41 protein-coding genes, 1 tRNA gene and 3 pseudogenes are annotated in these 42,177 nt (G+C 69.4%); 34 read left to right on the top strand and 11 right to left on the bottom strand.

Translation table 11 applies throughout. The features are described from left to right. The 5 genes and pseudogenes from AC1DX8_RS18965 to AC1DX8_RS18985 all read left to right on the top strand — a co-directional run. The coding region (locus AC1DX8_RS18965) for an ABC transporter substrate-binding protein (RefSeq protein ID WP_477631512.1) at positions 1–1,251 on the top strand (1,251 nt) is incomplete at its 5' end. A gap of 138 nt (positions 1,252–1,389) precedes the next feature. Next, on the top strand, positions 1,390–1,791 hold the full coding sequence (locus AC1DX8_RS18970; RefSeq protein WP_477631513.1) for a Rid family hydrolase: 402 nt from the start codon (positions 1,390–1,392) through the stop codon (positions 1,789–1,791). A 97-nt stretch (positions 1,792–1,888) separates the two neighbouring features. After that, positions 1,889–2,623, top strand: coding sequence for a DUF1028 domain-containing protein (locus AC1DX8_RS18975; protein WP_477631514.1), 735 nt, complete (start codon positions 1,889–1,891; stop codon positions 2,621–2,623). Between the two features lie 44 nt (positions 2,624–2,667). Continuing rightward, a pseudogene (locus AC1DX8_RS18980) lies at positions 2,668–3,039 on the top strand (phosphoenolpyruvate carboxykinase (GTP)); the annotation flags it as partial. Continuing rightward, positions 3,034–3,321 carry a phosphoenolpyruvate carboxykinase domain-containing protein gene (locus AC1DX8_RS18985; RefSeq protein ID WP_477631548.1) on the top strand — a complete coding sequence of 96 codons (288 nt, stop codon included), beginning with the start codon at positions 3,034–3,036 and terminating at the stop codon, positions 3,319–3,321. The pseudogene AC1DX8_RS18980 and the gene AC1DX8_RS18985, both read left to right, overlap by 6 nt. 593 nt (positions 3,322–3,914) lie before the next feature. On the opposite strand, the gene mobF is transcribed toward AC1DX8_RS18985, so the two are convergent. Beyond that, positions 3,915–6,839, bottom strand: a complete 2,925-nt coding sequence (gene mobF / locus AC1DX8_RS18990) for a MobF family relaxase (RefSeq protein WP_477631515.1) — start codon at positions 6,837–6,839, stop codon at positions 3,915–3,917. Positions 6,840–7,308: 469 nt separating this feature from the next. Between mobF and AC1DX8_RS18995 the strand changes: the two genes are divergently transcribed. Both AC1DX8_RS18995 and AC1DX8_RS19000 read left to right on the top strand, forming a co-directional pair. Then, positions 7,309–7,611 carry a hypothetical protein gene (locus tag AC1DX8_RS18995; protein ID WP_477631516.1) on the top strand — a complete coding sequence of 101 codons (303 nt, stop codon included), beginning with the start codon at positions 7,309–7,311 and terminating at the stop codon, positions 7,609–7,611. Then, positions 7,608–8,207 (top strand): HD domain-containing protein, encoded by a 600-nt coding sequence (locus AC1DX8_RS19000; RefSeq protein ID WP_477631517.1) that lies wholly within the window; start codon positions 7,608–7,610, stop codon positions 8,205–8,207. Before AC1DX8_RS18995 ends, AC1DX8_RS19000 begins: the two co-directional genes overlap by 4 nt. Here AC1DX8_RS19000 and AC1DX8_RS19005 read toward each other — a convergent pair whose 3' ends face one another. After that, positions 8,208–8,678: an NUDIX hydrolase gene (locus tag AC1DX8_RS19005; RefSeq protein WP_477631518.1), complete on the bottom strand. Its 471-nt coding sequence runs from the start codon at positions 8,676–8,678 to the stop codon at positions 8,208–8,210. Between the two features lie 10 nt (positions 8,679–8,688). Beyond that, positions 8,689–9,444 carry an XRE family transcriptional regulator gene (locus AC1DX8_RS19010; RefSeq protein ID WP_477631519.1) on the bottom strand — a complete coding sequence of 252 codons (756 nt, stop codon included), beginning with the start codon at positions 9,442–9,444 and terminating at the stop codon, positions 8,689–8,691. A gap of 329 nt (positions 9,445–9,773) precedes the next feature. On the opposite strand from AC1DX8_RS19010, the gene AC1DX8_RS19015 reads away from it, so the two are divergent. Both AC1DX8_RS19015 and AC1DX8_RS19020 read left to right on the top strand, forming a co-directional pair. Continuing rightward, a complete protein-coding gene (locus tag AC1DX8_RS19015; protein WP_477631520.1) occupies positions 9,774–10,187 on the top strand; it encodes a hypothetical protein in 414 nt (137 codons plus the stop codon). After that, positions 10,187–10,555, top strand: a complete 369-nt coding sequence (locus tag AC1DX8_RS19020) for a hypothetical protein (RefSeq protein WP_477631521.1) — start codon at positions 10,187–10,189, stop codon at positions 10,553–10,555. The genes AC1DX8_RS19015 and AC1DX8_RS19020 overlap by 1 nt, the downstream gene beginning before the upstream one ends. 39 nt (positions 10,556–10,594) lie before the next feature. On the opposite strand, the gene AC1DX8_RS19025 is transcribed toward AC1DX8_RS19020, so the two are convergent. Continuing rightward, positions 10,595–11,107 carry a hypothetical protein gene (locus tag AC1DX8_RS19025; RefSeq protein WP_477631522.1) on the bottom strand — a complete coding sequence of 171 codons (513 nt, stop codon included), beginning with the start codon at positions 11,105–11,107 and terminating at the stop codon, positions 10,595–10,597. Positions 11,108–11,206: 99 nt separating this feature from the next. On the opposite strand from AC1DX8_RS19025, the gene AC1DX8_RS19030 reads away from it, so the two are divergent. From AC1DX8_RS19030 to AC1DX8_RS19055, 6 genes are all read left to right on the top strand, one after another. Continuing rightward, positions 11,207–12,253, top strand: coding sequence for a C40 family peptidase (locus AC1DX8_RS19030; protein WP_477631523.1), 1,047 nt, complete (start codon positions 11,207–11,209; stop codon positions 12,251–12,253). Positions 12,254–12,339: 86 nt separating this feature from the next. Beyond that, positions 12,340–12,624, top strand: coding sequence for a DUF6112 family protein (locus tag AC1DX8_RS19035; RefSeq protein ID WP_477631524.1), 285 nt, complete (start codon positions 12,340–12,342; stop codon positions 12,622–12,624). Further along, positions 12,621–13,424, top strand: a complete 804-nt coding sequence (locus AC1DX8_RS19040) for a hypothetical protein (RefSeq protein ID WP_477631525.1) — start codon at positions 12,621–12,623, stop codon at positions 13,422–13,424. The genes AC1DX8_RS19035 and AC1DX8_RS19040 overlap by 4 nt, the downstream gene beginning before the upstream one ends. After that, on the top strand, positions 13,421–14,737 hold the full coding sequence (locus AC1DX8_RS19045) for a TrbL/VirB6 family protein (RefSeq protein WP_477631526.1): 1,317 nt from the start codon (positions 13,421–13,423) through the stop codon (positions 14,735–14,737). Before AC1DX8_RS19040 ends, AC1DX8_RS19045 begins: the two co-directional genes overlap by 4 nt. 9 nt (positions 14,738–14,746) lie before the next feature. Then, a complete protein-coding gene (locus AC1DX8_RS19050) occupies positions 14,747–16,216 on the top strand; it encodes an SCO6880 family protein (protein WP_477631527.1) in 1,470 nt (489 codons plus the stop codon). Beyond that, the gene (locus AC1DX8_RS19055; protein ID WP_477631528.1) at positions 16,213–17,661 is read left to right on the top strand and encodes an ATP-binding protein; all 1,449 of its coding nucleotides are present in this window, start codon (positions 16,213–16,215) and stop codon (positions 17,659–17,661) included. Before AC1DX8_RS19050 ends, AC1DX8_RS19055 begins: the two co-directional genes overlap by 4 nt. 261 nt (positions 17,662–17,922) lie before the next feature. Here AC1DX8_RS19055 and AC1DX8_RS19060 read toward each other — a convergent pair whose 3' ends face one another. Beyond that, positions 17,923–18,975 (bottom strand): DNA cytosine methyltransferase, encoded by a 1,053-nt coding sequence (locus AC1DX8_RS19060; RefSeq protein ID WP_477631529.1) that lies wholly within the window; start codon positions 18,973–18,975, stop codon positions 17,923–17,925. A 98-nt stretch (positions 18,976–19,073) separates the two neighbouring features. Here AC1DX8_RS19060 and AC1DX8_RS19065 point away from each other — a divergent pair, with 98 nt between their 5' ends. Next, positions 19,074–21,110, top strand: a complete 2,037-nt coding sequence (locus AC1DX8_RS19065; RefSeq protein ID WP_477631530.1) for an ATP-binding protein — start codon at positions 19,074–19,076, stop codon at positions 21,108–21,110. A gap of 160 nt (positions 21,111–21,270) precedes the next feature. Here the strand turns inward: AC1DX8_RS19065 and AC1DX8_RS19070 are convergent, their stop codons facing one another. The 3 genes from AC1DX8_RS19070 to AC1DX8_RS19080 form a co-directional block, all read right to left on the bottom strand. Then, positions 21,271–21,951, bottom strand: coding sequence for a hypothetical protein (locus tag AC1DX8_RS19070; protein ID WP_477631531.1), 681 nt, complete (start codon positions 21,949–21,951; stop codon positions 21,271–21,273). A 140-nt stretch (positions 21,952–22,091) separates the two neighbouring features. Next, the gene (locus AC1DX8_RS19075) at positions 22,092–22,694 is read right to left on the bottom strand and encodes a hypothetical protein (protein WP_477631532.1); all 603 of its coding nucleotides are present in this window, start codon (positions 22,692–22,694) and stop codon (positions 22,092–22,094) included. Beyond that, positions 22,691–23,734, bottom strand: a complete 1,044-nt coding sequence (locus AC1DX8_RS19080; RefSeq protein WP_477631533.1) for an AAA family ATPase — start codon at positions 23,732–23,734, stop codon at positions 22,691–22,693. Before AC1DX8_RS19080 ends, AC1DX8_RS19075 begins: the two co-directional genes overlap by 4 nt. A 377-nt stretch (positions 23,735–24,111) precedes the next feature. Between AC1DX8_RS19080 and AC1DX8_RS19085 the strand changes: the two genes are divergently transcribed. The 4 genes and pseudogenes from AC1DX8_RS19085 to AC1DX8_RS19100 form a co-directional block, all read left to right on the top strand. Next, a complete protein-coding gene (locus AC1DX8_RS19085; RefSeq protein WP_477631534.1) occupies positions 24,112–25,743 on the top strand; it encodes a type IV secretory system conjugative DNA transfer family protein in 1,632 nt (543 codons plus the stop codon). Next, positions 25,740–26,153: a hypothetical protein gene (locus AC1DX8_RS19090; protein ID WP_477631535.1), complete on the top strand. Its 414-nt coding sequence runs from the start codon at positions 25,740–25,742 to the stop codon at positions 26,151–26,153. Before AC1DX8_RS19085 ends, AC1DX8_RS19090 begins: the two co-directional genes overlap by 4 nt. A 78-nt stretch (positions 26,154–26,231) precedes the next feature. Beyond that, on the top strand, positions 26,232–26,786 hold the full coding sequence (locus AC1DX8_RS19095) for a hypothetical protein (RefSeq protein WP_477631536.1): 555 nt from the start codon (positions 26,232–26,234) through the stop codon (positions 26,784–26,786). Further along, positions 26,783–27,802: pseudogene (locus tag AC1DX8_RS19100) on the top strand (CHC2 zinc finger domain-containing protein); the annotation flags it as partial. The gene AC1DX8_RS19095 and the pseudogene AC1DX8_RS19100, both read left to right, overlap by 4 nt. Here the strand turns inward: AC1DX8_RS19100 and AC1DX8_RS19105 are convergent. Next, positions 27,722–27,940 carry a hypothetical protein gene (locus tag AC1DX8_RS19105; protein WP_477631550.1) on the bottom strand — a complete coding sequence of 73 codons (219 nt, stop codon included), beginning with the start codon at positions 27,938–27,940 and terminating at the stop codon, positions 27,722–27,724. The pseudogene AC1DX8_RS19100 and the gene AC1DX8_RS19105 overlap by 81 nt on opposite strands. 59 nt (positions 27,941–27,999) lie before the next feature. Between AC1DX8_RS19105 and AC1DX8_RS19110 the strand changes: the two genes are divergently transcribed. From AC1DX8_RS19110 to AC1DX8_RS19130, 5 genes and pseudogenes are all read left to right on the top strand, one after another. Continuing rightward, positions 28,000–28,344, top strand: coding sequence for a hypothetical protein (locus AC1DX8_RS19110; protein ID WP_477631551.1), 345 nt, complete (start codon positions 28,000–28,002; stop codon positions 28,342–28,344). Continuing rightward, positions 28,341–29,696, top strand: a complete 1,356-nt coding sequence (locus AC1DX8_RS19115; protein WP_477631552.1) for a hypothetical protein — start codon at positions 28,341–28,343, stop codon at positions 29,694–29,696. The genes AC1DX8_RS19110 and AC1DX8_RS19115 overlap by 4 nt, the downstream gene beginning before the upstream one ends. 40 nt (positions 29,697–29,736) lie before the next feature. Beyond that, positions 29,737–29,940: an excisionase family DNA-binding protein gene (locus tag AC1DX8_RS19120; RefSeq protein WP_477631537.1), complete on the top strand. Its 204-nt coding sequence runs from the start codon at positions 29,737–29,739 to the stop codon at positions 29,938–29,940. Then, positions 29,937–30,086 (top strand): annotated as a pseudogene (locus AC1DX8_RS19125) (tyrosine-type recombinase/integrase); the annotation flags it as partial. The gene AC1DX8_RS19120 and the pseudogene AC1DX8_RS19125, both read left to right, overlap by 4 nt. A 9-nt stretch (positions 30,087–30,095) precedes the next feature. Further along, positions 30,096–31,049, top strand: a complete 954-nt coding sequence (locus tag AC1DX8_RS19130) for a tyrosine-type recombinase/integrase (RefSeq protein ID WP_477631549.1) — start codon at positions 30,096–30,098, stop codon at positions 31,047–31,049. Positions 31,050–31,156: 107 nt separating this feature from the next. On the opposite strand, the gene AC1DX8_RS19135 is transcribed toward AC1DX8_RS19130, so the two are convergent. Beyond that, positions 31,157–31,230: transfer RNA gene (locus AC1DX8_RS19135), tRNA-Gly, on the bottom strand. A 115-nt stretch (positions 31,231–31,345) separates the two neighbouring features. Here AC1DX8_RS19135 and dcd point away from each other — a divergent pair. From dcd to AC1DX8_RS19150, 3 genes are all read left to right on the top strand, one after another. Next, positions 31,346–31,921 (top strand): dCTP deaminase, encoded by a 576-nt coding sequence (gene dcd / locus AC1DX8_RS19140; RefSeq protein ID WP_477631538.1) that lies wholly within the window; start codon positions 31,346–31,348, stop codon positions 31,919–31,921. Between the two features lie 142 nt (positions 31,922–32,063). Next, on the top strand, positions 32,064–32,705 hold the full coding sequence (locus tag AC1DX8_RS19145; RefSeq protein WP_477631539.1) for an alpha/beta hydrolase family protein: 642 nt from the start codon (positions 32,064–32,066) through the stop codon (positions 32,703–32,705). 46 nt (positions 32,706–32,751) lie between these two features. Further along, positions 32,752–33,330: a dienelactone hydrolase family protein gene (locus AC1DX8_RS19150; protein WP_477631540.1), complete on the top strand. Its 579-nt coding sequence runs from the start codon at positions 32,752–32,754 to the stop codon at positions 33,328–33,330. A 46-nt stretch (positions 33,331–33,376) separates the two neighbouring features. Here AC1DX8_RS19150 and AC1DX8_RS19155 read toward each other — a convergent pair whose 3' ends face one another. Next, positions 33,377–34,834 carry an aromatic amino acid ammonia-lyase gene (locus tag AC1DX8_RS19155; RefSeq protein ID WP_477631541.1) on the bottom strand — a complete coding sequence of 486 codons (1,458 nt, stop codon included), beginning with the start codon at positions 34,832–34,834 and terminating at the stop codon, positions 33,377–33,379. 74 nt (positions 34,835–34,908) lie between these two features. Here AC1DX8_RS19155 and AC1DX8_RS19160 point away from each other — a divergent pair, with 74 nt between their 5' ends. From AC1DX8_RS19160 to AC1DX8_RS19185, 6 genes are all read left to right on the top strand, one after another. Next, complete coding sequence (locus tag AC1DX8_RS19160; protein ID WP_477631542.1) at positions 34,909–36,027, top strand: ABC transporter ATP-binding protein; 1,119 nt, start codon at positions 34,909–34,911, stop codon at positions 36,025–36,027. Next, the gene (locus tag AC1DX8_RS19165) at positions 36,024–36,671 is read left to right on the top strand and encodes an ABC transporter permease (RefSeq protein ID WP_477631543.1); all 648 of its coding nucleotides are present in this window, start codon (positions 36,024–36,026) and stop codon (positions 36,669–36,671) included. The genes AC1DX8_RS19160 and AC1DX8_RS19165 overlap by 4 nt, the downstream gene beginning before the upstream one ends. Further along, the gene (locus AC1DX8_RS19170; RefSeq protein ID WP_477631544.1) at positions 36,668–37,459 is read left to right on the top strand and encodes an ABC transporter permease; all 792 of its coding nucleotides are present in this window, start codon (positions 36,668–36,670) and stop codon (positions 37,457–37,459) included. The genes AC1DX8_RS19165 and AC1DX8_RS19170 overlap by 4 nt, the downstream gene beginning before the upstream one ends. A 20-nt stretch (positions 37,460–37,479) precedes the next feature. Continuing rightward, positions 37,480–38,409: an ABC transporter substrate-binding protein gene (locus tag AC1DX8_RS19175; RefSeq protein ID WP_477631545.1), complete on the top strand. Its 930-nt coding sequence runs from the start codon at positions 37,480–37,482 to the stop codon at positions 38,407–38,409. 310 nt (positions 38,410–38,719) lie between these two features. Beyond that, positions 38,720–41,152, top strand: a complete 2,433-nt coding sequence (locus AC1DX8_RS19180; RefSeq protein WP_477631546.1) for a LuxR C-terminal-related transcriptional regulator — start codon at positions 38,720–38,722, stop codon at positions 41,150–41,152. 57 nt (positions 41,153–41,209) lie between these two features. Continuing rightward, the gene (locus AC1DX8_RS19185) at positions 41,210–41,971 is read left to right on the top strand and encodes a lysophospholipid acyltransferase family protein (protein WP_477631547.1); all 762 of its coding nucleotides are present in this window, start codon (positions 41,210–41,212) and stop codon (positions 41,969–41,971) included. Positions 41,972–42,177 lie beyond the last annotated feature (206 nt).

The raw sequence follows: 42,177 nt of genomic DNA on the forward strand, positions 1-42,177 counted from the left end.
GGATGGAAGGCCACGGGAATGAAGATGAGCCACAGGCAGGGGTCGAGGTTGGGGCTGGCGTGTGCCGTTGTTGCCGTGCTGGCTCTGTCGGCGTGTGCGTCGACTGGCAGTGCAGACAGCCCCGGCGCAGGCGGTAGCAGCAAGGGCGGGCCGATCAAGATCGGTGCGGCGGTGGGGCTGACGGGCATCCTGAAGGACTATGACGGGCCGGTTCTTGATGTKGCCAAGTACTCGATCGATCAGATCAACGCCGCGGGTGGCATCGGCGGTCGGCAGGTGGTGCTGCAGGTCCTGGACACCAAGTCCGACATCGCGCGCGGTGGGCAGGTTGCGCAGCAGCTGATTGACGACGGCGCCCAGATCATGCTGGTCAGCAAGGACTTCGACTTCGGCAGTCCCGCGGCGCTGGTCGCGCAGAAGAACGGCATGGTCAGCATCACCCTGGGCGCGCAGTCTCCGAAGTTCGGTGTCCAGGGCGTGGGGGACAAGGCGTTCTCGTTCGCGGCGTCGGCGGGTAACACCGGGTCGGTCCTTGCGACGTTCGCCAAGAAGCAGGGCTACGCCAAGGCGTTCACGCTCCTGGATGACACGATCTCCTACACCCGCGGCGTGAACCAGGCTTTCACGAAGTTCTTCAAGCAGGGTGGTGGCACGATCGTCGGCGCCGACTCTTTCAAGAACGACGACAGCTCGATCGCGGTCCAGATCAACAAGATCAAGCAGGCCCAGCCCGACGTGCTGTTCCTGGCCTCCTACCCGCCCGGTGGCGCCTCGGCCCTGCGGCAGATCCGCGCGGCAGGTATCGACATCCCGATCCTGTCCGGCGACCCGTTCGACGGCAACAACTGGGTCAGCGCTGTCCCCGGCCTGAGCAACTTCTTCCACACGACGGCCGCCTCCGTGCTCGGAGACGACCCCGACCCGGCCGTCAACACCTGGGTCGCTGCGTACAACAAGAAGACCGGTAACCCTGTGACCGTGGGGGGTGCCTTGGGTGGAAACACGATCATCGAGGCGCTCAAGATTGCCATCGAGAAGACCGGAACCACCGACGGAGCGAAGCTGGCGGCCGCGCTGAACACGTTCAACCACCAGCAGCCGTTCCTTTCCGGCCCGCTGACGTTCACCCCCCAGGCACACATCCAGCTCGACGCCCCGCTACGGATCGTCAAGTACACCAACGGCAACCGCGCATTCTTCGAGACCGTCCAGCCCGAGTTCCCCGCCGCGACCACCGACGGCATCGGTTAGGTCTTCACTCAGCCCGCAGACGCGGTGGTTCGCGGCTCTTGAACGGTTCGAAGGGTCGGCGTCAGAGTTAGTAGTTCCAGAAGCTCGCAGCATCGACTGATTATTAACAAGTGTCCACAAAATGTTCAAGGAGAAGTTATGTCTGACGGAGTTAACGTGGAAGTGACGGGGTTCGGAATGCCGTGGGAGAAGGACTTCAACTACTCCCAAGGCCTGAAGGTGGGAGACACCATCTACCTGTCGGGCCWGATCAATCACGACGCCGATGGAAACCTGGTGGGAATCGGTGATCTGGAGGCGCAGATCCGGCAGGCCTACGCGAACGTTGCGACCGTGCTCGAGCACTACGGCGCCACGCTCGCCAATGTTGTTGAGGACGTCGTCTTCGTCACCGATATCGATGCCGCGATGGTGTCGGTGCCGATCGTGCGGCGCGATCTCTTTGCCGGTACGGCGCCATGCACGTTGACGATGGTGCAGGTGTCGCGGCTCTCATTCCCAGAGACGCTGGTCGAGATCAAGTGCACGGCTAGGGTCTGAGCCGCCGATTTGCGATCGAGGCGCTGGTCGAATCGTGGCGGCGTGACGAACCACCTCCAGTGCCGACCCAAGACAACAACGAATAGGAATCGTATTCATGACGTTCACTGTTATGGCTAAGTGCCCGGACACCGGAGCGGTCGGCATCGGCATCGCCACGGCTTCCGCAAATTGTTCGAAGACCCTGCCCCACACGAAGGGCCTCCTGCCCACGATCGATCCCAAGGGCGCCATTGTGTGCTCGCAATCAATGTGCAACCCCACACTCGCCTACAGTGCGTTCGAGCTTCTTGACCAGGGAAAGTCCTTCGACGACATTGAACGAGCGTTTGCCGCTGGCGACGAGGGCTTGGGATACCGCCAGGTCGGCATCGTCACGGCCGCCGGTGACGTGTGGGCGTTCACGGGTGAGAACTGTTTTCCCGAGAAGGGACATTACGTGGGTGACGACTTCCTCGTGATGGGTAACTGCCTCGGAGTCGACACCCTGGACGGGATGCGTGCCGCATACGAAGCCGGCGCTGGTACCGATCTTGCCGAACGTCTGCTGAGCACCCTGGAGGCTGGCCGCGCCTCGGGCGGGCAGTACTGGGAGGGCGCGCCGATTCCGGAGTTGTTCTGCTCCCTCTCCGTCTACGACGGCAAGAACCCCTACCCGAAGGTCGACATGCGAGTCGACTTCGACCTGAGCGCGATTGAGAAAATGCGGCGCATGTACGACCAGCTGCAGGCGCCCACCGAGCAGTACTTCGACGCGATGTACCGTCGCCCGGAGGAGTTCAAGGACTCTGCATCTCATCTGCTCCTCGGTGTAGCAGCGAAGCAGATCTGATTGCCCGGACGGCCGCGCGCACCGAGAAACGAGGGCTTGAAAGGATGACCTTGGCTCATTGCAAAACCGAGCCCTCTGGCGGTGGCACGACGCACGCCGGCCTGCAGGCATGGGTCGATGAGGTGGCCGCGATGACCACCCCCGACCGGGGGGAGTGGGTCACCGGCTCCGACACCGAGTGGACCCGACTGACCGACAGGCTCTTGCAGGCCGGCACCTTCGTGCGGCTGGACGAGTCGAGGAAGCCGAACAGCTTCTACGCAGCCTCCGACCCGACCGAGGTCGCCCGGGTCGAGGAGCGTACCTACATCTGCTCCGTCGACGCCGGGCCCACCAACAACTGAATGGGCCCCGAGGAGATGAAGGACCTGATGCGCGGGCTCTACGCCAGCTGCATGAAGGGCCGCACGATGTTCGGCGAGAACAGCCGCGTCCTCAAGTGGGCGATCGAGCGCATCGAGGGCAAGGCCGCCGCGGTCGAGACCCCGATCGGTCACGTTCCCAGCCCGGAGTCCCTGGACACCACGGGCCTCGACCTGAGCGACGCCGAGCTCGAGGCCGCCCTCGAGGTCGACGCCGAGGAGTGGAAGGCCGAGATCCCGCAGATCGAGGCGTGGTTCGCCAAGTTCGGCGACACCCTGCCCACCCAGCTGCACATCGGGCTCGACGGCCTCAAGGCCCGCCGCGGCGTCGGGTGATGCAGCCGTGTGGCGATACGCACTCTTTGATTTCGACCCCTCGCTCGGGCAAGACCTCGATGAGTGGCGTGACGAGTTGCCTGAGAAGGGGTGGCAGTTCTGGTGGATCGATGGTCAGCGGAGTGGAGCATGGATCCACGTGGACGGCCGACACGTCTGGCGTCTGAGCCTCAGGCGATGGGATGACAAGTAGGCCGGACTCGACCTTCCTGCTGGTCTAGCTGGTCCCGTCCCGAGATGCAGGAGGCCGCCACGGTGGATCCTCCGGTTTCCAAGACGTCCCGACCGGCCTTCCGATCTTCAGGCAGAGGGGAACGTGCAGGTCAAATGACGCCTTGGGGCCGCATCGCGCGGCATCTCGTGCAACATCGCGGGCGACGGTAAGGCCTGCAGCCTCGTCCGGGATCGCCGTCGAGGTGACCAGTGCCAAGGCCGAAAAGCGCCGAGATGTGTCCTGCCAAGGTCTCTGAGCCCGAAAACCGGGGTATCCAGGGGCCCCTTCCCATGGCGCGCACGCGGCCTGACCGTATAGATCCCGGTCCGGGAACCGAGCGGCGGTGTTCGGTAGCAGTAGTTTGCCAAGAGGTCGCAGGTCAAATCTGAGGCACGCCCTGGGCGGCGGATCGTCGCGCATCCTGCGTGGCCGCGCCTTGGGCTTCGAGCCGCCATGGCGCCCAGGCGGCCGCTTGTTCAGCGCGCCACACATGGGTGGCGGAGGTGTCTGCTCCGGTGGTGGTGATGGCGGCGCGGAGCACGTCCGCGGGGTCCGTGTGGTCGGGTTCACCGTGGTTGGTGGCGTGCTCAGGGTCGTGGGCGGTGTCGACGTACAAGCGGTTGATCTCCCGGCCCCGGGTGGCCATCACGTAGAGGGGTTCGCGGAGGGTGGTGGCGGTGATGTAGGCGTGCGCGGTGTCGACGGTGCGGCCTTGGGCGCGGTGGGAGGTGGTGGCGTACCCGAGTTCGACGTGCTCGGCGGCGTAGTCGGCCGGGAGCACCGCCGCGGCTCGCCCATCGGCGCGGGTGACGTGCAGCGACCCGTCCGGGTGCACCTTGTTGACGACCCAGTCGTCGCCGTTCTTGACCCACCCGCGGCCGGTGGACAGGGCGCGGTGGTTGAGCCGGGTGACGACGACGTCACCAACCCCGGCGGTGCTGCCGTCCCAGAGCCGTATCCCACCGGCGGCGACCTCGCCGGTGGCAACGCGGTGTTCTCGGGCTCGGGTGTTGAGGTCGGTCACGGTTTGGGTGTCGGCGGCGAGCATGAGCGACCGACGCCGCGCCGTCGTGTCGGTGCGCCAGCCGTCAAAGATCAGGTCGAGCAAGTCCTCACGCCCGCCCGCCTGCACCCTGCCGTGGTGGAGGTAGGTGGCGGCGACGCTGGGGTCGCCGCGGCGAAGCCGGAGGGTGGCGTCGGCTTCCCAGTCGTGTCGGAACCGTTTCACCTCGTGCAGGCTGGGAGCGTCCTGCCCGCGGTCGTCGGCGAGGAGCTTGAACGCGCCGCCGGCCTGCACCGGCGACAGCTGCGCCCAGTCCCCGACCAGCAGCACCTTCGCGCCCATGTGGGCGGCGTGGGTGGCGATGCGGTGAAGGTCTTTGGTGGCGGCCATGGAGGCTTCGTCGATGATGACGAGTTGCCCTGGCCGTAGCGCCCATCGGGCATAGCTGTCCCACGCGGTGCGGGCCTTCTGCTGCAGGACGCGGGTTTGTGGTGAGGCGTAGGCGCGGCGCAACTGGGTGTCAAACTCCTGGACGGCGGCGAGTCGTTGCGGGGTGCTTTCGTGTTCGGCGAGCCATTTGGCGGTGTTCTCCGTGGGTACGCCGACGGCGTCGGCGAGGACCTCCGCTGCTGCTGCGGACGGGGCGAGCCCGATCACGGACCCAGGCCCGTGGGTGGCTTCCCACGCGGCCCGGACGGCGGCCATTGTGGTGGACTTCCCGGTGCCGGCCGCGCCGACGAGCACATCGAGGCGCCGCCCGGAGGTCACCACGCTCGTCACCGCGTCGACCTGTTCGCCGGAAAGGGGCCGACGGTGGTGTGGGGTCCACCCGGCCACCTGGATCGCTGCGGAGGCGGGCACGGTCGGGGCGTCGGTGGCGCGGCCGAGGTCGAGCAGGCGGGCTTCGGCGTCCAGCAGCTCGGCGGTCGCGTAGACCTCACTGTTGCGTGCCCGGAACTTGCTGGACCCGTCCGCCCGCTGCAACGCCTCTGGGACGGCGCCGACCTCCGGTGGGGTCAGCATCACAGCCCGGTCCGCGGCATATGTGGCGGCCTTCTCCGCCATGGCGACCCGGTCGGCGGGGGTTGCGAACCGGACCCCGTGCAGCTGGCGCAGGGCCTCGGCGAGCAGGTTCGCGCGGGTGAATGTGGCCCGCTTGTCGCCCACCTTCTCCAGCACCAGGGTGGCGAAGTCGCGCAGGATTGCGACGTCGAGGTCTGCCGCGGCCAGTAGGGGTTGGGTGTTGCGGCCGGCGAGTCCGGCCACCCACGACTGTGGGTCGGTGTCGAGGTGCGGGCGGGCGCGATCACGCCACTCCTGGATCAGGTGACCTAGCGGTTTCAGGGTCTTGGCGTCGCGCGTGGCCAGGGTGGCCTGCTGCCGCAGCCGGAGGATGTCCGGCCCGACCGGGGGTCGCCCGCGGGTGGCGTGGAACTCAGCCACCAGGTCCTTGGTTGCCTCCTCGATTGCGGTGGTCCGCTGCGAGAACACGTCCCGCAGGGGCGCAGGGACGCCGTCGACCTCCCATCTCGGGTCCGCCGACCTGCGGCGTTGTTCCGGGATCCAGGCCCAGCCGAGGTCGATGGTGAGCTCGTCGGCCAGGATCCCGTTATATAGCGCGGACATGCCGACGGTCGCGCGGAACAGGGCCTTGGAGTCGAGGGTGCGCCACTTGCCGTCGGTGACGGTCTGGGCGCGGTTGAGGACAACCACGTGAGTGTGCAGCTGCGGATCGTGGGCGCGGGAGTCCCAGTGGTCGAACGCCACCGCCACCACCCCGCGCACGTCCTCGGACACCACACCGCCGCGCCCTGTGCGCGTGGCGAACACCTGAGACTCCCCGTATGCGATGACTGCCTCCAGCGCCCGCCGGTGCGCGGCGTGAATCCGCTGCCGGGTGTCGTCGTCGCCCAGCGCCCACGCCACTGATACGGACTTGGGCACGGAGAAGGTGAGATCGAACCCGGCCACCGCCTGGGAAGCTCTCCGCCGCCGGCCAAGGTGGTCGACGACCACCATCCGGGGCCCGACTGGTGGGCGTCCGAGGGACTCGCCGGTGACCGGATCCTGCAGCATCCCAAGCATCCGCCACAGCTGCGCCTCGGTGACGAGGGTCCCAGGTTCGATGCCCGCACCATGGGCGAGACCGGCCAGGCCGGCGCCGAGGAATGTTCCCGGCGGGGTGCCCTCCGCGGCGTAGTACCCGGCCAGTCCGGCGGCCGGGCCGGCCTGGTCCATCCGCGCCACCGACGACATCAGGTACCGGTACCCGGCGCCGAGCGTCATGCGCCTGATCGACATCGTCACATCGGGTTAACGGGACGCTCGGGGCACCGCCGAGGCCACGCGAGCCACCTTGGTGCCAACAGTGTGGCGCAGGTGGTTGGTGGGAATGGTGGGTGGTCAGGTCTGTCGCGTGCGGTGCGTGGGGAGGGCTGTGCGCGGGTCGGGGGGGTGATGGGTGGTGGGAGGCGTTGCGATGTCGGGCGTCGGGTCAGGATGACGCCGTGTGGATTCGCGTGAGCCGAGAGGTCGGACTGCCGGATCGCCTGCCTGCGTTCGAGCGACTGCCGCGACGTCCGTTGTTCGTCGCTCCGCGGCTCATGCCACGAGACCTCGACGGGCGCGCCTGACCCTGTGGACGTTCCAGAGCCGGGGCGCGTACGACTAGCTCCGGCGCGACGGCGTCCTGGTCGGCGATACGGCGGCTGCGGACCTCGTGCCCCGGCGTCGGCGTACTCGTCTCAGTTCGCCAACGAAGGAGCAGAGCATGACAACTATCCCGATTGGCAGTGACGCACGTCGCCGCTTGCAGGACGCGCAGCGCGCCGAGTCGGCGGCCGTGGCGGCCACGACTAAGGCGTATGTGGCACTCGCCCGCGCAGAGGGCAAGGTCGAGACCGCGCAGGGGGAGGTCGACCGCGCCGTCGCGGCTTTGGTCGACGTTTCCGGCGTCGATCGCGCCGCACAGCTGTTGGGCCAGCCGGTCGGCGTCGTCCGGCGCGCCCACCAGCGACGCGCTCGGCCGACCTCTGAGCCGCGCGGCATACCCCAGCGGCCATCCGCACCGTGATCGCTGTCGGGTCGGCGACCCTGGTGCGCCTCTTCTACGCTGGCCCGGTGGAGCCATGGACTGTGGAGCGGGCCCGAGCGATTGCCCAGTCGCTGGTGGGGCCGCTGGGGCGCCGCTGGCGGCATACCGTCCAGGTCGCCGGCCGAGCCGAGCAGCTGGTGGAGGCCGGCGCCGACCCGACGGTTGCTCTTGCGGCGTGGTTGCACGACATCGGATACGCCCCGTCGGTGGCGCGCACAGATTTCCACGCCCTCGATGGCGCCCGCTATCTGAGCGCCTTGGGTGCACCGCGCGAGGTGGTATCCCTCGTCGCCTACCACACCGGTGCCGAGTTCGAGGCTGTCGAGCGCGGGCTTGCTACCGAGATGCACGCGTTCGACCGGCCGGACCAGGCCGCCCTCGACGCCCTCACCTTGGCCGATCTGACAACCGACCCGGCCGGCGGCGTCGTGGCGGTGGACGAGCGTCTTGCCGAGATCCTCCAGCGCTACCCGGACGACCACCCGGTGCATCGCGCGATCGAGAAGTCCTCGCCCTACCTGAGGGAGTGCGCGCAGCGCGCCGCGACAAGGTTTGCCAGGGCAGCCGGGATCTGATCAGCCGATGAACGGCTGGTCGCGGTGCTCGAGGTAGTGCTGGATCCGCAGCCGCATGGAGGGATGCATGGGTAGGTCGAGCAGGTCTCCGGGGGCGAGCCACTCGACCGCCTTGCTCTCCGAGCTGGTGCGCGCCTCGCCGCCCAGCAGCTGGGCCTTGAAGCAGAGCGAGAACTGCTGCCGCACCTCGCCGTCGTCGTAGGCCATGACATGCCCCGGGTTGGTGTAGGTGCCGACCAGGCCGGTCACCCGCACCTCGTAGCCGGTCTCCTCGCTGACCTCGCGGATCACGGTGTCAGCGATGGACTCCCCGATGTCGTGCCCGCCACCGGGAAGCGCCCACAGGTTGTTGTCTGTCTTATGGATCAAAAGGATCCGGCCTTGGTCGTCCTCGACGACAGCGGTCACGGACGGCACGACGCTGTTGGCGGCGGGCGCGTTCGGGTCGTCGATGTAGTCGATCCTGGCCATAGCGGTCACGCTACGTGATGTCGGCGGCCTCCACCGGCCGACCGCTGTCCCAAGTGCGTTCGAAACCGTCCACGTAGTGGGTGAACACGCGTCCTCCGGGCAGGTGGTGCAGTTGCAGCACAGGCGAGCTGCCGGCGGCGGCTCCCAGGACGTGGGAGTTGACGAGCAGGTCGTCGTCGAACCGGAACATTGACGCGTAGAGCGTCTGCTCGTGCATCCGGGCCGCGATGTTCGGCTCGTCGAGGAAGGGCCGGAAGTACTTCCACGTCAGGGTGCACCGATCGGCCAGTGAGGACCCGATGCCTTCCTCCAGACCGCGCAGCCGCACCGCGTCTGACGCCGGGTCACCGAGGCACAGGCGCACCTGGACGCCGTCTGCGGCCCGTTGCGCGAGGGTGGCGTCGAAGTCCGGGACGGCGTCGTGCAGGAAGGTGGCGGCAAAGGCAAGGATGTCGATCTGGCGCTGCGCCTGAGTCAGCAGACCGGACCAGAGCGCCATCGGGATGGCGCCACGGCTGGGGTGGATGCCCACGAGCTCCTCGCGGCTCGTCTCACCACGCTGCGCCTCCGAAACCGCTGTGGGCCATAGGAAGCCATCGTCTTTGCCGACCGCGCTAGCGACCGCCATGCGGTGAACGCGATGTGGCACGCGGTCCTTGGTGATCCACCGTTCGACGGTCTTGGGGTCCACGCCGACGATCTCGCTCAGGCCGCCGACAGACAGGTTCGCGCCGACCAGCGCCGACCGCAGTCGCTCGTTCGCCATCCCGTTCCTCCCTGCCTCACCGGGACGTGCCGTCACCTGTGCCGCGCCGCCGGACGTCCCGAACCGTCCCGTGACGCGGTTATCGCGTCCCCACCCCAGCGGCTGTCCTGATCATGCGCCGCATCAGCGGCGGTCGCTCGGCGAGAGCGGCAATGACTAGTGAAGCGGATGGACGCCGTGAACGGCAGACCTGAGCAGGCACCTGTGGATAACCCGCGACCCGTCGCAGCATCCACAGGCACGCTGGCCCTCGGTTGCCGATCACTGGCCGGGGCCCTTGCCTGAAAGGGCACCAGCGCTGGTCCGCATCCGGGACATGGGAGGCAGTGATGACGTTCAGACAGCAAGGCAGGGCAGAGGCGGTGATGCGAGCGCTTTCGGACTGCCCGCGGCTCGAGAGGCCCAGCAGGCAACGCGACCGGCTTTGGCTGGTCGTCCGCGACGAGGTGTGCACCCGCACCAGTGCCGAGGTCGTCCCGCTCGGTTCGACGGCCGCGGTCACCGTCACCGAGGACCACGCCACCGCGGAGCTGATCTGCGCCATGGAGTGGCTCTTCAAGCACGAGGCCAAGGCACGCAGGCTGCCCGCCGACGCCCTCTACTCCCACCTGCGCAGCGCCGCCACGCGCCGCGACCACGGCTCCGCCCGGGCCGCCCAAGCGGACGCCCTGCGCGGCATGACGAACGTCCGCCCCGGCGATCCGGTGCAGTGGCTGACCCGCGACCCGATGGAGGCCTGGTGATGGCTACGACGCTGGACGAATGGATCCGAGAAGAACTCCGGCTCGGGCACCACGACCCCCGACTGGCGGTCGTCGCGCCAGCGGCCGACATCCTGCTGTCCCGGGCGGTTGCCGCCGCGCAGCGAGGTGCGAACGACCCGCTCGTCACCGTGACCGCCAAACGCGCCGGAGGGAACTCGCGCGCCTGCACCAAGCGGATGCTGGAGCAGCTTGGCCTGCAGCCGCGCGCCCGCCGAGTAGTGCATCGCCTGCTCGCCGGGAGTCCCTCAGGTTGGCCGGGACTGCTGCGCATCTTCAGCGAACAGCGCCACGTCACCGACGCGGAGCGGACCTACGCCCGTCGCCAGCTGGGACTGCTGAACGATTGAGACCACCACGGCTAGACCGGTGCTGTGGCTCAGGTGCACTCAGGCTGGCGCGACCGTGGAGCGGATTGGTCCCAGTGCGGGGTGGCAGACGAGTGCCTCTGGCCCGTACAGCATGGCGACACCGGCGACCGCCAGCACCGCGGCCTCCGGTCCAGAGAAGAGCCGGGGCCGGCCGTCGCCGTAGTCGAGGACCACGTGACCAGCGACCAGGTCCGCCTCGAACCCGACCAGGGTCGACCACCATTGCGAGCGGAGGGTGCCGTCGGGCAGCCGCACCAGCAGCCGGTGGTCGGTGACGACGACGTGGCACCACAGGGCTGGACTCCACTGCCGGTCGCAGCGCCACCGCACCCAACACCAGGTGGTGCGGTGAGCGTTCTCCCCGTTCTCGAGGACGATGCCGAGCCCCATGACGTCGACGTGTTCGGGTACCCGCAGGCCACCGAGCTCCAGGGCGAGGGCGCGAGCATCGGCCGCCGCGGCCTGCGCTGCCGGGCCGGGGGCAGAGGTGGGCGCAGGGGCGGGCTTGTTGGCTCGGAGCCTGGTTCGCATCGCACCTCCCTGAAGGTTCTTGCTCCCTGACACTGTCTCGCACGGTCACGACAGCGCAACCCAGGGCCGGTGGTGCCCCGTGCCGGCCGTACACCGGCCATGACACCAATGCGCGCGGCCGCCGCGCTGGCCGCCGGTGCCGTCGCGGTGGGGGTCGTGGGCCTGACCGCGGTCGCGGGTGCGCTGCCCCAGGCGGCACCGGTGCCGGTGTGCGCCGGCACCGGTCCGGTGGCCGGGCTCAGCGACGTGCAGGCACGGAACGCCCGCACCGTCGTGGCCACGGCCTCCACCCGGGCGGGGCATCAGGCCGCGGTGATCGCGGTGATGACCGCCATGACCGAGTCGAGTCTGCTGATCCTGGGCAATCCCCACGACCGCGACGGCACCACGCTGCCCAACCAGGGCCTGGGTTACGACCACGACTCCTTAGGCCTGTTCCAGCAGCGCCCCGGGTGGGGGAACGCCGCGCAGCGGATGGACCCGGTCGCCTCGACCAACCTGTTCCTCGACCAGCTGCTGCTCTTGCCGGGATGGCGGCAGGCCGATCCGTGGGTCGCGGCCCAACGGGTGCAGCGCTCCGCCTGGACCGGCACCCCCACCGAGGTCAACGGCTGGTCCGACGTGGTCGGCGGCAACTACCTGGCCAACGCCGCGCACGCCGCCAGCATCGTCGACACCATCGTGGCCACCTCACCGGACTGCGGCGCCGGCCCCACCGACACGGTCCCCGCAGGGCTTCCCCCCCGGTACACCCTGGCCGCCGACACCTCCCCAGCTGCGAGGGTCGCGGTCACCTTCGCCCTGGCGCAGCTCGGCAAGCCGTACGTGTGGGGAGCGACCGGCCCCGCGGCATACGACTGCTCGGGCCTGACAAGCACGGCCTGGCGAGCAGCCGGGGTGACGATCGGGCGCACCACCTACGAGCAGGTGCACGACGGCACCGCCACCACCCTGCATGGCCTCGCCCCCGGGGACCTGATCCTGACCCCCGGCAGCGACGGCACCACCGCCGCGCCGGGTCACGTCGGTATGTACATCGGCGACGGCCGGGTCGTGGAGGCGCCACGGACGGGGGACGTGGTCAAGGTCGTGACCCTGTCCTCGTATGTCTCCGGCGTTGTTTCCACGATCCGGCACATCGCGTAAACGGGCCGAGCCGATGGTGCCCCGAGCGGCCCGTACACCAGATACGTGCGCGGGACCGGCCCGCCGCAGCTGCGAAAGGCAACGCCATGTCGGCACCCACCATCGACATCCAACCCAACACCACCGGCCTGCCCGGACTGGCCGCGCTGGAGTCCATCGTCGGCGCCCTGCTCACCTTCGGGCTGATCGCCGCCGTCGCTGGCGTCGCCATCTCCGCCTCCGCCTGGGCGATCGGCGCGCACTCCTCCAACCCGCACGTGGCGGGCAAGGGCAAGTCCGGCGTCCTCGTGGCCGGAGGCGCGGCCCTGCTGATCGGCGCCGCCAACACGATCGTCACCTTCTTCAACAACGCCGGAGCCTCGATCCGATGAGAGACCTCGATTTGCCGCCCCGCCGACACCCCGGGCGTCGCCGCCTCTACGTGGGGACCGTGGTGAGCCTCCTGGCCATCACGGTCGCGGTCGCCGGCCTGCTCACCCGCACCGACAGCACCGCTCAGCGACCCGACCCCGCCGTTCCGGCGCCTGCCCCGAGTACTCCAAGCACGGCGCCTGACCGCGCCATCCCACCACCTGCCGCAGGGCAGGAGGTCGACGACGCCGTGGCGGCGATCGCCAGGACACCGCGCTACCCGCCCGCCCCAGCCGCCACCCGCATCACCGGCGCCGCCGCCCAGCAGCCAGACCTGTACGCCGCCGAGTTCGTCCGCCGCCTCCTGACCCGGGACTACACCAGACCCCGCGAGGAGCAGCTGCGCTGGGTGCAGGCCGAGTCAGCCACCACCACCGAACCGCTCGTCATCGGCCTCGTGCCGGAAGACCTGCGTGACCGCTTCGCCGTCTGGTCCGTCACCGACGCGACCGACGGCCCGGCGCCGGTGCAGCCGGCTACCGAATGGGCGCGGCTCGGGGCGGCTCGCGCCCTCGACACCGCCACGGTCGAGCGGGTGCAGGAACCGACCGCGTGGATCGGGGCTGTCCAGTCCGGGCGCATCACCGACCCCGGCATCACGGCCCGGCAGGTGAGCGCCACCGTCAGCAGGCGGGCCGGGGCCACGACGCAGACCATCAGCGTCTCGGCCAGCCTCAACCTGGAAGGCCCACCGGTTCGCCCCACCTGGGGCGTCATCGCGGTGATCACCTACACCGCCATCCCGGTCAGCGCGTCATGAGCTGCGCCAGCCCCAACACCCTCAACCCCCTGTGCGTGGTGTCGAACGCCGTCGCGGACCAGGCCAACGCCGCCGCTACGTCGACGTTCACCCACATCGCCGGATACTTCGGCACCGCCGCCGAGCACGCCACCGTATGGCTGTGGAAGGAGATCGACCACGCCACCACCCTCGACCTACGCTCACGAGACCTGCTGCGCGAGCTCGCCATCACCGGAGCGATCGCCGGCGTGATCTGCATGGGCCTGTTCGTCATCCAGGTGATCCGCGGGATCCTGCGCCGCGAAGCCGGCGCCCTCGGCCGCGCCCTGACGGGACTGGTCGTCGCGACCATCGGCACCACCTTCGCCCTGGCCGCCACCCAAGCCCTGCTGACCGCGGTCGACGCGCTCAGCGCCGGCGTCGTCCAAGCCACCATGGGCACCAACATCTCCGGTCTAGGTGCCAAGCTCACCGCAGTCCGGCTGTCCAGTACCGGGAATCCGGCCACCGTGCTGCTGCTGTCGTTGGTGATCCTGGCCGCGGTGGTGATCGTGTGGGCGGCGATGCTGGCCCGCAAGCTGATGCTGCTCGTGGCCGCCGTGCTGGCACCGATCGCGTTCGCCGGCGCCGTCGCGGACTTCTCCCGAGCGTGGGTGCGGCGCTGGATCGAGTTCGTCGTCGCGATGGTGGTCTGCAAGCTGCTGCTCGTCATCATCCTGTCCATCGGGGTCGCCGTCCTCGACGGCGCCGGACAGGCCTCAGGTGGTGCCACCCAAGCCACCACCCAGATGGTCGGCGGCGCCCTGGTCTTGTTGCTGGGCGGCTTGGCGCCGTGGATCGCGATCAAGACCTGCACCTTCGCCGGGGAGGCGCTGCACGCCGCGCACGTCAGCGCCATTCACTCCTCCAGCGGCGCCCGCGCCGTGATCAGCGCCCCACGTAAGGTCGTCGCACTGACATCGACCGCGCGCGCCCTCGTCCCCGGTGCCGGGGCTGCAGGTGGTGTCGCGCTCGGCATGGCGGCCGCCGGAGGCGGCGGGGGGCCCGCCAAAGGCGGCAGCGCGTCCGGCGCCCTCGACAACTCACCCCGAGGACCGTCGCACGGCGACGAGCCCGCCCAGAGCCGCCCGGTTGGGGCCGGCGAGCAACCCGGCCGAGTCGCAGCCTCGGCCACGCCCACCGCCTCAACCGGGCCCGCCGCCGCCCGCCACTCGGCGGCATCGACCGGGACGAGCCCGCACGCCGATCGAGCATCGGCGCCCACAGGTCCGGACCCGCACGCCGCTGCGCCGGGCCCGCAGCCACCGCACCAGCCGCCCCCTCGACAGTGAGGCACGAGTATGACCGACACCCTGACCGACGCCCGCCACAGCCCCGCGGCTGCGCCCGCCGCGGTCCGCTTCTCCCGACTGCCCCAGCGCGGCATACTCCTCGGACTCTCCGCCCCGCGGCTCGTCTGCCTGGGCATCGCGGCCGCGGTGCTCGCGGTCGCCCTCTTGGCGGCCGGCCCCACGGGCGCTGCCCTCACCACCCCGCTGTGGGCCGGCGCGGCCACCACCGCGCTGGTCCGCTGGCGCGGCAAGACCCTCGTCGAGCTCGCACCCACAGCGCTGCACTTCCTGTGGCGTGCCCGCACCGGGCAGACCCGCTACCGCGCCCGCCCCGAACGGTCCCGTCCCGCAGGCACGCTGGCGCTACCCGGTGACGCGGCCGCGCTGCGGTTCCTGCCCGACCCCGAGACCGGCACCGCGATGCTGCACGACCCGCACCAACACACCCTGACCGCGGTCGCGCTGGTGCGGCATCCCGCGTTCGTGCTGCTCTCACCGGACGAGCAGGCGCGCCGGGTGCACGGCTGGTCCCGCGCCTTGGCGCACCTCGCCGCCACCGGCGGCACCCGCGTCCAAGTCCTGGAGATCTCGCTTCCCGACGCCGGGCACGGCATCACTGGCTGGTGGCAGACCCACCGCGCCGCAGACTCCAACGGGTGGGCGGTGCGGGAGTACGAGGAGCTCATGACCACCGTCGTCCCGGCGGCCGCCACCCACCGCACGCTGGTCGCCCTATCGCTGGACCTGCGAAAGGCCCGCGCCCACATCCGGCAGTCCGGCCGCGGCCTGGGCGGAGCGGCGGCGTTCCTGAAGCAGGAGATGACCTCGCTCGAGGCCAACCTGCGCGCCGCCGACCTCATCCTCGACACCTGGTTCGGGGAGGCCGACCTCGCCGCGACGCTGCGCACCGCCTACGACCCCGGCTACGGCGGGGGCGACCACATCCCCGCGCGCCTCGAGGCAGCTGGGCCGGTCGCGGTCGACGAGCACTGGGACCACCTGCGGCACGACACCGCCTACTCCGCCGTGCTGTGGGTCAAGGAGTGGCCGCAGACCGCGGCGCCCCCGTTCTTCCTGCACGCCCTCATCTTCCAGCCGGCCATCCGCAAGACCCTGTCGATCAGCTACGAACCGATCCCGGTCGATGAGGCCATGCGCGACATCCGCCGCTCCAAGGTCGAGTACGCCACCGACGCCGCGCAAAAGGCCAAGCTGGGGGTGCTCGCCGACCTGTCCGACTCCGTCGAGGCCGCCGATGTCCTCGACCGCGAACGCGCTCTGGTCGCTGGGCACGCCGACATCCGGTTCACCGGAATGCTCACCATCATCGCCCCCACCCGGGACCAGCTCGAGGCCGCCGTCGCCGAGATCACCCGCGCCGCCATCCAGTCCGGCTGCGAAACCCAGCGCCTGCTCGGGCAGCAGGCCCGCGCGTTCACCGCCGCCGCGCTGCCCCTGGCCCGCAAGGTCGCCCGATGACAAAGCCCAGCCCCTTCTACTCCACCACCAACAAGCGGCGAGGAATGTCGCGGCGCCGGCAAGGCCCCCCGACGCTCGTCAGCAACGGGCCGGAGTCTCGGCCGCCCGAACAAGTGCCGGACGCCGACGTCGCGGCGTACCTGCCCGCCCGCGGCGAGCCCGGACCGGAGGCGGGCCGGTCGCTGCGACCCTTCCGGCTCCCAGCCCACAGGGCCACCTCCGACATCGTTGCGGGCGCCTACCCGTTCCTCGCCGAAGCCGGGCTCGGCTCGGAGGGCGTCTACATCGGACAGGACGCCTGGTCCGGCGGCGGCTTCTGCTTCGACCCCTGGGTGCTCTACCGCAAGGGGGTGCTCACCAACCCCAACTGCGTCCTCGCGGGCGTCGTCGGCAAGGGCAAGTCGTTCCTGGCCAAGTCGATCGCCACCCGTTCCATCGCCCTCGGCCGCCGCGTCTACGTGCCCGGCGACCCCAAAGGGGAATGGACCGCTGTCGCCGCAGCGGTCGGCGGCGCGTCCATCCAGCTCGGCGGCGGCACCCGCCACCGGCTCAACCCCCTCGACCCAGGCCCCCGCGGTGCGCAGGCCAGCAACGAGGAATGGCGCCACGAGGCCGCCCTGCGCCGACGGGTCCTACTCGGGTCGCTCGCCGAGTCCGCGCTCGGCCGGCCGCTGCAGGCTGTCGAACACACCGCCCTCGATGTCGCCCTGGCCGACGCCATCCAGGCCGCGGCCGAGCCGACGCTGCCCCTGGTGGTCGAGGCCGTGCTGCAACCCCGCGTCTCCGTACTCGGCGCGACGGCCGGCGAGCTCGCCAACGACGGGCGGCACCTCGGGCACGCGCTGCGCCGACTCGTAGCCGGCGACCTAGCGGGCCTGTTCGACGGTCCCTCCACCGTCGAACTCGACCCAACCCTGCCCATGGTCACCCTCGACCTGGCCCGGGTACAGGGATCGGAACAGATGATCGCCATGCTCATGACCTGCGCCTCGGCGTGGATGGAGGCAGCCCTAGCCGACCCCCACGGCGGGCAGCGCTGGGTCATCTACGACGAAGCGTGGCGACTCATGCGGCAGCCGGCGCTGCTCGCCCGGATGCAGTCGCAGTGGAAACTGTCCCGCGGGCTCGGGATCGCGAACCTGCTCATCGTGCACCGGCTCTCCGACCTCGACGCCGTCGGCGACCACGGCTCCGAAGCCCGCGCCCTCGCACGTGGACTGCTGGCCGACTGCTCCACCAAGATCGTCTACCAGCAAGAGGTCAGCGAAGCTGAGCACGCCGCGAGCCAGCTCGGGCTCACCACCGCCGAACGCGACCAACTTCCGGATCTCCAACGAGGGGAAGGCCTTTGGCGGGTCGGTAATCACGCCTTCGTCGTTTGCCACACCCCCACCGCCGGAGAGTCAGCGATCTTCAACACAGACTCGCGCATGGGCCTGGAGTAGCGATGTGGGCAGCGACGCCTGCGCAACATTCTTCGGCACTCGCGACAACACGCCGCGCTGCCATCCGTCACGACTAGTGGTACAGGCGAGTCCACCCATCGCCATGCGCCACGAACGAACCTAGGACCGAGCGATGAGAGCGCTCATGATGGGCGACGGCTGGTCCACGAGGCGCCGTGGCATTCCGCCAGAATGACGCGCGGTCGTCCCGTCCTCGGATGTGTGACCGCGCGAGGTGACCACACGACTACACGACATGAGTCAGGAGGCTACGGGCGCGGGGCCTCCGCCGGAAGTGAGCTCCCAAACGATCTGGCCGAGAGCGGCGGCCATCCGCACCGGGACCGCGTTGCCGATCTGGCGCTCGATCTGGTCGTAATAGCCGTGAAACTCGTAGTCGTGCGGGAAGGTTTGGAGAGTGGCTGCCTCCCGGAGCGTGATGCCTCGGTGCTCCGTGGGATGAATGAAGGACCCGCACGCGGGAGTGGTACATCGCGTCGTCATCGTCGGGGCTGGTTCGTCGGCACGCAGGCGTCCGTAGGACCCTGTCGCCGAACGTGACCTTCCGAGCTTGACGTGGCAGTCCAGCCGGAGATCCTCAGGTAGATCGAATCGCGTGCCGTTGACCGGAACGGCCTCGACCCGGCGCTTCGTCTTATCGGAAAGGTTTCGGTGGCGATCCAGGGCGTCGTCCGCGGCCTGCTCAGCAGCCAAAGCCTTGAAGGCCGCACCGACGGTGGACTGGACCTTCTGGTTCGTCTTGGGCTTGAGGTCCTCGGGGAGGTGCGTTCGCAGGCCGCGCGCCGCGATGATGATGAGCCGCTTGCGGCGCTGAGGAACGCCGTAGTCCGCGGCGTTCACCGCGTACTGCTTCGTGGCGTAGCCGAGCCCGCGCAGGGCGCCCATCAGGGTGGAGGCGCGCTGGTCGCGACCGAGACCTGGGACGTTCTCCAGCATCACCGTCTTGGGCTGGAGCGCACGAACGAACCTGATCGTGTGGAGCACGAGGTCGTTCCGCTCCTCGTCGACATCGGCGCGACCCTCGGCAAGGCTCGAGAAGCCCTGACAGGGAGGGCAAGCCTTGAGCAACGAGAGTTCCCCACGCTTGAGGTTGAGGGTCCTCAGGACCTCGGTCGCCTTGAGGGTCCGAATGTCCTGAGTCCACAACTTCACGTCAGCGTGGTTAGCCGTGTAGGACTTTGCGGCCACACAGTCATTCTCGACGGCGCCTAGCACCTTGTAGCCGGCGTCGCGCAGCCCGCGGGTGGCTCCGCCGGCGCCCGCGTATAGGTCGATTGCGGTGGGCGTTGGCACCCTCGGATCGTAGCGGGCTGTGTTTGGGTGTCGTGCGCTCTCCCGCTCATTGGTCGAGTCATGTCCCACAGACTCGCCCAAGGTCCTAGAGTCGCAGCGTGACTGGCGAACCCGAGGAGCTTGCAGAGCCCGAGTCATACAAGATGCGCCTGTCCCGGCTTACGATCGACAAGCTCGGGGTCAAGCTGTATGACCGGGCGAGCGCTGTCGTGGCCGAGTTGATCGCGAACGCGTACGACGCCGACGCAGAGAACGTGATCGTGACCCTCCCGCTCGGAAAGCAGCTCGCCGGCAAGGCCGCCGACGGCAAGACGGACGACCTAGGATTCGTCGTCTCAGTCAGCGACGACGGCCACGGGATGACTCCAGGCGAGGTGCAGAAGTACTTCCTGTTCGTCGGTACGGACCGTCGCAGCCGCGAGACCGCCGGGACCCACTCGCGGGAGAAGGACCGCCCCGTGATGGGACGAAAGGGCATCGGAAAGCTCGCCCCGTTCGGGATCTGCACCACGATCGAGGTGCGCTCGGCTGGCGGCCCGAAGACGGATCAGGGCTACCGGGTGAGCCACCTGATCCTGGAGTTCGACAAGCTCGTCCAGGATGTGGAGACGGACGTCCCCATCGAGAGTGGCCCCGACGACAAGACGTGGTCCGACACGCGCGGTACGACGGTCACACTGCGGCACTTCCTGCCCAAGCGTGTGCCCGCCCAGGACGTGTTCGTGCGGCAAGTGGCCCGCAGGTTCGCCCTGACGAAGGACGACTTCAAGATCACGGTGTACGACACCGAGACGAACACGACGACCGTAGTGCCCGACTTCCAGGTCGAGGTCAACGAGCCCACCAAGGTGGACGTGTCAAAGCACCCCGTTCCGTACGACGGCAAGTTCCTACCCGTGACCGGCTGGCTGGCGTTCGGCAAGCGCGCGTTCAAGGACGAGGAGGAAGCAGGTGTGCGAATCTACGCCCGCGGCAAGATCGTCGCGAACACGAGGGACTTCGAGCAACCGGCGGGTTTCACTGGAGAGTTCACAGCCCGCTCGTACCTAGTGGGCAAGGTCGTCGCCGAATGGTTGGACGAGGACGGCGGGGAGGACCTGATCCGGACCGACCGCCAAGGAATCCTGTGGGACTCCGAGTACGGCGAGGCGCTGCGCGTGTGGGGGGCGGACCTCATCAAACAGATCGCCAAGAGCTCTGCCGGACCGCGCCGGGAGTCCAAGGTCAAGATCTTCCTCGCGAACTCCGACCTGCAGAAGCGTGCGGAGGAGAAGTACGGGGACAACAAGGCCGTGATCGACGCCGTGCTGGACTTCGGCAAGAAGATCGGCGGGCTAGCACACGAAGACGAACTAGAGGATAAGGACTACGTCGACTCGCTGGTCGACATCGTGCTGCTCGTCGGCCCCCACCAGGCGCTGATCAGGTCGTTCCAGGCGATCGCGAAACTGGAAGACAAGACCGTCGAACAGTTGATTCCTCTCTTCTCCCACACCCGCACCGCAGAACTCGCAAGCTACGCCCAGATCGCCCAGGAACGCGTGTCGACGATCAAGGAGCTCGAGGAGGTCATCGACAAGCCCGATGTCGTCGAGGGCGACCTGCAGAAGCTCATCCAGCGGGCGCCATGGCTCATCCGGCCGGACTGGTCGGTGATCACGCAGAACCAGGCGCTGAAGACTTTTCGCGACCGCTTCGCGAAGTTTTGGCACGACAAGACCGGCGGGGACATCCAGATCGCGATCATGTTTGAGTCGAAGCAGCCCGACTTCACCCTCGTTCACATTGGTCAGAAGTTGCACATCGTGGAGATCAAGAAGCCCAAGCATGCCTTCGCGAACAAGGACTACGAGCGCCTTCAAAACTACCTGGAAGCCTTCGAACAATTCTTCACGGAGAACAAGGACCTGGTCTCGGTCTTCCCGGACGGGTGGATGGTCGACCTCGTTGCCGACAGCGTGAACATCACGGACACCACCTCGAATCGAGCTTTCAAGGCGGCGGAGAAGGACGGCCAGGTCAGGCGTATCACTTGGAACGACTTCATCGGCAACGCCGTGCTCGCCCATGAGGAGTTCCTCAAGGCGTACGACGATGCACAGCGGGATTGGGGAAAGGCAGACGCCGAGTCCTAGCCTTCACCCCTCGGCCCGCCTTCCAAGGACGCAGTCTGTCCATCCTTCACGAAGTGCCGGAGGTGCGACGCTCCGCCGCTTGCAGGACGCATCGCGCCGAGCCGGGCGGAGGGCGTCGAACAAGCCGTGCACAGTGTCGACCGTCTAGGCGGGAGCCGGCTCACGCGACGTTGGCGAGAATCTGCCTCTGTGTTTCGAGGTGCCGGCCCAGGTGCAGAACGACTCCTTCGTCGGGAGCCTGATCGTCCAGATCGTCTAGCTCGACCGAGTAGGCGGCGGCCAGGTTCGACGTGTGGGCCGTCACGACCTCGAAGAACGGGAGCAACTCGTCGAGCGTGAACGAGACGGCGTTGCCCGCCTCCGAATACGCCTCAACAGCAGTCAGATCGGAAGCAAGTTGCTCGACAACCTCCGGACTCAAACGAGCTTCGCGGGCGCCGGTCAGGTACGCCTCAAGCGACCTCCCGAGGTTGGTCATGCACTCCGGCACCTCAGCGGACGCCTCGACCAGGTCCTCGGCTTCGACCTCACCCGGAACTCCCGACTTGGCAGCCTGCTTCCACTTGGCGTAGCCCCAGGAGATGCCGATGCCGAGGAGCGCCGCACCCGCAAAAACACCGGCAGCCTTCTTCGGGTCAACCTGCGAGAGGTTCCGCTTCGACACGTCGAACTTCGGGAGGCTCACCTTCGAGAGTTTCTTGCCTACTTCCTCGGCAGCCAGCTCGAGACCTGGCGCCTCGTCCAGAAGAGCCGCGATCTGCTTGGTCGCGATGTCGCGGACGACGCCTCCGATTCGGTAGAGCTCACCAGCGTCGATGCGTGCCTGGATGTCCAACGGCATGATCAAGTTCGGCTGAACGATCGTCGGAATGCCCTGACTGGCTTCGGTGCTCCCATGCGTCGATGCTACGGCTGGCGACCGACGGCCGTCCTCGGCTTCGCGGATTCCACGTCGGTGTGCGCCGCGAAGCGGCACTTCGTCTATCCGCCGCCTTCGGGCGAGTCCTCGGCGCCACTTCGGAAGGCAAAGCCCTTGCTTGACACGGCCTCCACCCGCTCGACAATGCGTCCGATCACTCTGTCGGGGCTCTTCCACCTCATGGCGAGGCGGTCATGGTCCATGCCGTGCTCGGCGACTACGTCGCGCAGCTGCTCTAGGTCGAGCGTGGCCAGCGCCTGTCTCAGCCCGCTCGCGCCCGTGTCAGCGTAGACGGCGAAGGGGTCGAGTGGCCCGGGGCTTCGGCGCCCCGATCGTGCCGCCCGGGTAGGGCTGCGCGCGCTGCGCTGCTTCGGTGGGTCCTCGTCGCCGCGCCCTTCAAGCGGATCCTGGGCCTGGGTTGTGTCAGTCCCCCCGTCGCTGTCGTTGCCGGCCTGAGCGTCCACGGCCACGGCCGCTGCGAGAGCGCGCGCGAAGCGGGGGGAGCGGGCAGCCTCGTCCGCCACAGCCTGGATCAGACGGGAGAACTGGCCGGCGAGGACCTGGTCTCGGGAGGCGAGGTGGAGCAGTGACTGTCCGGCTGCGGCAACATGCGAGGTCAGGTCATCCGCCGCCGGGTGCACGTTGCGTTTCCGAGCGGGGCTCATGCTGCCTCCACTGCTGCCTTGAACTCCTTGGTGAGGTCGAGCAATGCGTTGAACTGGCCCTGGTAGCCCCACTTCTGGCGAAGAGTTCCTCGTTTGACGGAGTCGGCGGCCTCGGCGATAGCGTTCGACTGCGGGATGACCGTCGAAAAGACCGGCGGATAGGCCTTCTTGCGGCGGAGGCGGTTCACGGTGTTGACGTGCACGGTGGAGTTGGCCTGGTATTTCGAGACGATGATCCCGAGCTCGTCTATCGTCTGGTCGATGTCGTCTGCAAACTCCGCGATATGCCGCTGGATCTGGTCGATGCCGTAGGTCGACATCACGTCCGGGATCGTCGGAATGATGTAGCCATCGGACATCCGGAGGCCGTTAAGGGTGACCAGACCGAGGTTGGGCGGGCAGTCGATTAGGACGTAGTCGTACTCGTCAATGATCGGGCTGACCGCTCGTCGGAGGAGAGCGGTGGGCGTGGCTGAGTGGAAGCGGCCGGAGGACATGGTGCCCAACCGGTCCTGGACCGCGATGAGGTCCAGCGATCCGGGCAGCAGGTCGAGCCGGCGCACGTCGCTCACCGAAGACGCGTTCCGTTGCCGAGTCAGGTCGAGGTCGAACTCGGCCGGTTCATGGGCAGGTCGCAGTGCGTCCTCAAACAGCGTTGCGAGAGTGTGACCGTCCGCGTTGAGCTTAAGCCAGGCCCTCTCGCCGATCATCGCGGTCGTCAGGTTGGTCTGGGGGTCAAGATCCACCACGAGGACTGACTTGCGGAACTCGCCGGACAGGATCTCCGCCAAGGCCATCGTGATGGTGGTCTTGCCGACTCCCCCCTTGAGGTTGATTGTCGAGATCACGTGCGCCATAGAACCTTTCCTTCGTCTCTTGAGGTACCRCTGCACTTGCTCGGCGTTGAATACTGGGCCCGACTTCAGGTCGGCCACCGGCGCGGGGAACACTGGGTCGCGGGCGCGCCAGTTCGACACGACGGTCCGGCTCACCCGGGCCATCTCCGCCACCTCGTAGAGCCCGACAAGCTCGGTTTCCACTGCCCCCCCTATTCTGTGAATGGCGTTCACATTGCTAGTGTGAATGCTGTCCACGGATGAGTCAAGGGAACGGCGTGYGTGGATTCGTTGAGCCCCAAGACGCGCACCGGAAGCATCACCCGCCTTGAGGATCCCGAATCGGCACGCTCGCGTGAGGATCCTCTCGCAGCACGTCGGGGCCGCGCCGCCCTCTGAGCCCATCGGAAGGTGCGTCACAGCGCCGCATTAGGGGCAGGCAGGGGGGGGCGTGTGCCAAATATGAAGATGAGCGGACGTTAGGACTAAGGGCGATCGTCAGCTACCACCGTGCACCCCGGCGTCTCGCGGCTGCGTCGCGGCGCACGAGATTCACGCCCTCTGGGCAGCGGCTCTCGATCGTGCCCCGCTGGCCGCGTTTCCTCTTCAGACCGATTAACGCTGGAGGCGATGTGGACGGTTTCGGAGTGGCGGAATTGGATGTCGGTGTCTGGCCGATCGTGGCGGTGTTGTGCGGGCTGGTGGGCTTCGCGTTGATGTTGGGCGCCGGGCGCGCCCGTCCAGGACGAGCGGGCCGGGCACGCGGTGATGTCGAGCGGGATTGCGCCAGCCGGCGGGAGGTGGTGAGGGTTGCGGGTCGTCGTCAGGTGATGCGGCGCAGTCGGACCCTGCGGCCGGCTGTCCAGCGACCGGCGCCGGGCGATGTGGGGTACCGGATCGGGGTGGCGAAGGGGGTGGACTGTTTCGCCTCAATCGAGGACTCGGTGGTGGTGTTGGGTCCGCCGCGGTCGGGCAAGGGTCTTCATTTGGCGATCCCGTTGATCTTGGACGCGCCGGGCGCGGTGGTGACTACGAGCACCCGCCCCGACAACCTTTCTGTGACGCTGCGAAGCCGCGCGGCGGCAGGCCCGGTCGCCGTGTTCGACCCTCAAGGGTTAGCCCGCGGCATACGGACCTCCACCCGATGGTCGCCGATCCGGGGCTGTCAGGACCCGCATGTGGCGATGGTCCGCGCCAAGGCGCTCACCGCCGGTGCCGCGGACGGCACCACGGACGCGAACTTCTGGCAGGCCTCGGCGGAGCAGGTGGTCCGATGCCTGCTGCACGCCGCAGCCCTGGGTGACCGGTCCACGCGCGAGCTGTACCGCTGGTCGCTGTCCGCGCTGAGGGCCCACGACGCGGTCCACATCCTCACCAACCACCCCGATGTGGCGCACGCGTGGAGCGAGGCATTGGAGGCGATCCTGTCGGCCGACCCGAGGCAGCGAGACTCGATCTGGGCAATGGTCGCCATCGCGTTCTCCGCCCTCGGTGACCCGACGGTGCTGGAGGCCCTGTCACCAGCGCCGGGGGAGGAGTTCGACCCCGAGGTGTTCCTGCGCGAGAGCGGCACCGTCTACCTGCTGGGCACCTCCACCGGCGCCTCGGCGACGGCGGGGATCGTGGCAGCGTTCGTCGAAGATGTCGTCGAGGCGGCTCGCCGCAGTGCCGCCGCCTCGCCGGGTGCGCGCCTTGACCCGCCGCTGTCGCTCGTGCTGGACGAGGCCGCCAACTACCCGCTGCCGTCGCTGCCGGCGCTGATGTCCGAGGGCGGCGGCACCGGCATCTCCACCATTGTGGTGCTGCAGTCCCTGGCGCAGGCGCGGCACGTGTGGGGTGAGCACGCCGCCTCTGCTATCTGGGACGCCGCGATCGTCAAGGTCATCCTCGGCGGCGGCTCGAACGCCCGCGACCTGGACGACCTCTCCCGCCTGATCGGGCAACGCGAACATGCCACCACCTCGACCAGCCGCGGCGGCGACGGCCGCCGCTCCACCTCCACCTCCACCATGATGGCCCCGATCTTGGAGCCGGCACAGCTGCGCACTCTTCCGTTCGGCACCGCCATCCTGCTCATGCGTGCCGCACCCGCGATCGCCCTCACCCTGCGCCCGTGGACCCGCCGGCGCGACGCCCATTTGCTCGAGGCGGATCGGGACGCCACCGAGGCCCAGGCCCGCTCCATGCCGCGGCGTCCAGTGGTGTCGTCGTGACCGGACCGCCCACGGACGGGTACGCCAGCCTGCCGGCTGGCCCGTCCCCAAACCCCTTCGTCGGCGGCCCCGTCCACGTGCCCTCCCTCACCTCAGCCGCCCGCGTGGCGCTCCTCGGCCACCTGGCGCCGTGGGTGGACACGCTCGCGCACCGGTTCGCCCTGGACGTGCGCACGCTCCCGCCGTGCTGGGACCGGCACAACGGCATGGTCGAGGTCCTCGCCGGACTGCGCGACTACGAACGCGGCGCCTTTGTCGGCACCGCACCCCCCACAGCCGCGATCGACTGGCTCCGCGCCCTGCGTGACGCCCTCGCGTTCTTGCGCGACCTAGGCGCGCTGACACAGTGCACTGCTCGCGAGCACCGACCCGATCCCGAGCGACCCACTCTTGAGCCTCCCGGCGTCTGAGGCTGCCGGTGGTGCCCCGAGCGAGCCGTAAACCTTCCAGAGGCGCGGCACCGGGTCGCGCGGGAAGGCAAGCGGCACATGGAACCCGACACGCTGTTGGGACGGGACGGACAACACCCGCACGAAGCGCTGCTGCTCCAACTGGCCGTCATGGCCCAGGAGCACGTCCGCGACACCGCGGATCACGAGTACCAGCTGGGGATCCGCGACACCTGCCTCACTGTGGTCGCACTCACCCTCACCAAGGGGACCGGCCGAGACGCGGACCAGGTGCGGCACCTATCGACCGACGCGCTTACCAGCGAACGGTGTGACACGCCCCAGCTGCTACAGCTCGCGCTACAGGCCGCCGGCAACCCCGGCACGGGGCGACTGGGGCTGGACTGGGCGGGTCCGCGCACCTTCCAGGTACGACACGGCCGTGTCGGCACCGATGAGGACCTGGCAGGCTCGCTTGGCCCCAATCCGTCGATTCGTATCTCGTGGCGCCGCGACCCCGGCCGACACGTCGGGTTGCTCTACGCCTACGACCAGCTCTGGGACGAGTACGCCGTCATCGCCGCCTGCGTCGACCGCGACCTGGCCCGTGAAGCCTGCCGGCGCGTGGTCCCGAGCAGGGGAGCCGAACTGTGACCGGCCACGGGGCGGCGGCGTGGGTCGATGTCGACCAGCTCCGGGCCCGGCACCGCATCGAGGACGTCGTCGCCGCCTCCGGTGTCGAGCTGCACGCCTCCGGACGATCCCGCATGGGCTGCTGCCCGTTCCACGACGACCGAACTGCCTCCCTGTCCGTGGGCGGCGTCCCGGACCGGTTCCACTGCTTCGGCTGCGGCGCCTCCGGCGACGTCATCGACTACATCGCCCGGCTGCACAGGCTCAGCTTCCGTGAGGCGGTCGAGCACCTGGACCACGCACCGATAGCGCGGGTCGCGCCACCGGCCGCCGGTCGTCCCGCGACCCCGCGTGCCGTGGTGGAGATGCCTGCCGACCGGGCGTATGCCGTGAACCTCCTTGCGTGGCAACACTGGACCCGCCCGGTGAACCACGAGTTCGCCCTCGCCTACCTCCGCCAGCACCGCGGCATCGACCTCGACCCAGCCGAGGCCGTGCGGGGCGACCGGCTGGTCGGGCACACCGGCACCGCATGGACAAGCATGACCAGCCACCTGGCCCGCCACGGCGTCACCACCGACGAGCTGGTCGCGCTCGACCTTGCCCACGCCACCCGCGGCGGCACCCTCATCGACACCATGCGCGGACGGCTCGTCGTACCCGTGCGTGACGACGCCGGGCACATCACCGGGTTCCTAGGCCGCGACACCACCGGCGACCCGCGCGCACCGAAGTACCGCAACCCCACCAAGACCGCGGTCTTCGATAAGGCCACCATGCTCTACAGCCCACAACCGCTGACCCCGACGAACGGGACGGTCCTGGTAGTCGAAGGCCCGCTAGACGCTCTCGCCGTCACCGCCGCCGCGGCCGCGACGCGGATCCCCATGGTGGCTTGCACCGCCGCCGGTGTCGCGGTCACCCCCACCCAGGCCGACCGGGTCGCCGCCCTGTCATCAGGAGGGTCGGTGCTGGTCGCCCTCGACGGGGACACCGCCGGCCGCGAAGGCTGCGCCCGCTGGGTCGACCTCCTGCATGGCCGCCTCGGCCACCCGGTCCGCGTGGTCGACCTCCCCGACGCGTGCGACCCCGCGGACTGGATCGCCGGCCACGGCCCCCACGCGCTCGGCGGCCTGCTCGCCCGCGCCCGCCACCCGGCCCACCAGCCCGAACATGTCCACCGCCCCGAACCAGCGCAGCGGCGCGACCCGCTCAGCCCTCTGAAGGAGAACCCATGCACACCACCACGACCCGCGCCCAAGACCTCATCGACCTCGCACACCGGCACCTCGCAGCGGCCGCCGCCGCGGCCCGAGCCCGAGCGGGCGACCAGATCGCCAGCCACACGTTCGCCGCCCAGATCGAGCTCGCCGCCGCCACCCTGCCCCCACCCAGCCGACCCATCGACCCCATCCCGCCGCGAGCCGCCCGGCTGGTCCACCAACTGCTCGCCGCGATCACCGCCCTCGACACGATCGACCCCCTCGACGGACCAGCGGACCTGCCGCTGTGCGCCTGGCACGTCCACGAACTCGCCCGCATCGCCCGCACCCAGTGCAAAACGACGGGGACGCCATGAGCACCACGACAGCGGCCGACCTCCTCGCCCGCGCCGAGCTGCTCAGCCGCGACCTGCGTCGCGACGAGAGCCCGGTGACACTGCAGCAATGGGCGGCGTTCGACGTGACACTGCACCGGCTCCTGACCGAGATGCTCGGGGAGCACGGGATCTCGGTCCCGAAGGAACACACCGCACTGCGAGCCGTGATCGACCAGTACCCGCAACCGCCCACGGGTCCACTGCGCATGCCCCACTCCGAGCCGCAGCCAACCACCCGCGACCACTTCGAACGCCAGGCAGCGGCTTCCACACGCCGACAGCATCTCCAGTCAATCCCCGCCCCGGCACCAGAAGTGCTCGCCCTCGACGTCGAGACCCTGCCACAAATCACCGATCCGCACCCAATGGCCCGGCTGACATGCACCTTCGGCGCCCTCGCGGACCTGCTCCACGGCTACCCCGGACCCGACCCAATCCATGACGACATCGACGGCCTCACCGACACCACCCGACGAGTACTGGCCCTCGCCGCGCTCGCCGCCCACCACACGATGGCTTCCGTCCCACTCGCCAACACCGAACGCCCGATGACGGTGGGTCTGCACGCCGAAGGCTTCCTCGACTCACTCACCACCGGCCAGCCCGCCGTCGCCCGGTGGCTTCACGACGTGGCCGCAACGCATGCCCAGGCCGCATCCGCCAGCCCCATCGTGGCTCTGGACATCGTGATGTCGGAGTGGGCGCGCACGTCCGAGACCGAGGTGCACGCCGCCGTCCCCAGCGTCGACACCTTGCGCACCCTCACCCGCCAGGGAACCCACCTGCTCGCCACGATCGAAGAGCTCGCTTATGCAGCGGACATGCGGTCATGGACCGTTCAGGACCCAACCGGGCTCCGAGAGGCCGTGACGGCGCTGATCGATGTCGACCAGGCATGGCCCAGCGGCGCGTCGACACTCACCCGTCCAACCCACGCATTCGTCCACGCCAGCCGCGACCTGCATGAGGCCCTCGAACCCCTCCGGCTCGGCGCAGCCGGGCTGGACGGCGCAGACCGTGACGCCGCCATGGGCGACCTGCTGCGCGCTACCAGCCACCTGAGCCATCAGCTCATCAGCGTTCGCACGCTCCCCGAACGGCTCGCATGCTCCGGGCTTCTGTTCGCCCCAGCCCGCTCGCTCACCCCGGCGCCGGATCGCCTCAGCGACCGCAAGCACGGCCGGCACATCCCCGCCACGCTGAACGACATCAGCGACCTCATGCACGCCTGGCATGAAGCCGTGGACCGTTTCCTCCAGGCGAACGTGGCCCTCATGCATCCCTCGCAGGTACGTCAAATGTCCCCGTCGGACCTGGGGCCCAGCCTCTAGAGACTTCTCGGGAGCTGAGATCCGAATTGCAGGAGTAGTAATGGAAAAACTCTTCACCTTAAAGGAAGCGGCTGAGGTGCTCGGCACCCCAGCGCGGTTCCCTCGACGGCTGGTCGCCGAACGCCGAATCCGGTTCGTCAAGGTGGGCAGGTATGTGCGGATCCCTGAGAGCGCCATCGAGGACTTCGTGGAGCACGGGACGGTGGACGTCGTTGTCCGGCATGTGGAGGGGAGGGCGTCGTGAGTAGGCAGCGTCGTGAGTTCGGGAACATCCGAAAGCGCGAGTCTGGACGGTACGGCGCCAGCTATCTCGGGCCCGACGGTTTGCGGCGTTACCCTGGTCAAACGTTCGCTACCAGGGCCGACGCACAGGCGTGGCTCGCCCTACACCAGACACAGATGCGCAGCGCCAGTTGGATCGATCCGAGACTGGGGCGTCGGAAGCTGGGCGACTTCGGCGGGCAGTGGATCGCTGAACACCAGCTAAGCCTCCGGACACGCGACCTGTATGCCAGCTTGTTCCGGCTGCACATCGATCCGTTCCTTGGCCACCTCCCTCTGGATCAGATCACCACAGAGGCAGTGAGGAGTTGGCGTGCGCGGTTGCGCGACCAAGGGCGCTCGGAGAGCACGCTGGCCAAGTGCTATCGGTTGCTCCGAGCCATCCTCAACACCGCAGTCGATGATGGTCGAATCTCAAAGAACCCATGCCGGATCAAGGGCGCCGATCGGGAGAGCCCGCCAGAACGTCCGGTGGCGTCGGTGCCCGAGGTTTTCATGCTCGCCGACCAGATCGGGCCTACTTACCGCGCCTTCGTACTCACGGCAGCCCTCGCGAGCCTCCGATGGGGTGAGCTCGTCGCTTTACGCCAGCGAGACTTGGATCTGGAGGCAGGGCTCATCTTCGTTCGCCGCAGCATGGTCGAGCGCGGACGACACCTACAGATCTCGCAGCCGAAGAACAACCGCAGCCGAACTGTCGCCCTTCCGGCCGTGCTGGTCGAAGAACTGAAAGTTCACCTGGCGAGGATTCCGCAAGATCCCGAAGGGCCGGTGTTCAGCGGCGAGCGCGGCGGTGTTCCACGACGCGGCAACTGGCGGGCCAACGTCCGGTGGAGGGAGGCCGTCAAGGCAATCGGTCTGCCAGACGGCTTCCGCTTCCACGACCTTCGACACACCGGCAACCATCTGGCTGCGCAGACGGGCGCCTCGACCCGGGAGTTGATGCAGCGGATGGGGCACTCGACTGTCCGTGCGGCGATGATCTACCAGCACGCTACAGACTCCCGCTCGAGGGAGATAGCAGACCGCCTCGACGCATTGATCCGCACCCAGCGGGAAGCCTCGGATTGACGGGGGCACCGTGGCTTGTTGCCCATCAGTTGTCCAGGGCGTCGTCCGACCGGCCTGAGCAGTCAGAATCGGCATGGCCAGCAAGGCGCTGACCTGCATTGATGCAATGGAGCCGGTGACGAGAATCGAACTCGCGTGTCCAGCTTGGGAAGCTGGCGCTCTACCATTGAGCTACACCGGCGCACGGCGCCGAAGCGTCGTGAACACCGCCCACCGGGCGGTGCGGCAGGAAGTCTAACCGAACGCGCGCACGAGACTGACGGCCCCCGGCATACCCGTCGCGTTAGTCTCTCACCGTGCTGCTGAGCGACCGCGACATCAAGGCCGAGATCGACAACGGACGAGTCGTCCTCGACCCCTGGGACCCGGAGATGGTCCAGCCGTCGAGCGTCGACGTGCGCCTCGATCGCTACTTCCGGTTGTTCGACAACCACAAGTACCCGTTCATCGACCCCGCCGAGGACCAGCCCGACCTGACCCGGTTGGTCGAGGTCGACCCGGGCGAGCCCTTCATCCTCCACCCGGGCGAGTTCGTCCTCGGCTCGATCTACGAGACGGTCACGCTCCCCGATGACGTCGCCGCCCGCGTCGAGGGCAAGTCCAGCCTCGGCCGCCTGGGTCTCCTCACGCACGCGACGGCCGGCTTCGTCGACCCGGGTTTCACGGGCCACGTCACCCTCGAGCTCAGCAACGTCGCCACCCTCCCGATCAAGCTCTGGCCGGGGATGAAGATCGGCCAGCTCTGCTTCTTCCGCCTGAGCTCGCCCGTCGAGAACCCCTACGGCTCGGCCAAGTACGGCTCGCACTACCAGGGCCAGCGTGGCCCCACGGCGAGCCGCTCCTTCAAGAACTTCCACACCACCGACGTCTGACCGACGACTGGGTATGCCGCGGGCTCACCTCGAGCGCGCGTCAGTGTGTCTGAGCGGTGCAGAGAGTGGGTAGGGCCTGCGGCATCCACAGGCCTCTCCGCTACGAAGGACTGACACGGACCCACACCCGAAGGAGGCCTCCGTGCCCGCTCCCCGACTGCTCTGGCCGGCCGAGGTCGACCAGCCGCGCGCTGTCGTCCTCGTCCTCCACGGGGGCAAGTCGCGCAGCCGCCGTCCCGTGCGGCCGTGGCAGGGGGCGGTGCTGCGCATGGCCCCCTTCGCGAAGGTCGTCGCTGACGCCGGCTCCGGCGCCATCGCCGTGGCAACGCTGCGGTATGCCGTGCGCGGCTGGAACGGCGCGGAGCAGAGTCCCCTCGTCGACGCCCGCCTGGCGCTCGAGCAGATCGAGGCGAAGTATCCCGGCGTGCGGATCGGGCTGCTCGGCCACTCGATGGGCGGCCGCGTCGCGCTGCACCTCGCGGACGACGAGCGGGTCACCGCCATCGCGGCGCTCGCGCCCTGGGTGGAGCCCCAGGACCAGCCGCGCTGCCATCCGGGCCTGCACGTCCTCTTCATGCACGGCGACCTCGACCGCATGACCTCCCCTCGCGCGTCACGAGCCATGGCCACGGCGATGGCCCGGCTCGGTGCCGTCGTCAGCTACGAGTCGGTCAAGGGGGAGAGCCACGCCATGCTGCGCCAGGCCTCCCGCTGGCACCGTGAGGCCGCGGCCTTCCTCGTCGGCCACCTGCTCGACCAGCCCTGTCGGACCCTCGCGCCATAGTGTCGGGAAGGGCTCAGCAGGGGCCCAGCGACCAGGAGGACACGACATGGCCGAGGTAGTGCTGTTCCACCACGCGCAGGGGCTGACCACCGGGATCGCGGACTTCGCGGAGACCCTGCGGCACGCCGGCCACACCGTGCATACCCCCGACCTCTACGTCGGGCAGACCTTCGAGACCCTCGACGAGGGACTCTCGTACCTGAAGCAGGTCGGTTTCGACACCATCCTCGAGCGGGGCAGGACCGCCGGCGAGGCGCTCCCTTCCGAGGTGGTCTACGCGGGGTTCTCGCTCGGCGTCATGCCTGCCCAGCTCTTGGCCCAGACCCGCCCCGGCGCCACGGGTGCGCTGCTCATGGAGTCGTGCGTCCCGCCGTCGGAGTTCGGTGAGGGCTGGCCCGATGACGTGCCCGTGCAGGTGCACGGAATGGAAGACGACCCGATCTTCGCGGGTGAGGGCGACCTCGACGCCGGGCGCGCGCTCGTGGCCGAGGCGGCCGACGGCGAGCTGTTCGTCTACCCGGGCAGCGTCCACCTCTTCGCCGACCCCAGCATTGCCACCTACGACGCGGAGCAGGCAGGGGTGCTCACCGACCGGGTCATCGCCTTCCTCGACCGGGTCTCCTGACCTCCGCACCGCGTGCAGGGAGGGAGGCCACGACGCGGGGACGCCGCTAACGCTCCTCCGGCGTCGACACGGCATACCGCTCGACGATGCGCTCGGCGATCGCGAGCTCGGGCGACAGGTCGCGGTCCTCGATGCCGGCGGGGAGCGCCGCGCACCTCGCGAACGCCTCGCCCAGCTCACCCACCGGCACGACGCCCCGCATCCGCAGGGCGCGCACCGTGCACACCAGCTCGACAGCGAGCATCCGTCGGTAGGCGGCGGTGGCTTCTCCGAGCCGCAGGGCCGCCTGCCCCGCGAACGACGCATCGTCCTCGATGCCCGCGGAGACCCCGGCCGTCTGCACGCTCGACGGCGTCGAGGCCACCCCTCGGATCGTCGACAGCGCCGAGGCCGCGACGTACTCCGCGATGAGCACGCCCGACGACCCCATCGTCGAGTCCGACAGGAAGAGCGGCAGCCCGCTGTCGGAGTCGGTGAGGGTGTGGCTGATCCGCGACTGCACCGCCTGCGCCGACCGCGTCAGGGCGAGCAACGTCGTGTCCACCGCCAACACCAGGTATGCCGCGTGGAACCCGCCGTGGTGCGTCACCTCCGGCGCGCCGTCGGTGCCGGTGAAGAGCGGGTTCTCGGACGCGGTGTTGGCGGCGGTCTCGACCACCCGCTTGAGGTCGAGGACGGTGTCGAGGACGGGGCCGTGCACCTGCGGCCAGGTGCGCAGTCCGAAGAAGTCCTGGAGGTGGGCGGGCTCTCCCGGCTGGTCCGCGAGCAGCTCGCGCAGCACACGGATCACCTCCTGGGCGCCGCGGAAGGGCGTGGCCGCCGCGGCCGTCTCGCTCACTGCTTCCGGATTGCCCTGCAGCGCAACGAAACTCAGCGCGCACACGGTGTCCGCGGCGCGGGCCAGCTCGTGGAGCGACGCAGCGTGCAGCGCGGTCTCGGCGATCGCGAACGCGTTGGACGACATGAGGGGGAGGGCGTCGGCCGAGGTGAGCTGCACGTCGGAGCGCTTGGCTCCCCCGGCGCGCTCACGCTCCCCGATCAGGGCCAGGCCGACCTCGGCGAGGGCGGTCAAGTCGCCGGTGCCGAGCGAGCCGTACCGGTGCACCACGGGCAGGTCGCCTTCCGGCGCGCCCACCAGGTCCGCGAGGGCCTGGGCGAGGGCGGGGTTGGCGCCGGAGCCACCCGCGAGGAGCTGGTTGGCCCGCACCGCCAGGGCGGCCCGCACGACGGGGGGCGACATGACCTCACCCCACCCGGCCGCATGCGAGCGCAGCAACCGCAGGCCGTGGTCGACCTTGGAGTCGGTGCTCTCGTCGCGGGCTGCCCCGACCCCCGTCGTGCGGCCGTAGACGGGGCGCAGGCTGCTGACCTCGGCGGCAGTGCGGTGCGACGTGGCGGCCGTGGCCATCGCCTCCGGGTCGATCGACACCCGCGCCCCGCGGGCTGCGCGCTCCAACGCGTCGAGGTCGAGGCTGTGGCCGTCGAGGTGCACCGGGTCCGTCACGGCGCCAAGTATCGCTGCTCGGTCGGGGTCTGGGTGGATCGCGTCTGTCGGTGCGCTGGGTTAGGTTGATCGGCATGATCGCCTTCGACGGTGTCACGAAGCAGTATCCAGACGGCACCGTGGCGGTGGACGACCTCAGCTTCGAGGCGCCCAGCGGCAAGATCACCGTGCTGGTGGGGCCTTCGGGCTGCGGCAAGACGACCTCGCTGCGCATGATCAACCGGATGATCCGGCCGTCCTCGGGGACCATCACGCTCGACGGCAAGGACACCGGGCAGATGAAGGAGTCCGAGCTGCGCCGCGGCATCGGCTACGTCATCCAGCACGCCGGGCTCTTCCCCCACCGCACCGTCCTCGACAACGTCTCGACCGTTCCGCGGCTGCTGGGCATGGACAAGACCGAGACCCGCAAGCGCTCGATGGAGCTGCTCGAGCGGGTGGGCCTCGACCCGGCCTTTGCCAAGCGCTACCCCGCCCAGCTCTCCGGTGGCCAGCAGCAGCGCGTCGGCGTCGCCCGCGCCCTGGCGGCCGACCCGCCGGTGATGCTCATGGACGAGCCGTTCAGCGCCGTCGACCCGGTTGTGCGCGAGCAGCTCCAGGACGAGTTCCTGCGCCTGCAGGGCGATCTCGGCAAGACGATCATCTTCGTCACCCACGACATCGACGAGGCGATCAAGCTGGGCGACCAGGTGGCCGTCCTCAAGGTCGGCGGTCACCTCGCCCAGATCGCCGCGCCGGCCTACCTCCTGTCACACCCGGTCGACGACTTCGTCGCCGACTTCGTCGGCCGTGACCGCGGCTACCGCGCCCTGTCGTTCCAGCCGACGCCGCGCCTCCCGCTCGCCGCGGAGCGCACGGTCGCGATGGGCGAGCGGGTCGACGGCATCGACGCCGACTGGGTGCTCGTGGTCGACGAGGACAACCACCCGATGGGCTGGGTCGAGCCGGCCCGGGTCAAGGGCGAGGTCCGCAGCGAGGCCCTCCACCGCGGTGGCACCGTCGCGCGCGCGAGTGGGCCGCTGCGCGCCTCCCTCGACGCCGCACTGTCGAGCCCGAGCAGGCGAGGCGTGATCGTCGACGACACCGGCGCCCTGCTCGGCACGGTCCAGGCCCACGAGGTCCTCACCGCGATCGAGGAGACCAGCCGGCCCGAGCTCGCGAACCCCGACAACCCCGGAGCGCCGGCGGCATGACCTGGTTCCTCGACCACGTCCCGGAGGTCCTGCGGCTGGCGTGGACGCACGCCTACCTCGCGGGGATCCCGTTGGTGGTCGGGCTGCTCCTGGCCCTCCCGCTCGGCTGGCTGGCGCGTCGCTACCACTGGCTCTACGCCCCGTTCACGGCCGGCTTCGGCCTCCTCTACACGATCCCCAGCCTCGCGCTCTTCGTCATGCTCCCCCTCTTCACCGGCTACGGCATCCTCAGCCCGGTCAACGTCGTGATCGCGCTGTCCCTCTACACCCTGGCCCTGCTCGTGCGGACCGTCGCCGACGGCCTGGGGGCGGTGCCCGACCACGTCCAGAACGCCGCCACGGCCATGGGCTACACCCGGGGCAAGCGGTTCTTCGCGATCGAGCTCCCGCTCGCCATCCCTGTCATCGCGGCGGGGCTGCGCGTCGCGGCCGTGAGCAACGTCAGCATCGTCAGCGTCGGCACGATCATCGGCGTCCAACAGCTCGGCCTGCTGTTCAGCGACGGGTTCAACCGCGACTTCTACGACCCGCTGGTCGTCGGCATCATCGGCTGCGTCGTGCTCGCCCTGCTCTTCGACGGCATCATCATCGTCGTGGCGCGGCTGCTCACGCCGTGGCAGCGGGCGACGGGAGGCCGGGCGTGAACGGCGTCATCACCTGGCTCACCGACCCGCTCAACTGGACGGGCTCCGACGGCATCCCCGGCCAGACCCTGACCCACCTCTGGTACTCGGGGATCTCCCTGTTCTTCGCCTGCCTCATCGCGATCCCCCTCGGGCTGGCCATCGGCCACACCGGTCGTGGCCGGTTCTTCGTGGTCAACCTCGCGGGTGCCGCCCGTGCGATCCCGAGCCTCGGCCTGCTCTACCTCATGGTCCTGTGGCTCTTCCCGAAGCTCAAGGGCGACTCGGCCTTCCTCGTGCCCAGCCTCATCGTGCTCATCGTGCTGGCGATCCCGCCGCTCATGGCCGGTGCCTACGCCGGGGTCGAGGGCGTCGACCCCGCGGCGCGTGACGCGGCGAAGGGCATGGGCATGACCGGCATGCAGGTGCTCGGCAAGGTCGAGGTGCCCAACGCCCTCCCGTTGATCTTCTCCGGGTTCCGGTCGGCCACCCTCCAGGTCATCGCCACGGCGACCCTGGCCGCCGTGGCCGGCACCGGCGGGCTCGGCCGGTTCCTCATCGACGGCCAGAAGATCCGGGACTACCCCCAGATGGCCGGCGGGGCGCTGCTGGTCGCCGTGCTCGCCCTGGTGGTCGACCTCCTGCTGGCTGTCGTGCAGCGCTACGTGGTCTCGCCGGGCCTGACCGGCCGTGGCACCGGCGCCGCGCGAGGCTCCCGGCGGTGGTCACCGAACCGTAACCAAGGTAATACCCCCCTCGATGTAGACATTCCGTCGTCGGCACGTACGGTGGATCCTCAGACCCCCTGATCAACAGTAGGAGCGGGACCGTGAAGCTCACCAAGATCACCCTGACCATCGCGACGGCGGCGGCCCTCCTGGCCACGGCTGCCTGCGGCAACTCCGGTGGCGACCCGCTCGCCACCACGTCGAGCTCGAGCTCGGGTGGCGCGGCCAGCGGCACCATCAAGGTCGGCTCGGCCGACTTCCCCGAGAGCGCCCTGCTCGCGGAGATCTACGCCGGGGCCCTCGAGGCCAAGGGCGTCAAGGTCGAGAAGAAGCTCAACATCGGTGCCCGCGAGGCCTACATCCCGGCCCTCCAGGACGGGTCGATCGACCTGATCCCCGAGTACACCGGTGTGCTGCGCGACTACTTCAAGAAGGACCAGCCGGGCACCGACGCCGACGCCGTGTACAGCGAGCTCAAGGCAGCGGTCCCGGCCACGCTCACGGTGCTCGACAAGTCGGCGGCCGAGGACAAGGACGCCCTCGTCATGAAGAAGTCCCGCGCCGACGAGCTGGGCGTCAAGTCGATCGCCGACCTCTCCGGCAAGGCCGACAAGCTCACCGTCGGTGGCCCGCCGGAGTGGAAGACCCGGATGACCGGCATCCCCGGGTTCAAGAAGATCTACGGGCTCGAGTTCAAGGCGTTCCGTCCGCTCGACGCCGGTGGCCCGCTCACGTTGGCGGCCCTGAAGAACGGCCAGATCGACGCCGGTGACCTGTTCACCACCGACCCGAGCATCGCTGCGAACGACCTCGTCGCGCTCGAGGACCCGAAGAACATGTATGCCGCGCAGAACGTCGTGCCGCTCATCACCAAGAGCAAGAGCAACCCGACCATCGAGGGCGCCCTCAACGCGGTCTCGGCCAAGCTCGACACGGCCACCCTCGCCGCGCTGCTCAAGGAGGTCGTCGTCGACAAGAAGGACGCCGACACCGTGGCGAAGGAGTTCCTGACCAAGAACGGCCTCGCCTGACGAGTCGCACCTGGCCAGAACCAACCCAGCCAGGATGGCTTGGCCAGAATCGCCTGACCGGTTCAGCCCGCTCCTCCCCGGAGACGGATGAAGGCCGGGTGTGGTGTCCCCCCGGACCCGCACCCGGCCTTTCGGCATGACCCCCCGGTCTGCCAATCCCTGTTCCGCGATCTCGGGAAGCGCCCCTCCGCGCCTCACGTGACCTCGGAACCAGTGATCTCCGTTGCCCCCAAGAGTGGCGGAGCCGGCCAGGGGCGGGCATCAGTGAAACCACCGATATTCACCGGTACGTACGGGATAGCCTGTCGGGGTGCTGACTCCGTGCGTGGGTCGTGATGACGTCCTCGAACGCCTTCGGCTCCTGCTCAGCAGCAACCGGTGGGTGACACTGACCGGCGCCCCGGGGTGTGGCAAGACCCTCGTCGCGCGGCACACCGCCAACGGCGAGAGCGCCGTCGCCTGGGTCACCGGGCACCAGCACGGGCACGTCGACTCCCTCGTCACCGCCTGCCTCGATGCCCTTGATGCCGAGGTCGCCCCCGGCGACTCGCCCACGTTGGCCCTCAAGCGAGCCCTCGACGGCCGCAAGACGCTGGTCGTCCTCGACGGAGTGGACGCGATCGAGGGGCTGGGCGAGCTGCTCAACGACCTCATCGAGGACGCCGAGGACTGGCGTCTGCTGTGCACGGCGACCACCGTCTCGGGCCGCCCGCACGAGCAGGTGCTCCGCCTCCCCCCGCTGCCGGTCCCTTCCGCGCGCCAACCCCTGGAGGGGCCGGCCGTCGAGCTGCTGCTCGCCCGGGTCGCCGCGGCGGGAGGCCACTCGGTCGACCTCGACCGGCACGACCGGATCCTGCGCGGGCTGTTGCGGGCCAGCGGTGGGCTCCCGTCGCTGATCGAGCAGCTGGCGGTGCAGATCGCCCTCGTGGGCGTCAGCGACGTCTCACCGGCAGACACCCTCGCCGATGCCGTCCGCACGTCCTACGACCTGCTCGACCCGGCGCAGCAGGAGTGCTTCCGGCGGCTGGCGGTCATCGGCCGTCCGGTGGGTCTCGACGTCCTCGCCGACGTCTGCGGGGTGACGCGGCCGCAGGCTGTCCAGCTCGCGGCGGCGCTGGCCCGCCGGAGCCTGGTCGAGGTGCAGCCCGACGGACGCTTCGACCTGCTGCCGCCGATGCGCGAGGCCGGACGGCTGCTCGCCCGCGAGACCGATGATGCGGCCAAGGCGCTGGAGGGACTGCTCACCTGGGCCGACCGCGTGGTCCCGAAGGCGGTGAACGCTGGTTCGGCCGACGAGCCGTTCCTCACCCAGCTCGCGCTCGTCGACTCCACGGTGCGCCAGGCGTGTGCCGACGACACCACGCGCCCCCGCGGTTACGCCATCGCGAACCGGGCCTTTCCGTCGCTGTCCGCGGCGATGCGGGCCCGCGAGGCCCTCGACATGATGGAGGCGGCGCTGGCCAGTGGCGACGGTCCACCCATCATCGGCTCCCAGCTCGCGCGCCGAGCCGGGATCTGCGCCTCCGAGGTGCGCGGCACCTACGAAGGTCTGCGGCTCCTCGAGCGGGCCGAGGAACACGCCTCCGCGCTCGACAGCGTGACGCGCGACCTCGAGCTCGCGCGCAACGCCGCCATCCGCGCCGAGATGCACCTCGACGCGGGCGACCTCGTCTCGGCCCGCACCGATGCCGAGCGCACCCTGGCCCTCGGTGGCGGCGACCCCTACGTCATCCGCCAGGTGCGCCGCACCCTGATGGACGTCTGCGTGTCGGCCGGCGACTTCGCCGAGGCCGAGGAGCTCGCCACCCTCATCGTCGACTCGCCCCCGGCCGACGAGCTCTGGATCGCGCTCTCGGCCCGCACCCTCCAGGCCAAGATCGCCTGGGAGCAGGGCCGGCTCGTCGAGGCCGCGTCGCTGGCGATGTTCGCCCGCACGCAGGCAGAGGAGATCCGGGAGGACCGCATCGCGCTGCTCGCCGACACCGTGCACCGCATGGTCGTCGGGGGGCCGGGGCTGCAGGTCGACACCGAGACCCTGCCGTGGGCCGTGCGCCTCGTCGTGCAGCTCCAGGACGCGCGCCAGCTGCTCGCGGAGGGCGACGCCAGCCGCGCCGCGGGTCGCGCCGCCGACATCGTGGTGCTCGCCGACAGCAGCAAGCTGGGGCGCGATGCCGTCGAGGCCAGGCTGCTGGTCGCCGATGCGCTGATGGCGCTCGGCGAACCCGCCCAGGCGCGTCCCTCGTACCTGTCGGTGCTGCGCCGGTCCGTCGAGGTGCCCCTCCCGCTGCGTGCCGCTGACGCCCTCGACGGGCTGGCGGCGATCGCGGCCGAGTCGGGCACGGCGGCATACCGGTCCATCGCGGGAGCCGCGGAGGCACTGCGCGCGGGGCGCCGCGCGGTCGGGCGCGAGCGCCCGGGGGTGCCGTATGCCGCGGGGTCGGCCCGCGACTGCCCTTCCGGGTGGGTGGTGGCCGGCCAGCTCACGCCGAGCGGGGTCGCGGCGGTGACGGGACTGGTCGGCAGCCAGGAGTCGGCGGAGCAGGCACCGACACCGCTGCAGGTGCTGACCCGGGCGGAGCGCGCGGTCGCCGAGCTCGTCGCCGAGGGGCTGACCAGCCGCCAGATCGCCGAGCAGCTCTTCGTCTCGCCGCGCACCGTCGATGCCCACCTGTCCCACATCTTCCGCAAGCTGGAGATCGCCTCGCGGGCCAAGCTGGCCGCGTTGATGGTCGAGATCGCCTGACACCGGCACGCGGCCACGCAGACCAACCAGCAGCGGCCCCGGCGCCGAATGACCCCCGTGCCCGACCTCACCTACCGCATCGTCATCCGGCTGTGCCGCGTGCTGTTCCGGGCGCTCGGGCTGCAGATCCGCGTGTCTGGCGTGGAGCACCTGCCCGCCGCCGGGCCGGTCGTGGTCGCAGCCAACCACAGCAGCTTCCTCGACTTCATGTTCGTCGGGCTCGCCGCCGTGCAGCGGGGTCGGCTGGTGCGGTTCATGGCCAAGCAGTCGGTGTTCCGGTCCAGGCTCTCCGGCCCGCTGATGCGCGGGATGGCCCACATCCCGGTCGACCGGGCCCACGGTGAGTTGGCCGCTCGGCAGGCTCTCCGCGCCCTGCGGTCCGGTGAGGTGGTGGGCATCTACCCCGAGGCGACGATCGGGCGGGCCTTCGTGGTGAAGGACGCCGAGGACCTCCGTCGAGGGGCGGCCTACCTCGCGCTGGCCACCGGGGCGCCGCTGGTCCCGGTGGCGCACTGGGGCATCCACCGCATCTTCACGGTCGACGGGCGCTACTCCCTACGCCGGGGCACGGCCGTGGAGGTGGTGGTCGGTGAACCACTCGTGCCGCTGCCCGGGGAGGACGCCGAGGCCCTCACCGCCCGGCTGCACGACCGCCTCAGTGGCCTGGTCGACGAGCTCCTCGCGCGCTACCCGCAGCCGCCTGCCGACCCGTCCGCCGCGTGGTGGTGGCCAGCGGCCCGGGGAGGTGCCGCGCCGACGTTGGCCGACGCCAGGGCGCTCGACGAGGCAGCGGTCCGTCGGGTCGACGCCCGACGCTGACCCAGCCCCGCGCCAAACCCCCTCCCCCCACGAGGAACCTTTGCTAGCTGTACTGACCGGGGACGTTGGTTGAGTGGGTGTGATCCGCTGATCTGATCAGTGGCGCGGGAGGGCCTCCCGCGGTGGAGTGGAACTGCCTAGGTATCCGCTCACAAAACAGGAGGCCCTCGTGTCCCACGCTAACGCTGCCCTGACCCCTCGTGCCC

It is taken from the genome of Pedococcus sp. P2_A3, assembly GCF_056405035.1.

Bases quoted from the DNA above. Each gene is read 5' to 3' on its own strand.
- AC1DX8_RS18975 (WP_477631514.1), top strand. From the start codon at position 1,889: ATGACGTTCACTGTTATGGCTAAGTGCCCGGACACCGGAGCGGTCGGC.
- AC1DX8_RS19040 (WP_477631525.1), top strand. From the start codon at position 12,621: ATGAGAGACCTCGATTTGCCGCCCCGCCGACACCCCGGGCGTCGCCGC.
- AC1DX8_RS19075 (WP_477631532.1), bottom strand. From the start codon at position 22,694: ATGAGCCCCGCTCGGAAACGCAACGTGCACCCGGCGGCGGATGACCTG.
- mobF (WP_477631515.1), bottom strand. From the start codon at position 6,839: ATGTCGATCAGGCGCATGACGCTCGGCGCCGGGTACCGGTACCTGATG.
- AC1DX8_RS19165 (WP_477631543.1), top strand. From the start codon at position 36,024: ATGACCTGGTTCCTCGACCACGTCCCGGAGGTCCTGCGGCTGGCGTGG.
- AC1DX8_RS19050 (WP_477631527.1), top strand. From the start codon at position 14,747: ATGACCGACACCCTGACCGACGCCCGCCACAGCCCCGCGGCTGCGCCC.
- AC1DX8_RS19015 (WP_477631520.1), top strand. From the start codon at position 9,774: ATGACGTTCAGACAGCAAGGCAGGGCAGAGGCGGTGATGCGAGCGCTT.
- AC1DX8_RS18985 (WP_477631548.1), top strand. From the start codon at position 3,034: ATGTTCGGCGAGAACAGCCGCGTCCTCAAGTGGGCGATCGAGCGCATC.
- AC1DX8_RS19005 (WP_477631518.1), bottom strand. From the start codon at position 8,678: ATGGCCAGGATCGACTACATCGACGACCCGAACGCGCCCGCCGCCAAC.
- AC1DX8_RS19105 (WP_477631550.1), bottom strand. From the start codon at position 27,940: ATGTTCGGGCTGGTGGGCCGGGTGGCGGGCGCGGGCGAGCAGGCCGCC.
- AC1DX8_RS19035 (WP_477631524.1), top strand. From the start codon at position 12,340: ATGTCGGCACCCACCATCGACATCCAACCCAACACCACCGGCCTGCCC.
- AC1DX8_RS19095 (WP_477631536.1), top strand. From the start codon at position 26,232: ATGGAACCCGACACGCTGTTGGGACGGGACGGACAACACCCGCACGAA.
- AC1DX8_RS19070 (WP_477631531.1), bottom strand. From the start codon at position 21,951: ATGCCGTTGGACATCCAGGCACGCATCGACGCTGGTGAGCTCTACCGA.
- AC1DX8_RS19030 (WP_477631523.1), top strand. From the start codon at position 11,207: ATGACACCAATGCGCGCGGCCGCCGCGCTGGCCGCCGGTGCCGTCGCG.
- AC1DX8_RS19110 (WP_477631551.1), top strand. From the start codon at position 28,000: ATGCACACCACCACGACCCGCGCCCAAGACCTCATCGACCTCGCACAC.
- AC1DX8_RS19045 (WP_477631526.1), top strand. From the start codon at position 13,421: ATGAGCTGCGCCAGCCCCAACACCCTCAACCCCCTGTGCGTGGTGTCG.
- AC1DX8_RS19020 (WP_477631521.1), top strand. From the start codon at position 10,187: ATGGCTACGACGCTGGACGAATGGATCCGAGAAGAACTCCGGCTCGGG.
- AC1DX8_RS19055 (WP_477631528.1), top strand. From the start codon at position 16,213: ATGACAAAGCCCAGCCCCTTCTACTCCACCACCAACAAGCGGCGAGGA.
- AC1DX8_RS19115 (WP_477631552.1), top strand. From the start codon at position 28,341: ATGAGCACCACGACAGCGGCCGACCTCCTCGCCCGCGCCGAGCTGCTC.
- AC1DX8_RS19120 (WP_477631537.1), top strand. From the start codon at position 29,737: ATGGAAAAACTCTTCACCTTAAAGGAAGCGGCTGAGGTGCTCGGCACC.
- AC1DX8_RS18995 (WP_477631516.1), top strand. From the start codon at position 7,309: ATGACAACTATCCCGATTGGCAGTGACGCACGTCGCCGCTTGCAGGAC.
- AC1DX8_RS19025 (WP_477631522.1), bottom strand. From the start codon at position 11,107: ATGCGAACCAGGCTCCGAGCCAACAAGCCCGCCCCTGCGCCCACCTCT.
- AC1DX8_RS19130 (WP_477631549.1), top strand. From the start codon at position 30,096: ATGCGCAGCGCCAGTTGGATCGATCCGAGACTGGGGCGTCGGAAGCTG.
- AC1DX8_RS19150 (WP_477631540.1), top strand. From the start codon at position 32,752: ATGGCCGAGGTAGTGCTGTTCCACCACGCGCAGGGGCTGACCACCGGG.
- AC1DX8_RS19010 (WP_477631519.1), bottom strand. From the start codon at position 9,444: ATGGCGAACGAGCGACTGCGGTCGGCGCTGGTCGGCGCGAACCTGTCT.
- AC1DX8_RS19160 (WP_477631542.1), top strand. From the start codon at position 34,909: ATGATCGCCTTCGACGGTGTCACGAAGCAGTATCCAGACGGCACCGTG.